Genomic DNA, 56,856 nt, shown 5'->3' with positions numbered 1-56,856 from the left:
ACCTTGTCAACATCTAAGTAGCCTACACTAATAGCTTGTTGTTCTCCCATAAATACAAAATGAATGTGAACTTTTCCGCTATTTCTAACAATCTTTTTAAATGCATCCTCGGTTACTTTCATATTTAATAAAGTCCCCAACATATGCGCTTCTGGGATAAATACGTACATCATTGAAGCCTCTTTACCATTGTGACGGCTTTCAATTTCTCCTTGAATATCGTTAAAGAAACTAGGTATATTATCTCTATCAATAATTTTATCAAATACTTCTGTTTTTTTGTAACTATTGTTGGTATTTAATAATATTTTTTCAATATTTACTAATTTGTTCAGACCTGGTATCAAACTATTTTCACAATATTCCAGTTGTTGCGGAGTATCATATAAGAATTCAAAATACCCATCTCTATCAGGAACAAACCCTTGAGGATCCGTAGTTTCTTTATCAAACCCTATCGGTAATTCACCCCTTGACCACATCTCAATTACTTTAGGATGATTACTAAAGTGTGTAAGCGTCACTTCATTTGGCAACATTGGGATTGGTTCTGGGCAAACTCCTGTCCAGCTTCTTGCAATCAACTTGACTTCTTCTTCCAAGTTATACAGGCGCTCAATGTCCCCTTCTCCACTTATTGGGAGATAAACCTGAATGGCATAAGGGATATCTTCTTTCAACTGGGCACGACCAAAAATTTCTTGTTGAATTAAAGCATCGCGTCCGATAATTTCCTTAGAAGCTCCTTCATCAACCAGGTAAAAGGCCAAGCGCGAGGTGATATTACTTGACATACTGATTTTAAGGCTATTTGAACGAAGTGCTGTCAAAATCACATAGCATCCAAGACTCGCTCCCTCACGTAGGAGGCGGTTAATCATACTTTCAATGGCTTCTTCTAGTGGTGTGTCTTTTATAGTATCAAAGCCGTCAAAAATAGTAAGGATAGCAGGGAGTTTCTCACCTGATTTTTGTTCGTATTGGGAAAGACTTGCTACATTATAGAGGGCAAACTTCTCCTTGCGAATCTTCAACTCTTGGTCAATACGTTTTAAAAACTTAAGCAGTTTTTCTTCTTCATCAAACCTTGTCAAATCAACTACATGAGGTAAATCTTTTAGTGGCAAGAGGCCGTTTGTCCCAAAGTCAAATAAATTGATTTGTACTTGCTCTGGAGTATTCAAACGAGCGAGATTCAGCACTAGAGTTTGAAGAGCTAGGGATTTCCCAAAACCAGGTGAACCATAGAAAACTGTATGTCCCATTTTTTCCAAATCAAAATGATAATCCTTCTGACGTTGCTCTGTCGGAATATCCATTCGAGCAAAGGGAACGGCCAATACTTTTTCGTCGGTCCAGTGAATATCTGTTTGAGGGGATATGATGGCTGTCTCTAGTGGTTCTAACCACGGTTTATCTGGCAGGTTGAGAGGTACAGTCTTGCTCACTCTTGCTATATAGTTTACAACAGCTGAGAGTTCCGTGATTTCTTCCGTCTGATCAGCAGTATAATTTTCATCCTTAGATAGGTCATCAGATAGCAATTCATATTGTCCTAGGTCATTTATCAACCAGATTCGTTCATCAACAACTTCTTGAACTCCCTCTGTTTGCGGGGCATAATGTGCACCACTCCAAGCAGACTGGAACAACTCATAGATTTCGTTATTTCCTACTTGTAAGTAGGCACGCCCTGGTTCAGTAATACTCGCTGCATCTGGTGTTTTGATAATTTCATTTGAATCAGACTCATCTGACACTTTCAAAGCTAGTTTGAAACGAGAGTTTGACCATATTTGATCATTCACGACACCTGATGGCTTTTGTGTAGCAAGAATTAGATGGACCCCAAGCGAACGTCCGATACGGGCTGTCGAAACCAGCTCTGTCATAAATTCTGGTTCATGTTCTTTCAATTCAGCAAACTCATCACTAATCAGGAACAGATGAGGTAATGGTTTGTCTGGATAGCCTGATTTGTCAGTAGATTTTTGCCCTTCCTTATATAATTTAGTGTATCCATTAATATGGTTGACACCAAATTGATTAAATAGTCGTTGGCGTTTTTGTAACTCTGCTTTGATAGAAGCTAAGGCACGCGCACTAGCCGCGCCATCTAAGTTAGTAATAGACCCAAGCATATGTGGTAGATCTTTAAAAAGATTCGCCATCCCACCACCCTTGAAGTCAATCGTAAGAAATCCAACATCCTCTGGACTAAAATTTACAGCCATGGATAATATATACGACTGAAGAATCTCCGATTTACCTGAACCAGTAGTTCCTGCTACAAGACCATGCGGTCCATGTGCACGTTCATGTAAGTTGAGTTCCACCTGGTCATCTTTCCCACGCAATCCTAATGGCACTGCTAACGTTTTAAAAGTATCCGCTTTGGACCATCTAGTAGCAACCTGTAACTCTTCAACTTCTCTGACTTGATAGAGTTCCAAAAAAGTAACGGATTTTGGAATCGTATTCTTCTCTACTTCCATATGTTTTAGATTTGCTAAAGTACGGATAGAATCTTCATAGCAATCCAACAGCGGGTAGGGAATAAAGGTTTGTGCACTATAGGATCCTTCATCATTAATGATTTGACCTAGATTTTGATTCTTATATTCAATCAGAGTTGTGATAGTTTCTGGCAAAAGACGACGCGCCTCTTTCACCCAAATAACAGTCACACCTAACTCTGTCAAATCCTTGGCTAGATACTCATTCAAACTATGGCCAAGTAAATGGGAGTCATCCATAATCGTTAAGACATAATGAGGTTTAAAGCGTGCATCTTTTTCCCCCATTTCACGTTTGATTTGAGAACGTTTTTGAATGATACGATAAAACGAATTTAGAACAGCATCACGACTTCTGGCATCATGGACAAAACCACGAATATTTCGCTCCTGCATATTAAAATGTGGGAGAAAGCGCCACTCAGACCAATCTTTCTCATATCTCAGTTCTTGAACAAGATTGATAAAATTAACATCTAAGTAGCTATGGAACATTGCCATCTGTAAGAGCATATTATACACAGCTGTCCTAGTTACTTCACTGTTTCCAACAAGACCAACTGTCGCTTCAAAGATATTAACAGTAATTGGAACCTTCTTTTGCAAACTGTAGTCTTGCAAGACTGTTCGAGCAAACTGCGATATTTCATCTTTACTTTGCTCATCAAAATTTGTTTGCAACTCTAGCTGACTTAACTTATCTCCTAATCCTAAGGACACCTGTAAGAAATCTTCATTATAGTCCATCCGCTCATAAATTCTAGAATCATAATCTGCAATCAGTTCAGTAATGGTCGATATTGACGGTTGATTGTAATGTAAAATCTTAGTTTCTTCTTTGTAGTATCTTTCTAAGTCGGATACTTGTTTTAATAAATATGCTTCGTAGTCTTGAATACGATTTTTTTCCTGCTCTTTGGTATCCTTTCTCTCCTCAAAATACTGACTCATAGTTGTCGCTGCAGTCAGGAGACTAAAACCACCCATCCCTAGCATCATTACAGGATTCCCTTTCGTCCAAATTGAACTAAATGCAGTTAAAGTAAACATCCCTAAAGCTGGAACAATTGCTCGAATGAGCGAGTTTTTAGGTGGTTTTATCGGCTGTGGAGGTTGATTGATAATGATTTTCCCACTATGGATAATCGGGTTAACTCTTGGACTCCTTCTATACTCTGGAAAATCCAACGGATATTCATTATTTTTTTCTTGTATCAGAATTTGACTCTTATTCAATTGTGGTTCTTCAAAAAGACATCCAATCTTCCACTGGTTCTTTCTTTTTTCTATAAAATAGTTAGAAACCTTCATTCGGTTTCCCACTTCAAACGGATAAAGCCCTTCCTCTTTGATAAGACGGTTATTTAGATAAACCGGAGATTCCCCAAGTGTAACCTGTACTTGATTATTTGAGAAAAAAAGTTGGTTTGAAATTGACCAACTAATGTCAGCTGATTCTTTCTTGCTACAAATAAATCGTTGTGGCGGAAAAATATAAGTGACAAAAATATCCTCTTCAGGAACCAATAAGGTTACAGTTTCTTTATCAAAGGTAGATTTTCCTCTTTCTAATTCCTTACCGTTTCGATAGACTCTTCTGCCTTCTACTGTATACTCGTTAGTACCTACTCTTACCTCTTGTCCTTCAAACAAATCAATTTTTTCCAATTTTTCTTGTTCAATCAACAAGGTATAAATAGGTTTATGAAGTTCTCCTAATTGGTCTCCCAGTTGATGATCATATTCTAGCTTTTTTGCCTTCATTTATCGCTCACTCTTTTCTTTTGTTTGGTTGTCCTTAGGAGTTGTTGTCTCAGTAGATGCTTTTGTGTCACTACTATTTGTAGTCGCTTCTCCAATCTCAGCAGAAAGTTCTTTTATTTTCTTTTCATATTCTTCAAGTTTCTTTTGTTTTTCAGAACCGTTCATATTGATATCTGCTTTAACTGATTCATATAGATTTGTATAAGCGTGTAAAATCAATTGTGTGTCCCCGATATTTTGTGCCACATCTAGAGCTTTTTCAAATTTTCCACGTCCAAGATAAATCCAATAATAGAAAATTGTATCATCTGTTGATTCTGTAATCGTATTTAAAATAACTTCCTTTTGCTTATCGCTCAAACTATCTAAACGGACATAGCTTGCTGCTAAGATATACTTAGCTTCTTTTGGCAATGATTCTGCACCATAATTTTTTAATGATTCAACTGTTTCAGAATAGTCTTTTCGCATGAAATTTGATTGGGCCATAATGACTGATGATTTTAGGGGGCCGTCTTTAAACATAGACTTATAAGTGGCAAAACTTAAAATCACTGTGGTTGTAGCAAGCAAGGCTCCCCCTATTAACAAAGCCTTCCATTTTTTCTTGTTCACCAACAAATTAGCTTTTGAACTCTCTTCTGATAATTTTGCATACTTTTCTGCAATATATTTATTAACATCAGCTACACTCCCTAAGGGAATAATATCCTGTGCTACCTTTTCCTTTATTGCATCAATCCCATGGATGACTAAGTCAAAATCTACCTTAGGTAGTAAAATAGAAATCATTAAAGCTTTATAAGACTCTAAATAGAATTCCGAACTATACTGCTGTGGTGCAAGTAATTTTTCGATTCCATAATGTAACATTTGTACATTACTGCCAAAAACAATGATGTTCCCAGGATGGATATATGGAATTTTATAATCATTTTCAGAATGAACTAATGCCGACATGTTTTGTGCCAAACTAAAACGCTCAAGCTCCGTACTTCTATTTAAAATTTCTTCCTTAACTGTTTTAAAATACTCGGGAATAATATAATTCAAAGAAAGAACTCCATCTTTTTGAACTATTTCTACTGGACAGTATTCTTTAATCAATTCAAGTTGTTCTCTATGATAACCTGATGAAGAAATTTGAACTGATATTTGGTTGTCTTCTCTCACAAATTGTAGTTGATCTGCTTCAAACATTTTTTTCTCCTATGATACATCTTCAATCTCTATATAATCCCCATCACTAACTGGATAAGCAGCCAAGATGTCCGTTGTCTCGATATGAATTTGTTTATTTCTAACTTTGAAACAAAACGAACTATTTAGAGGTAAATTCAACTGTTCTCTAACTTTGGTATCTTTTAATAATTCTTCTAATCTTAACCAAGTAAGAGCTTTTGAAACTCGAATATCTATTTGTTTTGCTCTATACTCTAGAGTTAACTTTATTTTTCCGTAATCCATGCCATTTCCTTCCTAGATAGACTCCCAACAAAACCATAAACAGCAAGAAAACACTTGTAAATACATTTCCCATCCAATCCTTAAGAATTGAATAATCCCTTTGCTTAAAAGAGGACTTCTCCTCTATGGTGTATTGATTGAATAATGATGTTTGAACGACAGTAGTTTCTAAACGATAAATAGAATGATTTTCACTATCGGTAAATATAGTATGCTCTGCCCCCTGTAAAAGTTCTTTTGTTGTTTGAGTTCTCTGATCCACAACCTTTTGGGTACGATTTAAAAATAAATTTGGGGCATATTTGGATTCTATCCTATTTTTGACCGTGTCCTGTGTACTATTTGTAATGATATCTGTATCAAGTTTTAAGCTACCATCGTCTGCATAAACTAGCACAGGAAATACGATACAAAGAATTAATAGGTGCTTTTTAATTTTCTTCATCATGGTATAAAAATAAGCGTCAAGTTTCCCTGACGCTCCTCAAAATCAACTACAAACCAAAGCTTTGTGCATCTTGTTGGTCACGTTCAGCTACTGTTTGAGCATAGTTGTTCAATTGTTGGTTGATGCTCACTAGAAGCTCCTCGAATTTTTGAACATGTGTATACAACTGGTTGTATTGCTCAAGGTAAGCATTAAATGCTTGTCCTTTCCATTGTGATGCCATTTCTCCATTTGTTCGATTAACGGTTTGTACTGCTTGTTCAATTTGATCTTTAGCACTAAGATAAATTGCCGCCTGAGATTGTAACTGTTCTGGAGTTAAACTAATTGCTGACATAAGGATTCTCCTTTTAAATTTTTTCCTACTTTAGTTTATCATATATTTTAGTGTCTGTCTATCAGTTACACACTCGTAATACAAATTTGTACAAAAAAAGTATCTGCAAAAACATTTAGATAGAAAGAAACCTGTATTCAAAGTTTTCATACGCCCTAAAATGTCAAATCAAGTGCACATTTTCCTCATAGAAAACTTCATATTCTCATTTCATAGTATGTTGAATTAAAGTATCAATTATGATTTTCTTATTACTATTAAGAAGAAACTAAAATAATTCTGGTATATTTTATCTGAATCATGTGTAATTGCGGCCTGTTTTTCAGTATATAATTACTTCTTTAAGATAAGAATATTCTATGGCCAAATTTTGTCTAATTAATTTAGAAATCATTAACAAGGGGGATATTATGGCTGAAAGAATAATACATCAAGCTGATCTTCGAGCTATCGAGAACAACTTGCGCTCTATCCATGAAGGATTGCGAACAATTGGTTTTCATACTTAAGTTTTGTCCCAGCTTTATCCTTTTGATATTCCTTTTGAAGCTCATGAAGTTCTAGTCTCTCATGATTGTAAATACAGTATTGAAATTTGTTTTTTGCAAACATAATAATCCTTTCTAGTTATCAACAATTAAATCTTGTTTAAAAAATCTGAAATGTGTAGTTATCTAAAACCAACATCTAATTTTCTTAAACAACACAAAAACGCTCTAGACAATATGAACTGCACCCCAAAAGTTAGACAGAAAAAATCTAACTTTTGGGGTGTTTTTATTATGAAATTGAGTTATGAAGATAAAGTTCAGATCTATGAACTTAGAAAACAAGGATATAGCTTAGAGAAGCTTTCAAATAAATTTGGGATAAACAATTCTAATCTTATATACATGATTAAATTGATTGATCGTTACTATTCTCCTGAATTAAAACAAGAAATGATTAATAAAGTCTTACATGAAGGCTGGACTAAAGATAGAGTTTCTCTTGAATACGGTCTCCCAAGTCGTACGATACTTCTTAACTGGCTAGCGAAATACAAGAAAAACGCGTATACTATTGTTGAGAAAACAAGAGGGAGAGTACCTAAAATGGGACGTAAACGGAAGAAAACTTGGGAAGAAATGACAGAACTAGAGCGACTCCAAGAGGAGAATGAACGCTTACGGACTGAGGTGGCTTACCTAAAAAAGTTAAAAGAGTTAGAGGAAAGGGACGAAGCCTTAGAGCGAGAAAAGCAGAGACAGTTAGAGAAATGGCTTCAGGAGGATTTCGACTAGATTTACTTCTTGAAGTGGCTCGTTTACCTCGCTCAACTTACTATTATCAATTGAGACAGCTGGATCAACCAGATAAGGATAAAGAGCTAAAGGATGAAATTCAAGCCATTTATAATGACTATAAAGGAAATTATGGCTATCGTAGAATTACTCTTGAACTAAGAAATCGTGGTTTTACAGTGAATCATAAGAAAGTTCAACGTCTGATGAAGGTCCTTGGTTTAAGTGCTCGAATTCGTCGGAAACGGAAGTATTCTTCCTACCAAGGAGAGATTGGCAATAAAGCAGAGAATCTTATTCAGCGCCAATTTGAAGCAGCCAAACCAATGGAAAAGTGCTATACGGATGTGACTGAGTTTGTCATTCCAGCAAGTACTCAAAAGCTTTACTTATCACCAGTTTTAGATGGCTTTAACAGCGAAATTATTGCTTTTAATCTTTCTTGTTCGCCTAATTTAGAACAAGTGAAAGCTATGCTGGAGCAGGCCTTTACAGAGAAATACTATGAGAATACGAGTCTCCATAGTGATCAAGGATGGCAATACCAACACGATTCTTATCACAGGTTTTTAGAAAGTAAGGGAATCCAAACATCTATGTCACGTAAAGGTAACAGCCCAGACAACGGTATGATGGAGTCCTTCTTTGGCATTTTGAAATCGGAAATGTTTTATGGTTATGAGAAGGCGTTTCAGTCGCTTAAGCAATTGGAACAAGCTATTGTGGACTATATTGATTACTACAACAACAAACGAATTAAGGTCAAACTAAAAGGACTTAGCCCTATGCAATACAGAACTAAATCCTTCGCTTAAATTATTTGTCTAACTTTTTGGGGTCAGTACACAGAGCTGGTTTTTGCATGTCTAATTGTCTGTTTCTACGAATCGTCCTAAGATGTGGACATTTTCGGATACAGAGACGAAGGCTGTCGGATCAACCTGTTTCATGATGTGTTTAAAATCATTAAACTCTGCTCGTGTGATAACAGTAATCAAAACTGCTTTTCTTTCATGATTATAAGTTCCTTCTGCATCGTGGATCATGGTAGCCCCTCGGTGCAATTTTTTATGGATTTTTTCGATTACCTTATCAGGATTACTGGTCACAATCATGGCCTGCATCCGTTTTTGCTTGGTGAAGACCGCATCTGTCACACGACTGGATACAAAAATGGTAATCATGGAGTAGAGGGCGTATTTCCAACCAAAGGTCAAGCCTGCAATCAACATGATAGTTCCATTGACCAAGAAGGAAATACTGCCAACATTTTTCCCTGTTTTCTTGCGAATGGTCAGACTGACAATATCTGTACCTCCACTGGAAATACTATTGCGCAAAGCAAAGCCGATTCCCAAGCCCATGACAACACCCCCAAAGAGAGCATTGATAATGGGATCCTCTGTCAGCGTCACAACGGGCACAAACTGGATAAAAAGAGAACTCATGGATACCGTGATAAAGGTAAAAACTGTAAATTTATGTCCAATCTGATACCAAGCCAAAATCATCAGTGGGATATTAATGGCATAAAAGGTTGCGGATACGGGTAGTTGGAGACCAAACCAATGAGTACTCAAACTGGAGATAATTTGCGCCAAACCTGTCGCACCACTCGAATAAACATGCCCTGGTTGAAAAAAGAAATTGACAGCAACTGCTGACAAAAAGCCATAGACCAGAGAAGCCGAGATTTTCTCATCATATTTTTCCCGAGAGATACTTTGTAAAACTCGTAAGATTTTTATCTGATAAGCAAAGCGGCGCAGATAATAGCGCCACCGCTTAATTTGTTTTGCTTGTTTCATCTTCTTCTACTTGTAAGCTGAGTTCCTCTAGTTGTTTGAGAGCGACTATTGATGGGGCTTGTGTCATTGGATCAGTTGCCTTGTTGTTCTTAGGAAAGGCAATGACTTCACGGATATTATCTTCTCCTGCTAAGAGCATCACAAATCGGTCAAGTCCGATAGCCAAACCACCGTGTGGTGGGAAACCATAGTCCATGGCTTCAAGAAGGAAACCAAACTGGTCATTTGCTTCTTCAGCTGAGAAACCAAGAGCCTTGAACATGCATTCCTGCAAGTCTTTTTTATATATACGAAGACTACCACCACCAAGCTCATAACCATTTAAGACAATATCATATGCGACTGCATAAATTCTCTCAAGGATACTTCCTTTTTCTTTGGAACAACTTTGTAAATCGTTCTTATAATATTTTAGTTTTTTTGCAGAATCCCTATCAGGAAGGGTAAATGGATGGTGGGCACTCATATAACGGCCTTCTTCTTCTGACCATTCAAACATTGGCCAGTCAACAACCCAAAGGAAGTTAAATTTATCATTATCAATCAAGCCAAGTTCTTTGGCAATACGTCCACGAAGGGCACCAAGAGTTGCATTAGCTACTTCAAGCGTATCTGCTACAAAGAGAACTAAATCCTTATCTTCAAGACCAAGTACTCTTGTCAAATTTTCCTGAATACCCGTCAAGAATTTAGCAACTGATCCGTTTAATTCACCGTTAACAACCTTGACCCAAGCCAGACCCTTAGCCCCATACTGCTTGGCTACTTCTGTCATCTTATCGATATCTTTACGGGAGTAGTTATCTGCTGCGCCTTTGACGACAATGGCTTTAACAGCTGGAGCTTCTGAGAAGACTTTAAAATCTACTCCTTTAACAACTGCTTTCACGTCTTGAAGCAACATGTCAAAACGAGTATCAGGTTTGTCAGAACCATAAAGAGCCATGGCCTCATCATACTTCATACGAGGGAATGGTAATGTCACTTCGATGCCTTTTGTTTCCTTCATCACGCGCGCAATCAAGTCTTCTGTGATACCTTGGATTTCTCGTTCAGTAAGGAAAGAAGTTTCCAAGTCGACCTGGGTAAACTCAGGCTGACGGTCACCACGCAAGTCTTCGTCACGGAAACATTTGACAATTTGGTAGTAACGGTCAAATCCAGCATTCATCAAGAGCTGCTTGGTGATCTGTGGACTTTGAGGAAGAGCGTAGAAATGACCTTTATTGACACGTGATGGCACCAAATAGTCACGCGCCCCTTCTGGTGTTGACTTAGAAAGGAAGGGAGTTTCCACATCGATAAACTCCAACTCATCCAAGTAGTTTCGGATAGAGTGAGTCACCTTAGCACGAAGTTTAAGGTTTTCCAACATTTCTGGACGACGAAGGTCAAGGTAACGGTAACGCAAACGTGTATCGTCATTGGCCTCAATCCCATCTTTAATCTCAAAAGGTGTTGTTTTAGCTGTATTAAGCACCGTCAAAGCTGTCACGTTCAACTCAACCGCACCAGTCGGCAACTTATCATTGGCTTGTTCACGCGCAACGACTTGTCCAGTCACCTCGATGACAAATTCGCTACGAAGGCTTTCAGCTGTTACCATGACTTCTGCAGATACTTTTTCAGGGTTGATAACCAACTGCATGATCCCTTCACGGTCACGAAGGTCGATGAAGATCAAACCACCAAGGTCACGACGACGGCCAACCCATCCTTTCAAGGTCATTTCTTGTCCGATGTGTTCCTCACGAACACGACCAGCATACATACTACGTTTCATGTTTTCTCTCCTCTTTTATTCTGTTACTATTTTACCATAAAAGCGCAGGCTCTTCATGAAAATCAGCAGAAAAGTTTGATTGTCTTTAGAAATCAAAACGAACAGACAAAAAATCCGATGAAAACGTCATCGGATTCTCTGATTATGATTCTTAACCTTTTTTACGCTTTTCAGCAATCTCAGCTGCCTTTTTAGGTAGAACAATCTCCGTCGCATAAGCTGTCGCAAAACGTAAGATTCCTGCAATAGGCGCAAAGACAACTGCTAGATAGTTGTAAAAGAAGTCGCCTTTAAAGGCATAGGCAAGTGCCCCGATGATAAAGAAGAGAACGACCGCCTGTATCACTGCTAATAAAATTACTCGTTTCATGTGACCTCCTGACTCTATTATAGCATGAGTATCATCAAAAAGCCGATTAAATTATTCAAAGCGTGTAAAGAAATGCTATAAAGAAGACCTTTTCGGTTCACATAAGCCAGTCCCAAACTCAATCCCAGACTGGCATAAACTAAAAACTGTTGCAAAGTTCCTGGAAAATGAATCAAGGCAAAAAGCACACTTGATACGAGGAGAAACAGAGCTGTCTGTTTGCTGTTATTCTGTTTAGGAAAGAGATAGCGCGCCAGCATTCCTCTAAAGATGAGTTCTTCCGTCAGAGGAGCAAAGACCACCACCATAAAGAAACCAAAGACAGGCTGAGCCAATGTCAATTGTGATACAGTCTGTTGATTAGCCGACGGATCATCTGGCAAAAAGAACTGGGCTGTAATCGCCACTAGCAAAACCAGGGTTGGTAACCAAATGAAACGACTAAAAGCAGTCGTCTGGATGCTAACCTTTTCTGTCTGATACCATCTGTAAACTCCATAAACATAGGTCCCTGACAGGACGATATAAAGTGGCAAGACTCCAAAGATTGAAGCCCCTAGTCCAAGAGCTGACAGCGCCGTACTCTGAACCAGACCATAGCCAAAGAAAAAGGATAGAACAGCTAGAAGAAACCAGCCAAGATTTTTAAGTAAGTTCATATGGGTCTCCTATTTTCCTTTATAACTATTTTTCAATACGAAGAGACTAGCTAGTCCTAGCAAAAGGATCCATGCTAGCAAAAGACCAAGACTTCTCAAAGATAACTCTCCTCCACCTTCTTTTAATAAACTTACCAAAGGACCAATGAAAGAATAGTCCAACAATTTTTGCGCAGTTTCATTTTGAACAGCAAGAGTGGGCAAGAAAGAGAAGGTTAGCATAGGAAAAATACTATACACTTGCGCCTTAGACTGAGTATCTGATACTGCACCGATAAGAATGTTAAGAAAGATAATGCTGATAGTTGCCAGAAGCAGATAGAGACCATAGGTAAGAAAGTAGTTTGTTAAATCAACTTTAAGATACAAAGGTAGAACAACCATAGAAAGAAGCATCACTAAAAGAGGAAGAGCCATCATGCTCAGAGTATACTCCGTTGCTGTCACACCACTTAGTATGAGGGATTTAAGGTTACGTTTTTCCTTGTCCTCAGCCATCATAATCGATACCATATAACCACTTCCCATACTCAAGACCATCGTCAAACTCGTAGAGAGAAGAAACATAGTCAGTTCTCCACTCTTGTTTAAGAACTCATTATATAGGATAGCAATACCAAAGGGCATCAATAATGTCGCTAGTAACGTTGAATTACTAATAAGAACTTGTAACCTTAACCAAAGAAGGGCATTTAATTTTCTAAACATCTAACTTTTCTCCTGTCAATCTAATAAAGATTTCTTCTAAAGTCGGTTCACAAGAATGAACAGCTATTAGATTTGTCGTATTCAAATGAGGCAATTCTTCAAAAGGAACCACTTGTTCGCGTCCATCTTGGTAACGTAAACGAACCTTTTTATCCTCATGGTACTTTTGAATAATCTCTTGTGGACTGCCATACTCAATCAAGTTTCCCTTATTTAAAAGAGAGAGCTGGTCACAAAGCAAGGTTGCTTCATTCATATCGTGGGTTGTTAAGAAGATCGTTGTCCCAGCCTGCTTCAGTTCCTGTAAGAGAACATGAATTGATTTTGAGGTGGTAGGATCAAGACCACTTGTTGGCTCATCTAGAAAGAGAATTTTAGGAGCATTCAGAAGGGCACGAGCCAAGAACATTCGTTGTTTCATTCCTGTAGATAATTTTTCTGCGATAAGGTTTTTAGCATCTGATAACCCAACTTGATCAAGTACTGTATCTACTCTAGAAGCTTTAAGACCGTATAATTTTGCATAAATGAGCAGATTTTTATAGAGGCTCATCTTTTCATAAAAGCCACTGCCATCACTAACAATACCGATTTGTTCCAAATCATTTGAAGTCAAATTTCGAGAGGACTTTCCTAGAAGAACGGTCTCCCCCTGATCTGCAGCTAACTGCCCCGTCAGAACATTGATCATAGTTGTTTTACCTGAGCCAGAAGGTCCAAGAAAACCAAAGATTTCACCTTCCTTAATCTCAAAAGAAATCTGATGAAGAGCTTTTTTGCTCCCAAAACTTTTGCTTACATTTTCAACACGAATCATAAAAACTCCTTTTACTTAAAGTAACGTTTTGTTTTGCGTAATTGTGCAAGGTTGATATAAATATGAATAGCAACCGCTATAATTAAAGCAATCAACTGTACTTCACCTAACACCAGTGATAAAACCATCAAGAGAATGTAGATAGCTGGCAAGATCGTCTGATTAATCTTGAGCAAGATTAAGTAAGCTTCTTCCATTTCTGCTTGTTTTTCTCCCTCATCATAAGTATCTAGGAATTCTAACATTTCCTTAGGGGTTGCCATGATAGAAAGTTTATAATTACGGATCAAGCTAGTCGTGTTGAAGCAATAGCTACCCACAAAAATTACAAGTATGGCTAAGAGAAAAGGAGATAAAGATAATCTAAACTCAGGAAACATAGCAACTAAGCTGAATAACATACTAATTAGCAAAATACTGTTAGCCACTGTACCATAATCTAAGAAACGATACATCCTAATATAGTCTTGTTCACTTTGTTCATCGTCTTCTTCTCTTTGGTAGTTATTGTAGGCTTTACGACTCATTCTGGTAAAATAAAGAGCTAAAATTGTTGAAATAATTCCAAGCCAGAAAAAGAAGGTATCTAAAACAAACAGTACTTGATCTTGAGAAATTTCTGAACGAAGACTAGCAAAACCAGTACCGATCATTCCCAATAAAACACCTAACAGTAAACTCCCCAACAAAATTAATAAATGTTTCTTTTTCATATTCATCCTTTCTCTAAACCAATCCAACTAACCACTGACCAAATGCTTTCCCTGATTCATAAATAGCTGTTAAGCCTTCTGTTCCAAGTGACACCAAAATCAAACAAACAGCAAGTAAGAGAATAGCTTGATTTCTAGCTTTTTTTGCTCCATCTCCCAAGGGTTCATTCCCAAGCCAACCCGCTAGATAGGCATAGAGAGTTACTGTTATAATCCCAATCTCCGTAGAAGAGAGAAACAACAAGACTGTCACCAAACGAACGATATTGGCTTGAATGTTAAAATAATTTCCTAAACCTGCACAAACACCTGCAAGTTCTTTATGTTCAGTATCTACTTGAAAATCTGCTAAAAACTTTTTCATATTCATTCTCCTTTTTCACTTGCTAAATTGTTTGCTTTCTTTTCAATCCATTCAATTACTGGGATGAGAGCAAAGTAGACCCAAATAAATTGGTCGCTTTGATACAGATTAAACCAGCCTAGGTCCATCCCAATCAGTAGAAATACGCTGACTAATAGGGCTATGGCAACTACATAATAAATCACTTTATACTTGTTCATCATTTTTCTCCTTCTTCTTTAACCAATTGAAAATGGACAAGAGAACTAAATTAATCCAAAACAAATACTTACTTTCAACAAAATAAAACCAACCGAATAATGTTCCAATCATAGCGAAAGCATTCACAATAAAGGCAAAAACACTCATATAATAAATCACTTTATACTTGTTCATCACTCATCCTCCTCTATACGAAATACCGACTCGACTGGTTCATTGAATATCTGTGAAATCTTCAGGGCGATTACAATGGACGGAGTGTATTCATCCCTCTCTAGCAAACTGATGGTCTGTCGGGAAACCCCTGCTAGCTTGGCTAGTTCGGTTTGATTGAGACCATCGCGAGCCCGAAGCTCTTTTAAACGATTTTTAAGTTGCATGTCACAGACCTACTTTCCGCCAAATTCAACGGTTTGGATATCCTCAATACGTTGTAGTTTAAATTTTTCTTTTCCCTTTTTATCAACACGGCGTAGCTTGACCCATTCCTCATCAACATCCACAACTTCCCAGTTGTCTGTTCCAAATAATTGTCCAACGATTGTTGGTTTTTTCCCAATCAATTCTTTTAAAATTCTTGACATTTCTATATTTCCTTTCTCTTTTTGCTCAATTCTTTTGATTTTATTCTCTAATTTCTTGACCTTTTGGGAATGGTATATATAATACATAATCACAAGAGGTACAAATCCTAATGCCCACATAATCGTTCCTTTCTCCTTTACTCTTAACTTGCTTACATTGTAGCACATCTTTTTCTTTTTGACAAGTATATTTGTCAAAAAGTTTATGATTTTTGTCATTTTGCAAAAGAAAAAAGTCAGGAATAAGATCCTGACCAGTTTATCTGTCATTAAAAGCCCAATTTTTCAAAGATTTCTGAGAAGTTTTGGCTGATTGCCTCAAGTGACACTTGCACTTCTTCTCGTGTTTGATTGTTCTTAACCGTCACTTGTCCGCTTTCGACTTCGCTCTCTCCTAGAGTGATGAGGGTCTTAGCCGCAAAGACATCGGCCGACTTGAACTGAGCTTTGAGTTTACGGTTGAGGTAATCACGCTCTGCTTTGAATCCTTGTTGACGAAGAGCCTGTACTAGTTCTAGGGCTTTGACATTTGCTCCTTCTCCCAAGACTGCGATATAAACATCTAGGGCGTTTTCAATAGGGAGGGACACACCTTGCTTTTCAAGAATGAGAAGCAGGCGCTCTACACCAAGTCCAAAACCAAATCCAGCAGTTTCAGGGCCACCAAAGTAAGCAACCAAGCCATCGTAGCGACCACCCGCACAGACTGTCAGGTCATTGCCCTCAATCTCTGTGATAAACTCGAAAATCGTGTGGTTATAGTAGTCCAAACCACGCACCATATTGGTATCGATGATGTAGTCTACTCCAAGATTTTCCAACATCTGACGCACAGCATCAAAATGAGCTTGGCTTTCTTCATCAAGGAAGTCCAAGATAGACGGCGCATTCTCTACTGCCACCTTGTCTTCTTTTTCCTTAGAGTCCAAGACACGAAGAGGATTTTCCTCCAAGCGACGTTGGCTGTCCTTAGACAAGGTCTCCTTAAGCGGTGTCAAATAGTCAATCAAGGCTTGGCGATAGGCCGCGCGGCTCTCAGGATTGCCAAGAGTGTTGAGGTGCAACTTGACACCTTGGATGCCGATTTCTTTCAAGAAATGGGCTGCCATAGCGATTGTTTCCACATCGGTAGCTGGATTGCTAGAGCCAAAACACTCAACCCCAATCTGGTGGAACTGGCGCAAACGCCCTGCCTGTGGACGCTCATAACGAAACATTGGGCCCATGTAGTAAAACTTGCTTGGCTTTTGCACTTCTGGGGCGAAGAGTTTATTTTCCACATAGGAACGAACAACGGGAGCAGTTCCTTCTGGACGGAGGGTAATGTGGCGGTCACCCTTGTCATAGAAATCGTACATTTCCTTGGTTACGATATCCGTTGTATCTCCGACAGAGCGGCTGATAACCTCGTAGTGCTCAAAAATAGGCGTGCGTACTTCTGCATAGTTATAGCGCTTGAAAATTTCACGGGCAAAGCCCTCAACGTACTGCCACTTGGCAGACTCAGCAGGTAAAATATCCTGCGTTCCTTTTGGTTTTTGTAATTTCATAGGGAATCCTCTTTAAACTTAATAGTCTTATTTTACCATAAATAGAGGGATTAAAACAGTGAGAAAAAAATTAGGATTCAAATATCATTTTTGAGATTCAGACTTGTCAGAAGAATAGCCAGCAAAGAAAGGACAACAAATAAGATCCAAGTCAACTGCATATCCCATACGGCTACAAGTGAAAAACAGGCTGTACCAAGAGGTACTGATAAGGTAAACAATAAACCTAAAAAATTACTGGTACGAGCTAGAACATCTGGAGCTAGATTTTTCATGAGCATGGCACTAATCTTTGGGGACACTTTACCAGACACATACAAGGTTAAAAAGAGGAATAGCAAACCAAGCACGACTTGATTGAATAAGTTAGCCAGACCAACTAGACTGACTCCTAATGTCGCCCACATCATCAATCTAGGCAAGGACTGCTTCCCAAAATAATCATTGCCCGTAAGGCTACTGATGATGATAGCTAATAAAACACAGACTTGCTCGATAAATAGTGCCTCTGTGTAAGAAAAATTCAAGAGAGAATGACTCAAAAAGAAGATGTTATAAATGCTTCCCAAAGCGCCACCCAAAGCATTGATAAGCAAGACAGCAAAGATCATGAAACCAAAGTTTTTCTGTCCACTTTTTAGAAAAACGAGACGTAAATTTCGGTAAATTGATAGAAACTGGTCTTTGATAGAAAGCTTCTCATTTTTTAAGATTTCACCATCAGGAGATGAAATTGACAGGCCCAATTTGCTTCTTCCTAAAAAGAGAATAGCGGCTGATACTAGGAAAAAACAGGCATTGATTCCCGCAACGAGAGAAAAATTATTGACCGATAGACCTAAGAGCCAGACTCCGAAAGCTTGACCACCAATAGCTGAAATATAGGTGATAAACTGGGAAAAAGAATAAGCCTCCATCAGATCATTTTCAGCCACTTTTTCCTTAATAAGAGGCATGCGCAAACCACCTGCAAAATCACTGATCACATCACTGATGACATTAATCAAACACAGGCTGGAAAAGGCAAAGAGACTGGCTTGACCAAGTACCAAAGCTGCTAGGAAAAAGAGAAGAGCCTGAAACAAACCGCTATAGGTCATCCATTTGACCTTGTCCCTCGTGTAATCTGCCCGAATCCCTACAAAAACTGTAAAGAGAGTCGGAAGAATCATGACAATATTCGCCATAGCAACAGCAAAAGAGGCTTGTGGCAAGGTCGATGCATAGACGATAAATACCAGGTTAAAAATCGAAGCACCAAAAGCATTGAAGAATCGTGACAAAGTCAAGAGTCGATAAGCTTGATTTCTAAACAATAGTTTCATAGATAATCTCCCTTCTTGTTCTAATCCCTATATGAAGTATGACTATAGTATAGCACTTAGAAATTTGAAAGGGTAAACTTTTGAATATATGCAACACACAAAAAAAGCTAAAAAAACGATAAAATCTCTTTGATGACATGAGAGAGGACAAGAGTTCTATCGCTTCAAATTTTAAATTATTTTCTTAGTTTGCAGATATTCAACAATCTGTTGCTTTTCTGTAGTATTCGGCAGATTTGTTACAGCCAAGCATCTCAAAAATATGGACAGCATCTTCCATCTTTTTTTGTCCTTCCTTGACTCTGCCTTGCTTGCTATCAAGGAGACCTTCTGCCCACAAATAGACAATTCGGAAATAGGTCTCGTTTTCCTTGTAGAAATGCTCTTCGATAACACGTTTAAAATAATAAGCATTGGTAAATTCTTCACACTCAATGCTGGCTAAAAAACCATTCAATAGCATGGTGTGAAAAAGGTTTCGGTTTCCAGACATTTCCATTAGAAAATCAGATTTGCGGACCATTTCTCGTACATATCTAGTAAAAAGAGGAATAGATAAGAGAGGAGAACTGACTGAGAACAAATTGAGTTCATAGATTCCCCAAATCTCGGTAGAAAACAGGTAATCATGAAGGACTTTCCCTTCCTCTGCCGTTAACTCTACTGTTTCATCAACGCTCTTCATATAAGACTTGATCATAATGGCATTTAGAATATGTTTCTGTTTGTTTTGAGAATGGGCATGCTTTTGATATTCCTTGCGATACAAGTCCTCGAGAGGTGCTATGTTCTTTGGATCCAAGATATCTGTGATTTCTTTTCTCAACTCAGAATCTGTATCATACTGAAAACCTCTCGCCAGAAAGAGGATTTCCTCTACACTGGCAGATATATTTTCTAGGGCAAACAGAAACTTTCCCACCGAAAGTTCACTCTGACCTGTTTCAAATCGGGACAACATGGACGGCGAAAATTGTCCCCCAGTTGCTTGTCTCAGCGAGATATTTCTTGACTCTCGTAATTGTCTAAAGACTGTTCCAATCTGCTCCATAGACTTCCCCTTGATTGATCATTTTCTTTATTCTATCATACTTTTCAGAAAATTCATCAAAAACTTGCCAAATTGTCAGAATTATGAGAAAATAGAGGATATTTATCAGGTGGAGGGACTGTTATGAGAGACGATATCAAAATCAATGACCGCGCTTTGGCCTTGCAAGACCAAATTATCGAAAAACTAGAGAAGGTTTTTGATACAGATGTGGAATTGGATGTGTACAATCTAGGGCTGATTTATGAAATCAATCTGGATGAAACAGGTCTCTGCAAGATTGTCATGACTTTCACGGATACTGCCTGCGATTGTGCCGAAAGTTTGCCTATCGAAATCGTGGCAGGTCTCAAACAAATCGAGGGTATCGAAGATGTCAAGGTTGAAGTCACTTGGTCACCCGCTTGGAAGATTACACGAATCAGTCGCTACGGCCGTATCGCCCTTGGACTGCCACCCCGTTAATACTCTTCAAAAATCTCTTCAAACCACGTCAGCTTTATCTCCAACCTCAAAGCTGTGCTTTGAGCAACCTGCGCCTAGCTTTCTAGTTTGCTCTTTGATTTTTATTGAGTATAAGCAGGCAAATCACTTTTGAAGATGAAAAGAAGCAAGCCGAAATGGCTTGCTTTTTGAGTTTATTTTTTACCTGACTTATCCATATTCCAGAAGTCTGTCACGGCTCCGCGAGAAGCGGATGATACGATGTGGGCATATTTACCGAGGACACCACGGCTGTATAGTGGTGGCAAGGTTGTTTCCGCCTTGCGTTTTTCAAGTTCTTCTTCGGATACGGCCATGGAAATTTCTTTGGTATCTTGGTCAACCGTAACGATATCACCTGTACGAAGGTAGGCAATCGGTCCACCATCCTGAGCTTCAGGGGCGATATGTCCAACAACCAGACCATAAGTACCACCAGAGAAGCGTCCGTCTGTCAAGAGGGCAACCTTGTCTCCTTGACCTTTACCAACGATCATGGATGAAAGTGACAGCATCTCAGGCATACCAGGACCACCCTTAGGTCCAACAAAACGAACAACGACAACATCGCCATCAACGATTTCATCTGTCAGAACGGCCTGAATAGCATCTTCTTCAGAGTCAAATACCTTAGCTGGTCCAACGTGACGGCGCACTTTCACACCTGATACCTTGGCAACCGCTCCATCAGGGGCAAGGTTCCCGTTCAAGATGATAAGCGGACCATCCGCACGTTTTGGATTTTCAAGTGGCATGATAACTTTTTGACCTGGTGTGAGGTCTGCAAAGTCGGTCAAGTTTTCAGCGACAGTCTTACCAGTACATGTAATGCGGTCTCCGTGAAGGAAACCATTTGCCAACAGGTACTTCATAACAGCAGGCACACCACCGACTTCGTAGAGATCTTGGAAGACATACTGACCAGAAGGTTTCAAGTCGGCCAAGTGAGGTACACGCTCTTGGATTGTATTGAAGTCCTCAAGTGACAAGTCAACATTAGCCGCATGGGCAATGGCAAGCAAGTGAAGAGTGGCATTGGTTGACCCACCGAGAGCCATGGTTACTGTAATGGCATCTTCAAAAGCTTCACGAGTCAAGATATCTGATGGTTTGAGACCAAGCTCCAGCATCTTGACAACAGCTCGTCCTGCTGCTTCGATATCTTCTTTCTTGTCAGCTGATTCAGCTGGGTGAGATGAAGATCCTGGCAAACTCATACCGAGAACTTCGATAGCAGTCGCCATGGTATTAGCTGTATACATACCACCACAGCCACCAGGGCCAGGGCAGGCATTACATTCAAGACGCTTCACGTCCTCAGCTGTCATGTCACCGTGGTTCCATTTCCCGATTCCCTCAAAAACAGAAACCAAGTCAATATCTTTGCCATCAAGATTACCCGGTGCAATGGTACCACCATAGGCAAAAATAGCTGGGATATTCATGTTGGCAATGGCAATCATAGAACCAGGCATGTTCTTGTCACAGCCACCGATAGCGACAAAGGCATCGACGTTGTGACCACCCATAGCCGCCTCGATGGAGTCCGCGATGATGTCACGAGATGTTAGAGAGAAACGCATACCAGGCGTTCCCATGGCGATCCCGTCTGCTACGGTAATGGTTCCAAATTGTACAGGCCAGGCGCCAGCAGATTTGACACCTTCTTTAGCCAGTTTCCCGAAATCATGCAAGTGAATGTTACATGGTGTATTTTCCGCCCAAGTTGAAATCACTCCCACAATCGGTGTTTCAAAGTCCTTATCTGTCATACCAGTCGCACGAAGCATAGCACGGTTAGGTGATTTCACCATGCTGTCATAAATGCTACTGCGGTGACGTTTATCTAATTCAGTCATCTTATCCCTCCCGTTTCAGTTTTTACTATTATAGCACAATTTCCGCATGAAGAACAGAATAAAATTCTTGAATTTTCAGAAAATTCTATACAGCAATATTTTCTTTAAAAATGTTACATTTATTTCTTGACTTTATAAATTAAAGTGATATCATTTAGATATCATATAACAGGAGGTCATTCTTATGACTGAAAAACTAATCAATTCAAAACCAAATGGTGTATTCGCATTGATTCTCATTGAGTTGACACTCGTACTTGGTATCTTTATATTTATAATGGGTGCTGATTCGGAAAATGTTTTTGGAATTATTATCGGACTTGTACTAAGCATAATTACAGCACTAGCTCATGCTGGTTTAAAAGTTGTCAAACCTCAGGAAGCTCTGGTTCTGACACTCTTTGGTAACTATACAGGTACCATCAAAGAACCTGGTTTTTACTTTGTCAATCCCTTCAGCGTAGCAGTTAACCCTGCAAATCACACTCGACTTGGACAAAGTGGGGACGTTAGCACGAAATCTCCTTTTTCAGGGATGAAATCATCAAATGGCAATGATGTAAATCTTGAAATTGGCAAGAAACAGATTTCCCTCAAGGTTATGACCTTGAGCAATTCTCGTCAAAAAATCAATGATTGTCTAGGAAATCCTGTGGAAATCGGAATTGCCGTTACTTGGCGTGTAGTCGATACCTCTAAGGCAGTCTTCAACGTTGATAACTACAAAGAATATCTTTCATTGCAATGTGATAGCGCCCTTCGTAATATTGTCCGCATCTATCCTTACGATGTGTCTCCTAATGTAGATACTACAGGGGATGGACAAGCAGATGAAGGAAGTCTCCGTGGCTCTAGCGAAATTGTAGCTAACCGTATTCGTGAAGAAATTCAAAGTCGTGTTGAAGATGCTGGCTTGGAAATCCTTGAAGCACGTATTACTTACCTAGCTTATGCACCAGAAATTGCTGCCGTCATGCTTCAACGTCAACAAGCATCTGCTATTATCGATGCACGTAAGATGATTGTAGACGGCGCTGTAGGAATGGTTGAAATGGCACTAGAACGTCTCAATGAAGGAGAATTGGTAGAGCTTGACGAAGAACGAAAAGCTGCCATGGTTTCAAATCTCTTAGTCGTTCTCTGTGGCAATCATGATGCACAACCAATTGTCAATACAGGAAGCCTTTATTAGAAATGGCAGAAGCTAAAAAAAAGCAAATCCCCCTTCGACTCTCGAATAAGTTATATGCTGCACTCGCATCATGGGCAGAAGACGACTTTCGTTCAGTCAATGGGCAAATCGAATATCTCCTTACAGAGTGTGTCAAGCAACGGAAGAAAGACGGAAAATACGTATCGGAAACCATTGACGAACCATTTGAGATTGATATTTAACACCTTCTCCTGTCTGCTAGATCGGACAGGAGAATTTTTTCATCTTTTTTTGTCAAGTAACTTTACTTTACAAAAAAAATGTGTTATCCTAGTATGGTTGATGAAAATCACTAGATTGAATCGAATTTAAATACCTAAAGGAGAAATCAAAATGGCAGTACCTGCACGTCGCACTTCAAAAGCGAAGAAAAACAAACGTCGTACACACTACAAAGTAACAGCTCCATCTGTAAACTTTGACGAAACTACTGGAGATTACTCACGTTCTCACCGCGTATCACTTAAAGGATACTACAAAGGACGTAAAATCGCTAAGGCTGCATCAGCTGAATAATAGAAGGGAGATACCATGCGCGTAAATATTACACTTGAACACAAAGAATCTGGTGAACGCTTGTACCTTACTTCTAAAAACAAACGTAACACTCCAGACCGTCTTCAATTGAAGAAATACTCACCAAAACTTCGCAAACACGTTGTGTTTACAGAAGTTAAGTAAGCATTCAATACGAATCAATACATAAGAAAAACGCTGATTTGAACTGCACCTCAAAAGTTAGACAGAAAAACCTAACTTGGGGTGTTTTATTATAATGAAATTAATTTTATCGAAAGCAAAGTTAAAGGAATGGAGTAATTTTAAATGGTGAACGGTCAATCAACCAATAGTTTAATGAGGCATATAAGAAATAACCATGGAATTACTATATATGGTTCTAAACATAAAAAATATTTACTTAGAATGGGTTATTACCATGGCTATAAAGGATATCGTTTTTATAAATCTAGGCAAAATTTATTCAACTTTAGTAACTTTGATGAAATTGTAGCTATTTATAACTTTGACACAGCCTTAAAAGATTTATTATTCTCGCCTTTAGTCTCTTGTGAAACACATATTAAAAATTATATTTTAGATGAACTGGTAAGTAATAGTGATCCAATATTCGAAGACATATATATTAACAAATTGACCGACTGTATGCATTTTGCTTCTAATCAGAGAACGGATATGCTCAAAAAACGTTTGAATCTTCAAAAAAATGTTCATACGAGTATTCATATGAACTATAATAAAAATAAAATGGTCACTAATAAAATTAATTCGGGAGATCAGATCCCTTTGTGGATAGTATTTGAAATTTTATCATTTGGGAAACTTGGCGATTTCGTTGAGCAAATGCATAGAGATTACCGAAAAAATGTACTTAATATACTTGGAATCTATGATGCTATGGATACCAATGCAAGTCATCTGACAAATCATATATTTATTTTAAACGAATTGAGAAATGCGATCGCACATAATCATATTATTTTTGATACTCGTTTTAAGAAACGTAACATTAATCGAACGCTATTAAATGATATAAACTTAAGATATAGAATTCAAAATATAATGTTTAATTCAATTGTAGATTATTTTATGCTTTTAGTTATGTACTTAAAAGGATTTGGTTATTCAAAAACAGAATTAAGAAGATTAATCAGAGATTTTAAACAGATTGTAGATAATTTAAATAATGAAATTCCAAGGAGCGAATTTAATAGAATCCTTGGAACGAATATATATCATAAAATAAATAGTATTAATAATTATGTGTGACTTTTTATTTATTCTACTTGACAAAAACTGAGATAAAGTGATATAATTCTCTTATCGATTGCAGTATAGATTATTAGAGACTATACTAGATGACTTGTGAATTTATTTCAGAAGTCATTTTTTTGTATTTTTAAAATCTTGAGCATACAATATAAGTGCACAAAAAAACCTTAGATTTATTTCTATGGGCTTAGTTATAAAAGAGAATAGGCGAAACCGCCGAATGTCCCCCCACTAGCTAAGTAGCGCGTTGGTTGGTAATAGATATTTTGTGTCCTACTATATAGCTATCCTTTCATGCCACTAATTCTTATTATATAGAGAAAAACAAATTAATTATTCCAAGCGATTCCTGATAATTTTACTATATTACAAAGATAATACAGTAGTCGTTTTAACATCGAGATGAATTTTTCCTGTTACCTAATAGTATCCTTTTAGGTTAATTACCAATTATTTATGAAATTCTCTGTATGCCATATGTTACTGTTCTATACATAATTAATCTTTTATAACTGATACGGAACCATTTGAGCTAATTGCTCGACAACAATCTGTATAAACTTCGATAAAATCATATCCTCCATGTAAAGCAATGCTTTTGGCTTTATCGAGCCCACCAGGTAATGTCTCTCCTCGTTTATAATGCTCAATGATTTCTCCAACTAAGTCTAGGGTGTGCGCTTCATAAGGTGCCCCTAAATAACATTTTGCTACAAAACCTAGGAGAATTCCATTAATATCCACATCTGGGAATTCTGACTTAATTGTATTAATAATTTCATTTACTTCCTTTTTATTATGAACATGTCCTCCTGCATCTAGTTGATGAATAGTATCCATATATTCTTTAGACCGTGATTTTCTTAGAAGCCTATCTAAACTCAATTTATCTATCTGTGGTTGTTTTAAGTTAGAAGTCATGATATGGCTTGCTTGTGTTTGTTTTTGGGATTGGTATGGATTTAACATTGGTTTAGGCATCTATTTTTCTCCTAATTGTGTTATAAGTTATATTTTGCAGTTTAAGATTCCTTTTAATGGTACTCTTAGAATAGATCTTCATTTAAGGAATTATAAAAATGGACACGAAACTGAGATTACAGTTACCGTGTCCAAATAATGAACTTATTAAACAAGTACTTTTCTTGTTTTAAGTCCACTTTGTTTATGAACAAGTCCCTCTCCACCGATTGGTTTTCCAGATGCAGGAACAGCTCTTTCTTTCCCCCAATCTCTAATAGCCTCAATTTTTTCTGGGCTAGTTTGAGAGAGTGGGACTACATTATTGAAAGCATTCATGATATTCTCTTCATTGAGAATAAAATTGTTATTAGCGATAGCTCGGTAAGCTAAATCTCTAACTGTCGATTCTAAGTCCGCACCAGTGAAACCATCACTTATTTGAATGATATTATCAGAAAAATCTCCTTCAAATTCTAGACTTAAGTATTTTTTAAAATACAAAGCAAGTATTTCTTTACGCTCATCTGCAGTAGGTAGATCAACAAAGAATAACTCATCAAATCTTCCTCGACGGAGAAGTTCTGATGGAAGCATAGATACATCATTAGCTGTTGCAACTACAAAAACTTGTTTTTTGCATTCTTGCATCCAGAATAAGAATTGACCAACCATACGAGTAGATACACCGCCATCATTAGCGCCTCCAGTAGCTCCTGATAGTCCTTTTTCTATTTCATCAATCCATAAAATACATGGAGATACATTCTCAGCGGTAGTTAGAGCATCTTTGAGTTGCTGTTCAGACTGACCTACATAACTTCCTTGAACCGTTGCAAAATCTAAACGATATAATGGGAGTTTCCAGTTAGCGGAAATTGATTTAGCAGATAAAGATTTTCCGCATCCAGGGACACCTACTAGGAGTATTCCTCTAGGTGGCTGCAATCCTTTCTCACGTAACATATCTTTCTTTTCGGGAGTTAGCAATTCTTTCTTTTCATCAAGCCACTTCCTTAATCCTTCAAGTCCTCCGACATCCTTTACAGAATCATCTACAACGATTTTTTCTAGACCAGAGATATCAGAGAATAGGCGATCTTTTGCAAATCTTATCTCATCTAAATCAGATTTTCTTATGCACTTATTTGCAATCAAAGCAGCGATAACGTTCTCCGCCTCAATTCTAGTTACCCCATTGAGAGCTGCTGCAGCTTCTCGAATATCGGAGTTGTCCCATTCAATCTGGATATCGTTTCTATAGTCGTCAATGTACTCTTGAATTATTGAGTACATTTCTTCTTCGTTAGGTAAATCTATTTTTACTGTCATACCTTGCCGTTGAAGTTGATTCCAAATAGGGGTATTGGTAAAAACTATTACAACGCCTCCAGTTTCATTGGCTAGATTGACCAGTGCTAAGACTTGTTTAGAATCGCTATTTTCATTACTAAGATCCGGAACTTCTGTCAGTACAATAGTTTGGTATTGTTTCTTTTGCATTTGGTCCGTCATGTAATCTATTGCACCATAAACAGATTTATCATCGTTAACATTCTTACCAGAACTAAGATCATACACACCTTTGGTGAGAGTATGTACGTTGAACGGAAGTTGTAATTCTTCAGATATTTCCTTTAACATATCTAATGTTCTACTTGGCTCAATGGTATTGATAGCAATAAAAGGAATTCTTGCAAGTGAATATCTCGTAAGAAGTTCTTTGCTTTTTACTATATTGCTCATTTACTGTTCACCTTTATTTAAAAAAGAATTAATTTTATGATTTCTAATAATACTTGACATTTTCCCGCTTCGGTCCTGTTTTGCAGATTCTTCTAAAGATTTTTGCATACTATTAGCTTGTTCTATAACGAGATTTAGGTAGTGTTGTCGCTCTTTATCCGGAATTACAGGAAGATTGATTGCTTCAGCTAAGAACGTCATTTCTTTTCTCAAAGAAAGAATTGCTTGAATAATAGCTCCCTCGTATCCTTGGGATTTTAGTAAATCATTTTGAAACTTATCTGAAGCTACATTCATACGGTAATTAACAGCGTCAATTAACTTTGTAGAGAAACGTTCTGCCACACCGTATTGCCATTCGATAGTTCCAGATTTCATCATTTTTAAAACTGTTTCATCATCATCTTTGTTTTTAAAAACAGTTAAGACGTTTACCCATTCTGCATATGTTTGTGGTTTATTCATTATTTTTGCCGTTTCCTTCTGACTAGCAATTGTGGGGGCACAATATCCCATGAAGGGAGTCCCTCAGCAAACACGCTCATAGGTTCTTCAGTGATATCTTCTTCAGTATTAATGCTCTTAAATGGAGTGGTGTTATTAGATGATAGCTTACTATCGCCTTTATATTTTTCATCCATGTCAATTACCTCCTCAAATTTTAATCTTTCTATTAGATGATGCCAACTTGTTTACATATTGTTCAGGTCTTATTTGTTCGAGGAAATCAAGAACTTTAGTGCTTTCAGCATCTTTCTCTGCGAATTCAATTCTAAAGTCTACAATTTCAGCCAGAGTAGCTCTTATAATTTGTTCACCATTTACTCTTTTATTCTCGTATTGTTCTTCAATTTTCTTGCGATTCGTTTCAATGTTTTCAATATTAGATTTATGTTTAAGAACCATAACAATCCCTGCTATAATAGCTATTAAACCTAAGAAAATATTCCCAAAAATCATCATTAAACCGATTACTCCGATAGCTATACCACCATACAAAAGGAATTTATCAAATAAACTTGGGAAGTAGTTTGACAAAGTTTGTTCTTTTTCAGAGTCAATCTGAGAATTGAATTTTTCAATCAACTCGTTTTCGTTTTGGCCATCTGTTGATTTATCATTAAAAGTATCCACATTAATTTCAATTTCGTAAGGAATCTTCATGCGATTTTTTGCAGTAACGTCATTATAAGCGTTTGTTACCCAATCACGAGAAAGAGCCAATGCAAATTTTTGGGTTGATATACTTGAGTGAGAAGATTCGGGTTTCATTGCTGCATCGGTAAGCAACTGGGTGAAGTCTTTATGGGTTTCAAATGCAGTCACCTCAATATCCATGTTTTGATGAGCACGGTTGTCATCTCCTCCAAAGTCAACCACAAACTGCTCGAATTTTTCTTGTTTTCGAAGAGCTAGTTCCTCGTTATCAAAATCAGTCACAAGTGTGTCTAAAATATCATCTAATTGTTCTTTGACGCTTTCTGTAGACCCTTTTTTCTCAAAAATATCAGTTAGATAGTTTAATATTTGTTCATGAAGATAAGCTCCTTCTAAGATATCCTCAAGAACAGGCCAACTACTACTATATTTCCTCAAATTAGGATATAAATTTTCGTCTAATTTAGTTCTTTTCAGATTAATCGCTTCGGACCATTGTTCTGTTTGTCGTTCAGTAAAACCTGGTTTATCTTCAAGTCGACTGAGCCACTCATTCATCTGACGTGATATGACTCCTTCTGTATCGGCTCCTAAAAGGCCGCTCGCAAAAGCATCTAAGATAATTATAGAATTTCTATCAAGATTTTCTTCATCTTGATTAGCTAGATAACGTTGAGTCCACTTAAGGCATGCGTTCTTTCTGTTAGCTCTTCTACAAATTAAGGCAAAGAAAAGGGAGGTTTTTTCATCGTTTCGTTTAAGCCCTTCCTTGACTGCTTTTTCAGCTAACTCGGGTTGATTATTTATCCATGCTGCTAATGCAACCAAGCATGGAGCAAGCCAGTAGCCTGGAGTTGATATCATTAGTTCTTCTGTTGCAGTGCTGATTGTTTCTTTTTTGACAATTCCTAAATCATCAGCTTGTAAAATCCCTGTGGTAGTACGACGAACAATATCATAATGTCCGTATTTCTTCTCAATTTCCTGACGTATTTTTACCAGTCGAGTTTCAGCTTGTCCTAATCTATTAGCTTTTTGTTGGATATTCACAAATTCATGAAATTCTTGTGCTAAACTACCAATTTCATCGTACACGATTTGAAGATTTTCGTTTGCTACATCAACTCTAGCATCAATTGTTCGTAATCCTTCATGGATAGAGCGCAAATTATTCTCGATAGCACGAAGATCAGCTTGATGTATTATTCTTTCAGCCATAATATCCCCCTTGTTAATGATTTCCAAATTAATTAGAAAAAATTTTGACTAATTTTCTAAATAAACTATCTTATAATCATTTTAATTTTTTCCTTATAGAAAAAGAATATCATAATTATTTTATTAATTCAACTTACCATAAGAAAGAAGCGAAAGTATTTGATTCGCGCTGACTTGATAGTTACTCGATAGGTATTTTTGGTATATAGAAGTCGATTATCGTATCAATGAAGCTTTAGCCCTATCCTGGTCTGATATAAACTTAGATAATGCAGTTATCCACGTCACAAAGACTCTAAACTATAAGCAAGAAATCAATAGCCCAAAATCAAAGTCTAGTTATCGAGATATAGATATAGATCAAGCAACTGTTAGCATGCTGAAACAGTACAAACGTAGACAAGTAAAAGAGGCTTGGCAACTTGGACGTACTGAAACGGTGGTCTTTTCTGACTTCATACATGAGTACCCTAATAATCGAACCTTACAAACCAGGTTAAGAACCCACTTCAAACGTGCTAGCGTTCCTAACATTGGCTTTCACGGTTTCCGTCATACCCACGCTAGTTTACTGCTTAACTCTGGCATACCTTACAAGGAGCTTCAGCACCGCCTAGGTCACTCGCAAATCAGCATGACCATGGATATATATAGCCACCTCTCAAAAGAGAATGCAAAAAAAGCCGTCTCATTCTTTGAAGCAGCAATGAAATCAATCTAGCAAATATCTAAGCAAACCCAGAAATCAACGTTTTAAGACAAAGCAAAAAGCCCACTGTTGTAGGCTTTCTGTAAGATATTTCTTAAAATTAAAGCATTTTGTTGTAGAATTCAACGACAAGTGCTTCGTTGATTTCTGGGTTGATTTCGTCACGTTCTGGCAAGCGAGTCAATGAACCTTCCAATTTTTCAGCGTCGAATGATACGAATGCTGGACGTCCAAGAGTTGCTTCAACAGCTTCAAGGATTGCTGGAACTTTCAATGATTTTTCACGAACTGAGATCACTTGACCTGGAGTTACGCGGTATGATGGGATATCAACGCGTTTTCCGTCAACAAGGATGTGACCGTGGTTTACGAATTGACGAGCTTGACGACGAGTAGTCGCAAGACCAAGACGGTAAACAACGTTATCCAAACGACGTTCCAAAAGAAGCATGAAGTTGAAACCTAGGATTCCGCCTTTGATTTTTGTAGCTTGTACGAACAAGTTACGGAATTGTTTTTCACCTACACCGTAAGTGAAACGAAGTTTTTGTTTTTCAGCCAATTGCAAACCGTATTCTGACAATTTAGAACGGTTGTTTGGTCCGTGTTGACCTGGTACGTAGTTACGACGTGCCAATTCTTTACCTGTACCTGTAAGTGAAAGGCCAAGGCGACGAGCTTGTTTCCAAGATGGTCCTGTATAACGTGACATATGTATGTCCTCCTGATATAAATAATATTTCGGTGGAAATAGTCACTTAGAAAGCCCTGATTCGTGCAGATGCCCTTCGCCTAAACAGCCAAGGTTACTTGTCATAAGACACCTGTTGACGAGCTTCATGCTTTCCTGCTGCTATTTCACACAAAGGCTATTGTACCATGAAAAGCTAGATTTGTAAAGGGATTTTACGCCTTTGTAAGTGGTAAAATTTTTTAGAAAACCTCAAACCCTATGAGAGAGACCCCCAAGCAAGAAAAAAAACTAGGATTTCCCTTGTCCCAGTCTTGACATTCTGCTCATTATGCTTTAACATAGAGTATGTAGACTGAGTAAGTTGGGGAAATAAAATTTCTTCTTTCGGTTTTTACTTACTCGGTGCCGTAAGGATTGCAGTCCTTACGGCTTTTTTATTTGCTTAAATTTGATATCATTATAGCACGTTTTATCCCCTGGTGCAACTATTTCTAAATATCAGGGTTTAAATTTCTTCCAGGTAATTTTCCCAGTTGGCATATATTGACTTGTTTTTTTAGACTCTAAGCGTCTAACCTCCCCACCAGATAGCCCTCTTTGCTCTTGAATTTGATCATAGTCAACAATCCAAGACCCCAATAATAATTCCCGAAGTTCGTCTTTATCAGCCAAGAGTATCATTTTACTCATTGCTTCTGCTCCTTTTTCTGTCCAATATTTTCCACCTCTCTTCATACGGTAAGTAATTTTACGATGCTGACTTTCCATTATACCTATTCCAGAATGTGAAAGGCCTCTCAATTCTGCAGGCTTGGTATATTGAAAATTTTGAAGAAGGCGCCGTTTAAATTTATAGAACTGTTCTATCTCTTCCTGAGTCTCTATTAAAGCCTCTGTCGTATCTAAAACACTACGTAATAAACTTTTATCATGCCTTTGAATCGCTTGAAATGCTTTCTCTAAAAGCTCTGATGGATAAGAATTGAAAAAGCTCTTTAAACTATGATTAAGATGATATTCGTCCCAAAAATGCTCATGGCGACTTACTCTGAGTATCTTTGCCATTTCTTTAAAGACATACGGTGTATAGCCATGCCCTCCATCTGAATTAGTGACAAAAATAGTTTCTTTACTAATCTCGAAAGTATTAGTTAAATAGTCTATTACCTGCTCTCTCACTAAACGATTTTTGGGTGAAATAAATTCCTTTTTGTTTTGCAGTTCAAATCTCTTACTCCCTATCTTTTTACTTCCTGTATGTACGACAAAATGAGAAAGATCAATACGGCGATTATTTAGATTTTTATCACTTGATTTTACCATTACACCATCTCCCTCTACGTAGATGACATCTACTTTCTCTTTTATTTCGTTTGATTCTTGATAAGACTGGTAACTTTCCTGTTTCCTCAACAAATCAGCACATAGTTTAACTGCCTTAACGACTGTAGGTTTTGTAATTACAATATTATAAGTCATTTCAATCACTTGTATCACTTTTCCATAAGACATCATAGTAGATAATTTAGCTATTTGGTACATAAATTCTCTGGAATACCTAGTATTTCTCTCTAAACCCAATTTATCATCAACAGGAATTATCCACTTATCTCCTTTTTTCCAACGCCTTCTCCTAAAAGTAAATTCCCCAAATGTAAAAGCTACTGTTCGCTCCATTGAATGAATACAGGTATAACCTCTTCGCTTCATGATAGGCACTTGTGAATCATCATAAGATTTTATCCAATTTAAAAAATCTTTACCGCTACTCTCTAATAAATTTTCCTTGAATAAACGTTCATCTAGCACCTGCCACAACCTCCTTTAGTACAATAGAGCTATTGTACAAGTCAGGTAGAACTTTAGGCAAATTTATTTTAATTCTACAAAAAACTCCTGACATAAATCAGGAGTTAAAGATATAGATACGAACTATTAAATCTAACAAACAAATACAATGTTAGTAGTTTGCCATTTTTTTAAAAAAACGTCAACATTAATTATCATCTTCTTCACTCTCAGCACCTGTGATATGACGTCCCCCCTGCATACGCTGTCCTGCTTGTTGCATTTGTTGGTTCATGTAATTCATTTGATTCATGCTCTGTTGAAATTTTTGTTGAGAAGAATCAGGCTGTGCTGGTGGTTGTGTCGATTCTGAAACTGGTGCCTCTGCAGGTGGATTTGGATCTTGAATTGGGGACTCTGCAGGTGAATTTGGATCTTGAATTGGGGACTCCATTCCTTCAGCTGAAGAAGTTGGATCGACAATAGGTGCATCCGTTGTTCCTGGATCGATTGGAGGTTCAGGAATATCAATTGGGCCAGGCTGACCAATTCCAGGAACAGCATCATTTTTCAGAGCGTTATAGGTCGCATTTTGAGCAGAGACGGCCTTATCATCTAGGTTATTTAAAACGTTGCCTACTGCCCCTTTCGTATTTTGCATGGCTTCAAAAGTTTTCCATTCTGCCAAATCAACCATATTGCTTACACCACCTTTGGCCGCATTCATCAAGCCCTGGTCTTTTACAGAGTTCCAAGCACCTTGAATACCACCTCCAGTTCTGGCAAGGCTATTCCCTAGGATCTGGCTTCCTTTAGATAAGGCATCTGGAGCTTTTTGTGCCATATCCATACCAAATTGACCAAGTGCCATACCCCCATTAAAGACACCACCTGCTCCAGCCGCAAAGGCATTGCCCATCATCATAGCACCGAGCAGTTGTTGAGCTGTTTCACTATGACCGGTTGAAACTCCAAGCCAACGTTCAATCATGGCCACTCCTTGCATTGATGCAAAGAATACTCCAACATAAACTACACAGGCCGCTATCATTTGTTCCCAACTATTAAGGCCTTCAAAGAATCCTCCAGAAAGCTTCGCCACAGCTGAGACAGAGAGAACTGGTAAATCTCGGAAAATCTCAAGCGTTACACGCATAATAATAACCTCAAAGAAGATACCTGCTCCAGCACCGCCAATTGTTCTTAATAATTCCTTATATTTTTTAGAGTTAGAAAGTGAAGTATAACCGACTAGAGGTGAAATAAGTGCTTCAATAAGAATATCAAAAATAGATTTTACGAGTTTAATGGCCATACTCGTTAAAAGAATAATCAAAATAAAGTACTGAGCAAACATCCCAATCCAATTGACTTTATAACGCATATACACTGGTTCAAAAGCATTTAATCCCTTTACAAAGCGATGTTCATCAACAGTTAAAATTCCATTTTGAGTTGCATTTAATTGATGAAGAAAGAGTCCTTTTAATCCTTTTTGTTTTGTCTCAAGAGCATCTAATAGAACTGTATCAGTCGCTCCAAATGTGGCACTAAAATCAATTCGTGAAGCAAAATCAGAGGTATCACGTTTATCTGGACTATCTGTAATATTATTAAGAGGAGTCGAGCCTTCCTGGATAGGTTTAATAAATCCATAGTCATCCATTGGGAAAAGTTCTGTTGAAAAATCCTTATCAATTAAAACTTTCAAATCTACAACATTATTTTTCATAGGTTGAATAGCTAGAGAAGAGAAATACTTTGAATTGTCTCCTGAGGCACTCTCTACTTTCTGAACACTCTGCACATCTTCAGAAATAGCCGTAGATATTGTCGTTAAAGCCAACGGTAAAGCTGAAGATACTAGGGTCACCATCAAAAAATTTAAGATTACATTTTTATATTTAACTGGTTTTGTAAAAACTCCTGTAACAGCTGATACAACGAGTATTAAGGCAAACAGAGAAGTTCCAATTACCTGAAACCAGTAAAAAAATTGACCAATTACTGTCTTCTGATCCCCCAGATATCCGAAAAGTCCAAAAAGCTTAAATAAATTGTTAAAAACATGTTCTAGACTAGCAGTTATAAAATACAGCCCTTTAGCCAAAGAGCCCCATAAACTAGATAAAAACGCTAAATAAGCTGGTGTTGGTTCCAGGTAATTGCTCCAATACTTATAAAATTCAACTAAAGGAGCCGAACGTTCATCTGTTATTGGAATCTTGTTATGTAAGTTATCGAATCTTGACATTAAATCTGAAAAATTATCATATTTCATTATATTCTCCCTACGGTTTTTATTTCTAGCATAATAGATAATGAAATATCTTGTATTAAAGGGACAAACAAAAAAAAGGAGCCAGTAAGCTCCTTTAAAATACTAGTCTTTAGCTGTTCCGGTAAAAGCAAACTGATCCCAATCATCACCCAACGAAAGAATTTTAATACTATTACCGTTATTACTCAAAATAATTTGATATACCGAACGTTGCTCATCTACTGAAATTTTACCGTCTTTATTTCCATTTCTATCATCACTTATCAAACCAATATAGAAAACAGCAGTATCTGTATTTTTTATCTCTCCCTTATTTTTTTCAGCTTGACCTTTAAAGTTAGAAGCTAGCTCATCCTCAGACAATACTTGATATGTTTTGATATGAGATTCAATTTCAGTTCCGTCTGAAATTGTACTCTTATTCACATCAAAATCAAACTCATTAGTTGTTTCATCAAAATATGTCGCATTATCTGTATCAGATCGATAATACCCCAAATAACGACTTTTTAAGGTGCTAGGTGTGCCGTCTGCATTTTGTGAAGTTTTACCTGAACAAGCTGTTAAGATAGCAATACAGAGGCCAAGAACTCCTAAAATAAGCATCAATTTCTGTTTCATCATAGATGATCTCCTTTATTCCTGTTTTACTTGCTTTATTATACCAAACTTTTAGCCTAAAATCACTCCTTCATAACACGATTTAACCAGCTAACTGTCAGCTCTTCGACTATTTCTTGTTTCCCACTAACTCCCAAAATAGTTATCTCATTTTTTATTAATAACTCTAAAATTTTGTTCTGCTGTTCCTTAATTTCAGTCAAACTCTTAGAAAAGGCATTGTCATATAAATTCAAGCCATCTAATTGACAAATTTTTTCCAGCTGAGCTAACATAAACGCATTGAAAGAAGGAAAATTTTGTTCCTTTTTCATCATATGTAGCTGAATAAACATATCTTCTGGTATATTGCGAATAAGTAAATCTTTAGTCATCACATTCTACCTCCCCTTCATACTCTAGCCAACGTGAAATATGATCGCCATAACAATCGATCTTTTCGTTGAAACTATCTAATTGTTCTGTTTGTTTTTGAACTTGGTTTTTAATATGGTCTGAAGCTAATTTCATATTTTCCAAATGAGCTACATATAATTCTTGAGCTCTATTGAATCTCCCAAATTCAATTTTTTCACGCAAAATCTGAAGTAAAAACTCATTAAAAGATTTTGCTTTTTTCTTTTTAGCAAGTGATTTTAAATAATCAATTTCCAGTTGAGTTAATCCACGAATTTTTAACTCACTTCGTTTTCCGTTAGTCATTTATTATCCATCCTTTCTACTCCACCAAAAAATCATAATGCCTCTTACTTTTCAATTCAATATAATCTGCAAGTACGAAATAAAACTCATTCTCTGGCGTTCCTTTTGACCGTTCCTCCAATTCATGTAAAACTTTTAAACTATCTGGTGAACGAATTAAAAATTCTCGAAATTGTTCAATAGTATCTCTAGTATTTTCTCTATACAACTCTGTCCGACTCATTAATAATTCTTGAATCAAACTGAGTTGATTTTTAACTATTGTTTCAAAGCTTTCATCGTAATCCGTTGACCGTAAAAAGCTCTTTATTTTCATAACACCCTGAGGGGAAATGTATGTTACACCACCTTGTTTTTTGATATCAATATCCTCCAATTTTTGACGGTGATATCTAACTAAACTTTTTGTAATCCCCAACTCTTTCGCAACTTCTAACATCGTTTTCCAATTATCCATAAACACACCATTTTCCAAATTAATTTTTATAGAGTGAAGCAGGGGGAAATTTGACCATATTTTGACCAGGCAAATTGCCTATCTTTTTCCTCTCCTATATCTAATAAAAGAGCATAAGGGAAACTGTTACCACATCCTGTGATAAGTTGATAGTATCAACGTTTCTAGTGTCCCCAATTTTCTCGGCTTCGCCTACTTTTACATACTTACAAATTGCCCCCTCCCACATCATACACACACTAAAACACACTTATAAACATCAACTTTTCTCCTAATTTCTGTAAAATATATGGTTCTAAACTGCCTAATTTTATTACTTTTTTATATTCTTTTTAAGTTGTTTTCTCTCTTCTACGGATAGGATTGTGACTCGTTTAGGAGCAATAGACAAGAATAAAATTACACCCGCAACTGAAGCTGGAAACAACCTGACTTTATTTTTCTTTGAAGATGATTGAAGCTGTATGTAACAGATTGGATAAATTAAAAGCCATGCTAGGAGTGTCATTACAAAACTATACAATAGTGCTTCAAAAATTCTAAAAATTAATTCCATTTTTCTCTCCTTTATTTTTTTATTTTAATTTCAACTGTGTGATTTCTTCTTTCATATTTTGATACATTTCCATAATATGTTTAAAAACTATCGGATCAAAATTTTTATACTTCTCAACAATTGGCAACATTGGAAAACCATCTATTTTTTCAGAATTCAGATATTGAGTTACAATTGTTTTATCAGTTATCAATGACGCTACTCTTACTAAAGCAGGAATACTCGTTATTACTTCCTGATTCTGATAAAAAGTTATCATAATATCGCCAACTTTTAAATTTAAATCCTCAAATTGTTCCTCCGTCACCTTGAAATAATAAGCCAATTCTTCCTGTCCTAATCCAGTCAAATAATAACCTCGAATAATTTTACAACACTCCATAATCCCCCTCCTTCACAAATCGAAATGGTGCATCGTAGTATTTATAGTTAGTCGCCGTCTCTTTTTGTTTGGGCTTCTGATAATGATCTAAAAATTGACGAGCTAGACCTTTTGTTTCAAATACTACTATCACATCATCGTGACGAATAAAATCACCATTATAAAAACTGAAGATTAGCCATTTATCCATTTTTACCCTCCTTATAAAATGCCCAAGACATCAATTGATTATGATACTTTATCTTGTCTGTTATACCTTGTAAACGCCCCTCTTCATCCACCACACAAGGAATTCCCTCACGTGTAATATAATGACAAAGCGAAGAGTAGTTCAATCTCAATTTCCTTGCAATTTCTTTCCTAAATAAACCTTGATTCGCCAACTTTCTAATCTCTTTCCCATACTGACTAGGCACATTAGGTATCCCTAAATCACTCCTTTTATGACACACAGAATGATAAGAACGACCAAGTAACCTAGCTTGTTCTTTCACAGTCATTTTCCCACTCATTCTTTTTAAAGCATTAATTTCCCAGTCGGACCATTTATCCAATAGTTTAGTTTGAGTTCCCTCTTTTCTCAATTGATGAACTTTCCCTCTAACTGCAGATGCAGTTCTTCCTAGATACATCGCTACGGTAATACAATTGTCGCCGTCAGGATCTTCTGCAAACATTCTTACATAGTCTATTTCTTCTTGTGTCCATCGACGACACTCTTTTTTATTCATTCTTTTCCCTCCAGTATCATAGATATAATGTAATGGCAGTCTGGCTATTAAATTTTTTCCTACTTTTATCCCACATCCTCCTCAAATAATTCTCCTTGTACGACATGTTTTAAGCCCTCCTGTACATGATAAATAGTTTGGTTGATAATCTTTCTAGGTATCTTCAAAAGATGCGTAAGGGTATCTAAATAGGCCTTTTTAGCATCTTGTTTCTTTTGCATAGTTGTTAAGATTATCATTCGAATAGAGGCTAATATTAATCCCCCTCCTCGCCCTTTTTTAACTTGTAAAAAAATTTTATGCTTCTCTACCAGTCTACGTAGAACGATTTTTAAGCTAGAACTGGCAATTCCAAGAGCAATCTGTAAGTCTTTTTGTGTCACTTTTAAAATAGTTTGATCTTGATTCGTTCTCTCTGTGATGTAAAACATAATATCGTCTTCCCACTCGGAATAATGACTATTCTTTCTGTCTGCACGTTTCTTCTTAAACTTGTACCAACGTTGCTTCACAAAGAGATCTGAAGCCTTGAGTTCCTGGTTAACCCATGCTTTACATAAAGTCATCGCATAGTCACGACTAGCAGCTTCATATTTTCCTGAGTAGGCGCTTGTGATAATCTTATGATATTCAGCTGAAGAGAGTGGTTCGTCTAAACTTGCATTAAAGTTAGAAAGAACCTCCTCACACTCTTCCTGATCGATTCCTGAAGAGAAGTTGGCTAAAGCCAGCGTGAAAAGAACGTTGTTTCTTCCCATCAAGGCTTTTCCACCTTTGATATTCCCTTCTCTCATCAGCAATTGATACCAAGGTTCATCAATCTGTTTCACCCCTTCAGAACCTGAAATAACCGTCAAATTGGGCTTTTTACTTGGGAAGGGAAGATCTGATTGCTTCATCGACCAATCTAACCACTCCTGGAACGAATAGGTATAGTCAGCTTCAAAAAATTCAACATTATCAGTTCGAGGAATCCGAGCAATTCCAAAATGGTTACAGGTCATATCTACTGGTAAAGTTTGAGCAAAGTAATTTCTCAAATTTTGAGAGATTGCTTTGGCCACCTTTACCACTCGAAATTGGGAATGAGCTGTAACATAAGCCGATTCTGAGAGGACAAAATAGGCTTGAAATCCCTTATCAGATTTTAGAATCAACGTTGGCATAAAACCTAGCTCCAGAGAAGCGGTTAAAATATCTCCTGTCGTCATTTCTTCAGCTGCAGAGGTAATATCGAAGTCAATGTAGAATGTGTTAATCTGTCTAAGATTATCTTCAGAGTGCCCACGTGTAATCCGTCTACCAGCATCACTATAGCTTCCGTAGCAATATACATTAGGAGTCCAGTGTGTAAACTGATCCTGGTTCTCCAGCAATGATTCGATAGAGGTTAAAACAACACCACGTGCCTTCACCATATTCGCTTTTGAACGATAAGCAAATACAGAGCCTCGTCTTCCCTCTTCAGCTGAAGAGATGAGTTGTAGATGGCTATTCTTAAATTTTTGTGTTCTTAATCCGTTTTTTGTGATTAAGCTAAAGTATTCTTGTAACTTCATACTTCTCCTAATATTTGGGAAATTATAACTATTCCTCATTGATTCTCATGCTTTTAGGCAACTTTTTACTCGGTAAACAGTAACCTTCAGATAAGTCCTGTTTACTATAAAATTCAGGACTACTTGTCATTACATGGTCACTTCTTCTCCATCCTCTACGAAGTTGTTTGTAAGATAAAGAAACACGCTTCTCAATCTCTTTAAAACTAAATCCTAACTTCAAATAGGTTGTTACAATAGCATTAGCATGTTCTTTGGACTCTTCGCTTCTTGTTCTTCGCTGAAAGTTAATCTGCTTATCTTCTTCATTTAATGCTATCTGATAGGCAATAAACAACTTCCGCATTTCCATAATTTTATGTTGCCAGACCAAGCTGTAAGGTTGTCCTGAATATCGATTCACTAGCTCTTTAACAGGCTGTTTAAATTTCTTCTGGAGAGAATCAAACTCCCCAAGATCTGAGAATGGATCAATAAATCCTAATGGTTCATAATTTAATAATTGTTCTAGTAATTCCTGACGTCCTACTCGTTCCATATCAAATCCCCCATTTCTCAGCAAATAAAAAAGAGAGAGAACATTTCTGTTCTCCCTCACAGGAAAATTTGATTCAATCTAAAAACTCTTACCACTTACTACGCCTTTATTTCAAATTGAGGCTGAATGTAAACTTGCTTCCTAAGCCATACTGACTTTCTGCTGTGATTTCGCCACCAAGCTGATGGGCTAGTTCTCGTGCAATCGCAAGACCTAAGCCATGCCCACCCGTCTTCATATTGCGCGAAGTTTCTACACGATAAAGTCGTTTAAAGATTTTTTCCAAATCCTCAGGAAGGATTCCCTGACCCTCGTCTTTCACACTGATTCTCAGCTCTTGTTCTGTTAATTGGGCAAGAACCTCGATTCTGGTTCCTGGTTCTGAATATTTAAAGGCATTGTTTAACAAATTGACCAGAATGCGAGAAAGTTTGTCAGAATGGCTCTTGATTTTCGCCGACTCAGGTGATACTTGAATGTAAACATCTCGCTCCTCTTGTTCAATCTGGAGTTGAAATTCACTCATTGACTCAATCAGCAACTGATCTAAAAAGACCTCTTCGACTTCTTCATCAGCAGTTTCTTGAGGTTGTGTATTGAGAGTCAAAACATCCAACTCCTCCACTAGCTTGTTTAGACGCTCGGTTTGCCGACCAATCGTGGTTAAGTAGTGGAGCCGCTCCTCTTCCTTGATCACTCCATCTAGAATTCCCTCCACAGTAACCTGAATGGAGGTAATGGGAGTTTTAATATCGTGAGAGAGCTGCGCAATCATCATTCTCTTTTCTTGCTCGCTCTCATCAAGTGATTGAAAGGTAGCTTGCAAATTGTGGGACATGTCATTAAAAGCCTGGCCCAGCTCTTGAAATTCTAATGGTCCCTTGGTTTCAATTTCTGTGCTGAAATCCTTGCTTGCTATATCCTGAGCTTGTTTTTTCAAATGTTTCAGAGAAGAGAACACTGGCGACAAAAGAAAGATGCTCACTGCAGCGCCAATGAAACTAGCAATCAAGGTTATTCCAACGAGAAAGTAAACTTCACTTTTCTCAATCAACATTCGTTGGACTGCCCAGAAAACGACCAAAATCGTTAGTAGAGTCGACACTAGATACCCCACTAAAATATAGTTTTTTAATTTCATTTTCTACCTCTTGGTCTTTCCATCTTATAACCCAAACCCCAGACAGTTTTGATAGCAGGAGCATTTGAATTTGTATACTTGGTCAACTCTTGCCTCAAAGCATGGATATGAACATTGAGTGTATTGGTATCATCTACATAGTCCTCCTGCCATACCTTCTCGTAAAGTTCCGTCTTTGAAAAGACTCTCTCGGGATTGCTGGCTAATATCCATAGAAGTTCAAAGGATTTTACTGTCAATTCCAAAGGTTGCTCCCCAATGCGAACCTCATGAGTCACATGGTTGATTACCAAGTCACCAAACTCGATCTGTTCGGTCTCTCCTCCACGGCTAAGGCGACGCAAGATATTATTCACTCTTAAAACCAATTCGCGTGGGCTAAAGGGTTTGACTATAAAATCATCTGCCCCCAAACTCAATCCATAAATCTTATCCTGTTCGCTTGTCTTAGCAGTTGTAAAGAGGAAGGGTTGATCCGGAGCGATATACTGAACTTCACTGATAAAATCATACCCGTCCATATTGGGCATCATGATATCTGTGATAATGAGGTCGATAGATTTTTTTCTGAAAAGCTCTAATCCCTCCTTACCATCATGGGCGACCAAAACATCGTAACCTGCCTGTATAAGATAACGGTTTTGAATATCTAGAATATCTATTTCATCATCAACCAGCAAAATTGTCTTTTTCATCTGACACTCCTTCGATAAAAACAGTGTTATACTTGCTTTAGTATAACACTATTTTCTCTAATGTTTAAGTGATTTGAATCTTAATCTTCTCGTTTGCTTGTCAAACCCAAAAGTCCAACAAGACCTGCCAAGGCTAGACCAAAGATACCAAGCCCAGCTGTAGCTGTTTTAGCTTCCCCAGTATTTGGTAACATCGCTTTATCATCTTTTTTCATCATATTAGCCATTGGGCTAGAAGCTGGTTGATCTACTTTCATATCTGACATATGGTGATTTGTACCCATCATACCCTCAGTCGTACCTGTAGAGCCTGTTTCAGAAGGCTTCGTATTCATCTGACCTTGTTGAGATGGTATTGTCGCCATTTCTTTTCCACGAAGCTGAATCGTTACTTGACGAGTAGCAATCAGATTGGTCAAATCAGGTTTGCCGTCTTTAGCGCCATAAACTTTAACAGTAGCTAGATACGTATGGGTTCCGTTAGCTCGAAGTTGCTCAAGCAAGGCCTGACCATCTTTGCCAACCGTATTGCCATTCAAATCCACTTCGTAGAAATATTGGCCTTTAGCCAAGCCTTCAAGTGGCAATAGAGCTGGATTTTTAGCCATTCCGTTGTCTGACCATGGGGCTTTGTCGGAAGCTTTTAACAAGAGGCGAGTCAACATACCATCTCCACCAAAAGCTTCGTATGGAATAACTTGGTTGACACCGGCCAAGAAAGGTCCAGGAACCTTAGCCTTATCAAGGTAGCTAGCTGGAACATCAATCATGTCTTTGACATTGTTAACAACAGACTCTTTAACCTGATTTGGTGTGGTCAAACCATTCAAATTAACAGTCAAATCTTTAGTCGCTACGAGGTTAGTTAAGTCAGGTTTGCCGTCTTTTGCACCGTACACTTTGATGGTTGCCTTATAGCTTTGTGTACCATTTTGTTTCAAAAGGTCAAGCAACTCTTTATCTGATTTTCCTTGGGTGCCTGCTAAATCCACTTCGTAGAAGTAAAGGCCTTTGCCCAATTTCTCTACTGGTGGGAGAGCTGGATTTTTAGCTGAGCCGTTGTCTGACCATGGAGCCTTATCAGAGGCTTTCAAGATCAGGCGAGTCAACATGCCGTCACCAGCGAAGAATTCATATGGAATGACTTGGTTGACACCCGCTGTAAATGGTCCTGGGAAGTTAGCTTTGTCCAAGTAAGAAGCTGGGACATCTACTGTGTCTTTGGTATTGTCAGCTACACCTTTTTGAACTTCAGCTGGAGTGGTCGGTGCTTGTGCTTCACTGGCTTCACGCTCTTGTCCAGAAACTGTAGACACAGGACTTTCCACAGGTTTAATCGCATCTTCTGTTTCTTTCTTAGAGTCAGGTTGTGCTTGCACTTCTTCTTTTGGTGCTACTACTTGGTCTTTAGCAGTCACATCCGCTTTCTCTGAAGAGCTTGTCGTATCCACACTTGCTTTAGGTGTTGGAATAGACTGTTCTGAAGGAAGAGCTACATCGACTGCTTTTTTGAGAACCTCTGCTGGTAAGTCGCTCTTTTCACTCACCGAAGCAGCGTCTGGCACGACTTGGGTAGGAGTCGGATTGACGACATCAGCACGTGCAGAACTTGGTTGACCAACTAGGACAAAGAAGCCACTAGCCACAACAACTGAAGCAACACCGACACTGAGACGGCGAATAGACCAACGAGTATATCTCTGATTTGGATTGAATTTCATAGAATTCTCCTTAGAGTTTTCTTTTTTTGATGACTCTAGTATAATCTCCTAAAATTAAAAAGGATTAAGAAAAAGTTAAAATTTTTCTTAAATCCCTCTTATAAAATACTTATATTGACTCGTTAATTATTTGTAAAGAGAGTACCCTTCCTCTCCTACTCACTCAGTTCAGCTAGGGTGTCCAGATGTTGGTTATTAATGACAGCCATGATATAGGCATCTGCCTGCAAGAGGTCATTGGGTCCGAATTGGACATCCAGAGGAGCATTTTCGTAGGAACGAAAGCCAAGTACGTTGAGGTTGTATCGCCCACGTAAATCCAACTGACTGAGACTTTTACCTACCCATGATTGGGGGATTTTCATCTCGACAATCGATACATTCTTGTCCAGCTGAAAGACGTCTACGCTGTTATGAAAGAGGATGGTCTGTGCCAATGAGCGCCCCATTTCAAACTCTGGTGAGATGACTGCGTCTGCCCCAATTTTTTCTAGAACCTTTTTAGCTGTATGACTTTTGACCTTGGCAATAACGGTTGGCACCCCTAGACTCTTGCAGTGCATAACCGCAAGAACACTGGACTCCAAATTTTCCCCCGTTGCGACAACTACGGTATCACAGGTGTCAATCCCCGCTGATAGAAGGAGTTCTTCATCCGTGATATCCCCAACTACCCCACGCGCCAGCACAGGTTCAAATTGGTTAATGCGTTCCTCGTGGTCATCAATAGCAATGATATTCATGTCATGCTTGGCTAGAGCAGCCAAAACACTGCTCCCAAAAATTCCCAAGCCTAAAATTCCAATTGTCCGATCTGACATCGTTCTTCCTTTCTTATCCGATAGTGATATCTGCTTTCATATAGTGAATCGTATCTTTCTTGTCTGGCTGGTATTCCGCTACACTGACCAGTAGTGTCAAGGGACCAATACGGCCGATAAACATCAACAACATAACGATACTGAGGGCTAACTTACCTAACTCCGGCGTTAAGTTTGCCGTCACTCCAACTGTCGCAAGGGCTGAAATGGTCTCAAACATGAGGTAAATAAAGCGCGGATTTCCTTCTGCTGTTATCCCTAGTAGGATCAAGCCCAGCAAGAATGTTAGCAAGAAGATAATAAAGACACTGAAAGATTTTTGCACGGTTCGGGGTTCAATAGTCCTCCGAGCCACATTGGCATGAGGCAAGCCCAATAATTCACTGCGAGCAAAGACCAACAAGACAAAGAAGGTCGTAATCTTGAGCCCCCCTGCTGTCCCTCCAGGTGCCCCTCCCAGAAACATCTGCAAGATGTAGATCAGTAAGGTAACTGGTCGAGCCTGGGTGTAGTCAATTGAAGCAAAGCCTGCCGTTCTCATGCTGACGGTCTGGAAAAAGCTGACCAGCAGTTTCTCTGGAGCGCTGAGATTTCCAATCGTTCCAGGATTATTCCACTCAATTAAGAGAGTCGATACTGTTCCAAAGAGCAAAATTCCCGCCGTTAAAAAGAGAACCAACTTGGTATGGAAACGCAGACGGCGTTTTTTCTTCTTCCCAAACTGGGTCGCTAGGTCAAACCAGACCATAAATCCTAGCCCCCCCGTGATAATCAATCCTGCAATCACTAGATTGATCAAGGGGTCCGTTTGAAAGGCTACCAAACTCGTACTTCCAAAATTATCAAATCCAGCATTACAGAAAGCTGAAACAGCCAAAAAGATAGAGGTTAATATCCCTCGCCCCCAGCCAAATTCGGGGATAAAGCGAAAACTCAAGAGAAAGGCACCAATTCCTTCCACCATAAAAGTCGTCAGAAAGATTGAGCGGATGAAATCCTTTAGAGACTGAGTTTCCCCATAACTAAAGCTTTCTTGAATAGTCTCACGGCCACGAAGGCTGAGCTTTTGTTTTCCTTGGATATAAAAGATTCCGATAAAGGTCATAAGGCCTAAACCACCGATCTGGATCAAAATCATACAGATCAACTGGCCCCAGATATTGTAAGTAGAGGCTACTGGCTGGGTAAAGAGCCCTGTCACACAGACCATAGACACAGTCGTAAAGAGATGGTCAAAGTAGGTCGCTTGTGACGTTCCTGCTTGCACAAAGGGAAGACTTAAAAGAAGCGAACCTAAGAAGATCACTAGGGCAAAACTTAAAAAGATGCGACGGGCTGGCGACAAGCGTCCCAGTATCGTCTTGATTTTTTCCAAAAAAGATTTGAATAACATAACTACATTCTACCATAAAAACAGTAAGAGCACTCACATGTGGTGCACAATGGCAAGACAGAGTTCGAGTGCCTTATCAAAAGCTTCAGAGCCCCAGTCACGACTGTCGTAGTTGTCCAGATCTGCCAAGGAATCTGCGGTAAAGAGCAATTCTCCCCAGACAACCCCACGTAGCTGAGCCACTGCCGCAAGAGCCGAGCACTCCATTTCCACAACAGCGCAGCCTTCTTCCTTGCGATAGGCAACCTTTTCAGCCGTCTCTCGGTAAAAACCATCTGTCGTCCAAGTCATAACTTCCTCATAAGGAATGCCTCTTTGCTCCAAAACTTGCTCAATGGCAGAGACAGCCTCAATCTGCATCTCCATATAACGAGAAGGCGCTACATAGTGGTAGCTGGTCCCCTCATCTCGCAGAGCGCGAACAGGGACGAGAAAGGCATTTTCCTCTATATCGGCTAGGACGCCACAGGTTCCAGCGGAAATGATTTGCTCCACACCATAGCCAATCAACCAATCCATAAACTGGGCCGCTGGAGCAGAACCAACAGGCGCTTGAGCCAGACAAATCCTCTCACCCTTGTAGTTGATGACATATACTGGATAGGTTTTGGTGGCCGAAACGAACTCACCAATACAGTCCGCGCCTACTTCCTGAGCATAGCGGTCAATCTCTTCCTCCAAAAACGCATAGATACACTTCTTTGGCAACTTTAAATCTAGCCCCTCATGTGTTGGCATAAGGACCGCCTGGGGATTGTCATCAAACTCTAAAATGGGAATTGCATGTTTCTGAATCATAGCCCACCTCCTGTAATTTTGTACTATTGTATCAAAAGCTGACGGAGTGTCAAGGAGTTATCTTTACATTTCCTCCAGTAACAACACAAAAAGTCTCCCTTCTCTTTCGAGAAAGGAGATTCTTTTTTATCCTTGTCCGCCAGGGGCTGGACCTCCGCCTTGAGGGCCTCCATTTGGTCCACCGCCTCCAGGCATAGAGTTGACAATTTCCGTTTGTTTTTCACCATTGAGATAGATATCTCCACCTGTGTAGGTCGCAGTTCCATCGAAGTCAAAACCTGTTTGACCAGTCATTTTAATGGTTCCGCCTGTGACCGTGATATTGCCGTTTGAGTCAATTGGATCTGTGTCTCCTTGACCGACTTCTACTGTCAGGTTCCCACCGTTCATGGTAAAGAAGATTTCACTCTGTTGGGCGTTTTTATTAGCTGCATTGACTCCATCATCTGTTGAGTAGATGGTAATGTCCCCACCGTTGATAGTGATCGACTTACCTTCAAGTCCTTCTGTCGAATTCTTGACGGTATAGGTACCACTATCGATAACCAAATCACCTGATGCGTGGATGCCATCATCTCCTGCTGTAACGGTGATGTTGTTGTTGGATAGGTACATGGTTCCGACTGAAGTATCCTCGTCATTGTCCACCTTTACGCCATCTTCCTTGGCATCGATAGTCATGGTCGTACCAGTGATATTGAGTTCATCATTGACATTAAAGGCATCGCCAACTGCTGTGATGTTATAGGTGCCACCCGTGATGTGGAGGGTGTCATTGGCCTTGATACCATTGTTCTTCTTGCCATCTACATTGAGAGTTCCTTTCCCGTTGATGGTCAAATCCACCTTAGAAAAAAGAGCTGCGTCTGCTTTTTCGTCGCTGTTAGAGCTTGAGTCAGAGAAACTGTTGGTGGTCCCCTCTGCTAGAGTCAAGTAGACATGGCCAGCTGATGTCGCAGATATCGCTGCATTGGTATTGGTCATGGTCGCACCTTTTAGGACTAGATGAACATCTGCAGACTTATCTGCCTCGATCTTGATCTGCACTCCGTCAGACTGACCTGAAATTACATAGGTTCCAGATTTTGTGATGGTCACTGTTGATTCAGAGACTGTCACCCCATCTCCAGAGACGTTTGCTGATGAGCCAGATAGCTCAATCTTAGAAGCTGTACTTTCATCATAAGAAGTATCATAGTCCTTCTCTGTAAAATAGGAAGATTGGTTTGTCTTTGTTGCAGTTGTTGTGGCACTATTTGTCGTTGCATTGGTATTGGATGTAGTTGTTGACTGGGCACATGCTGCCATCAGTACCATTGCCGTTAAACTCGTTACGAGTAGGGACCATTTTTTTGATTTCATACCTTTTTCCTCTTCTTCGTATGATATAGCTAGACAGTCTACAGAAGATTTCTGAAACAAAACTAAAACTTTTCTGAAAGTTTCCTTAAATTTAGTTTGGATTAGATTTCGCCTAGTAATTTTTTAGAAAGGACTGCTAAAAACAATTTTTGAACTCTGGACTACCTTTAATAGATTTTTTAAACCAAGATTCCCCAGTGCGATGTCTCCTTGACCAAGAAAGCCAAAAAGAAGAAAAATTTATAAGACTAAAACTCATAAAAAGAACAGCCCTAGCTGTTCCTTTTCACTTCTATTTCACAGGGATTTCCTTGATAACACGCGCAGGATTGCCACCTAGGACGACATTGTCGCCGAAGGACTTGGTAATCACGGCCCCTGCTCCAGCGACGACATTATTACCCAGTGTCACTCCAGGAAGGACAATGACGCCACCTCCAGCCCAGAAATTATCTCCGATGGTGATGGGCTTGCCGTATTCGACCCCTGAATTGCGTTCATGCGGATCCAGTGGATGGAGTGGGGTTAAAAACTGACAGTTGGGGCCAAGCATGGCGTTGTTCCCGATGCGAATCGGACAAACATCCAGCATGGTCAAGTTCCAATTAGAATAAAAATTTTCCCCTAGATGGATGTTGACCCCATAATCGACCACCAGACGTGGATTGACATAGAGATTTTGCCCAGTTGAACCAAACCAAGTCTTGATAATCTCCGCACCCTTCAAGGGATCTTCTTCTCGGTTAAAGGCAGCCTGTTTTTGGCGAGAAGCCTGCGCCAAGGTCCGTAACTCTGGGTCCGACGGACGGTAAGGCTCCCCTGCTATCATTTTCTGGTATTCGCTAGTCATCTTATCACCTCATACTTACTTTGGCCCCATCATATCAAAAAGCCTTTGAAAGGTCAAGAATGGCCTGCTTTCTAGACTCTCGAAACCATTCCCCATCCCAACTCAAAACAACTTGCTTGACAAAAGCTTGACTTCATGGTTTAATATACCCCATAAGGGTATATTGGGAGGTGCCTATGTTTCACTTATTTACAAAAATTGACAGTATTTCTACCAGCGAGTTAGAAGCTAAACTCAGAGAACCAATTCAGCTACTAGATGTTCGGACGCCTATGGAATTCCGTAGAGGTCATATCAAAAATGCAAAAAATGTTCCTTTAACGGAAATCGGTTCTTACACACCAGCGACAAAAGAAACACTCTATGTCATTTGTCATTCTGGTGTACGAAGCAAACTAGCTGCGAAAAAGCTTAAGAAAAAAGGCTACGATGTCATCAATGTCCGAGGCGGTATGAGTGCTTGGACAGGTAAGGTCATCTAGAAGCATAAAGGAGAAAGTCAATGAAAATTATCATTGTCGGAGGAGTTGCAGGCGGTATGTCAGCAGCAACCCGTCTCAGACGTCTCATGGAAGACGCTGAAATCACTATTTTTGAGAAAGGTCCCTTTGTTTCCTTTGCAAACTGCGGACTTCCTTACTATGTTTCAGGAGAAATTGCAAACCGTGATAGTTTATTGGTCCAAACCCCTGAAAGTCTCAAAGCGCGATTTAATCTTGATGTGCGACCATTTCATGAAGTCATCCAGATTTCGCCAAAAGAACACACGGTGACTGTGCGACATGATGGACAGGAATTCACAGAGAGCTACGACAAACTGATCCTCTCCCCAGGAGCCAAACCTTTTGTTCCTGCCATTGAAGGGTTAGCAGAAGCTGAAAATGCCTTCACACTCCGCAACGTTCCCGATCTTGATGAAATTATGGCAGCCTTGGACAATCATCCAAAAGAAGCTGTCGTTATCGGTGCAGGCTTTATCGGGCTTGAAATGGCTGAAAACCTGGCGAAACGTGGATTGCAAGTTACTATCGTTGAGAAAGCACCCCATGTCTTGCCACCATTAGATCACGAAATGGCAGCCTTTGTCCAAGCAGAATTGGTCAAAAACGGCGTTCGCATTATCACTTCTCAGTCTGCGACTCGATTTGAAGACCAAGGAAAAGTCATCATTCTCGAAAACGGGCAAAAGATCGCTTCTGACCTCACTATCTTATCTGTCGGTGTTCAACCTGAAAACGGATTGGCTAAAGCTGCGGGGATTAAACTGGGACTTCGTGGTGGGATTCTGGTCGATGAACATTACGAAACCAGTCAAAAAGATATTTTTGCAGTTGGAGATGCCATCGTCGTCAAGCAAGAGATTACTGGCCAAGATGCCCTCATCTCTCTCGCTTCTCCTGCTAATCGTCAAGGACGACAAGTAGCGGACGTCATCGCAGGACTCGGTCGTACCAACAAGGGCAGTATCGGCACTGCTATCGTTCGTGCCTTTGATATGACAGCTACTTCGACTGGTCTCAGCGAACGTAGTCTTAGCATGAATCAACTTCCTTACAAGGCCCTTCATGTCAGTGGGAAAGACCATGCTGGTTATTATCCAGGCGCTACTGATATGACCTTGAAGCTCCTCTTTGACCCAACCACTGGAAAAATCTACGGTGCCCAAGGAGTCGGGAAGAAAGGTGTTGACAAGCGAATCGATATCCTGGCAACTGCTATCAAGGGAAATCTCACCGTCTTTGACTTACCAGAGTTAGAGTTTACCTATGCGCCACCATTTGGCTCTGCCAAGGATCCCGTCAATATGCTGGGTTACGCAGCCTTGAACCTTATTGAAGGTCTCAGCGACAACGTTCAATGGTACCAGCTCGAAGACGAACTAGCTAAAGGAAAGAAATTCCTAGACGTGCGGACCAGTGGCGAATTCCAAAGTGGTCGACTCAAAGTCGACACCATCCACATCCCCCTAAACGAACTACGGGAACGCTTGGACGAACTGGACAAGAACCAAGCCTACATCGTTAGCTGCCACAGTGGTTTGCGCAGCTATATCGCAGAGCGTATCCTCAAACAAGCAGGATTTACCGTCCAAAACCTTGACGGCGCTTATTCACTATACAAAATGGCTAACCCAGAAGGAGTAGAATATGGTAACTAATATCAGCATGGCTGACTTTTATGAAAAATATCAACATGAAAATCTAGATCTTATCGATGTCCGTGAAGTACATGAATTCCAAGCAGGACATGCACCAGGTGCCAAAAATCTTCCGTTAAGTACCTTGGAGCAAGGCTACAAAGAACTCAAACCTGCCCATGAATACCATGTCATCTGTCAAGGTGGAGTGCGTTCTGCCTCTGCCTGTCAATTTCTCAGCGCCCAAGGCCTCACCGTTATCAACGTAGAAGGTGGTATGAACCACTGGCCAGGTGAGGTAGAATAATCAAAAAAACCGATTAAGATGAACTTAGTCGGTTTCTTTAATATTTATAACTCGATGATATGAACCTCATAGCCAATAGCTTCTAGGAATTTGAGTATATCTGTCGTGTCCAAAAAGAGGGTTTTCTCGTTGGTATTGGGGTGAAAACTCATCCGTTTTTCAGACATGATTTCTTTGTCGAAATAAACTTGAATGTCCTTATCAGTATTGTTCAGCAAGCCAAATGGAGATACAACGCCTGCGGGCAAGCTCATTTTTTCAAACAAGCTCTCAGAGGAAGCCATACGGATTCTATTGGCTCCTACCAAGTCTTTCAAGAGGTCCATATCCAAACGTTTCTTATCATCCATAATCACGAGATAATAGGCTGTTTTCTTTTTGTTGGTGAGAAACATAGTCTTGGTACGGACGCCTTCGATCCCTTCGATAAAGCTGTCGGCCTGCTCCGTTGTAAAGGCTGGCTCGTGCTCCACGATTTCAAAGGGAATATCTAGCCCATTTAGCATTTCTACTACTTTTTCGTATGCTTCCATTTGCTGGCCTCCTTTAACTTGTCTTGCTACCTTTAATTATACCATTGGAATGCATTTTCTTCCAATTTCCATCTAAGCCTCTCTAGATTTCTTTAATTTTCATACAAGTTATCTTAGACAGAACTCCAACTGTTAGGAAGGTCATGATTTCCAGCCAGCAAGCCCATCTTTTCTTTCCACCGCGTAGCCACAAGGCATATCCGCGACTTGTCCGATAGATGCATCTAGTTTAAATGCTTCAGCTAGGGAAATGAGGCGTGCGTCCTCTCTACTGTGGTCTTCTGAACATAGAAATTGCCACATACCGTCTTCTTCATCGTGGGAGATAAAGGTAATCGGATTTTTCCCAGTCAAGACATGGTGACAAACGATACAGGCTGTGTTGGGTGCATCCTTAAACACAAAAGTCATCTTGAATTACCTCCTTAAAATACACTAGCAATTACATATTTTTTGCATGGCCGAAACGCTGATTGATTGTGTGACTCAAGGTGACTAATTTTTCCAGAATATCCCTCTTGCAGATAAATAGCACATAACTATCGCTATTAATATCCATACAAGCAAGACAGAAATCGTGTCCAACCCATCTTTCATCCAAAATCTTACACCAAGTAGGGATGTCATCATCCTCGTCGAACCAATTCTCCTCCAAATCAAGAGTTTGTTTAGCTGCCAGAGGCTCTAGTTGGTACAAGAATTCTTCCTTATCTGTCTTCCAGTCTAACTCAACCACTGCATCCACAGCAAGTAGTTCATCAGCAATAGCAAGCCATTTTATAGTAGCTTCATTGGCTTCTTCTCCTATACCCCGCTCGTCATATCTCTCTGCATACTGCTTGAAATAGGCTTTCGGTGATTCAAAACAGGAAGTCAAACGAGATCGTACCTCACTATCATCTGTTAGCAGTTGGGTTATTTCTTGATAGATTGCGATATTTTTCTGCTCATCTGTCCGCATATCTAGTACAATTTCCCAGTCTTCTAGGTCTGGTGTGACTCTGTTCTCCAAATATGCCCGAAGAATGTCTTGAGTTTCTTTCTTGCTCAGCTCATTTTTTTCGTAGATTACATTTTCGTCGATCCGTTCAGCATCGGCAACACTGATCTCAAAATGAAAACCGTCCGAATCTTCATCCTGACAAACCTGTACAAAATCCGATACATGCTGACTCCCCTTTAGTTTAACTGGTTGCTGAGGTATTAAAGTGAGAAAATCCCTATCACCATCTTGGACAGCTGCCAGTTGCTGCCATACTTCTTCAAGTTCAAAGCCATTTTGTTCCTTCTCACCATCATCTAGCACCCAATCCGCAAAGATTCTTCCGGAAATACTCGCAAAATCTGATCCCTCATCTCCTGCTAGATAAGGCTGATCACTTGTAACAGGGGCCATCTCTTTGACAACCTTTTCAGCTTCTTTTTGAATCCAACCTTGTCTAAAGAAATGGGCAACAACACTAGGAAAGATCAAGACAGGCAGACAAATAAGAGTACCTGCAAGTGCGAGACCCTTATATCGATTTTTTGTGGGGCTCCCTTCTGATAGCTGATTTAGAAAGTCCGCTACTTGATTAAAAAGTTCGCCCCCAGTGACCCAGAATAGGAACAAGCATTCCCCACCAAGTAGGCCAAGCCATATAAGCGCCATTCGTTTCGCTACCTGACTACAGATCTCCATTTTAGTTTGCATAGGAATGGCTTCTGCTTCAGGAATATTCTGAAACCATTTTTCTGCTCGTTCTTCTTTTGTCATCTTTCCCACCTGTGATCTACTTTCTTATCTTGTTCTATCACATAGAGAACTACTATTTTCGTTTGATTAGGTACTGAACAGCCTTTTCTAAGCGTTCTTTTTGAGCCTCAGGGTCGTCTAGGGGTTGGTTGATACAGGCTGTGAGATTCTCGGTAATGATCATCTCAATCACGCGCTCCACACTCGAACGAACCGCTGTCAACTGGGTAATGATATCTGCACAATCACGATCTTCATCGATCATCTTTTGAATTCCACGCAACTGCCCCTCTGAACGTTTCAGGCGTGTAATATACTTTGAGTTTGTCATCTTCTTATCCTTGGTCGATTTTTCTTCATTATATCTCTAATGGACTCCTTTGTCAAAATTCTCGTTCCCTCTTTATCAATAGAATCTCACCCTGCTATCGCTTTCATGGTATAATAGAATGACAAATACTATTAGAATCTATGCTCGTAGCAATACGAGTTATTCTTAGAATGGACCAGCCTATGAACTCTATCTATGGCCCTTGCGAAGTCTACTTACCCACTATCTTGCAGACCTTTATTCAAGATATGGAAGAAGCCGCAGCTAATTACAAAAAAGAAACCTCCCTCAAACTATATGAGCATTTGCATGCACGCATCAAAACAGAAAAAAGTATGCGTGAAAAATGCCAACGCAAAGGCCTTCCTCAGACGAGTCAATCCGCTCTCAAAGAAATCCGAGATGCTATCGGTGTTCGGATCATCACAGGCTTTACAGATGATATCTACCGCATCGTAGAGTATATTCGTCAGATACCCACCATCCATATTTTCAAAGAGAAAGACTATATCCGTCAGGTCAAACCTAATGGCTACCGTTCCTATCATCTGATTCTCGAGGTGACTACCCCCTACCCAGACTGTCTGGGGAATGCCCAAGGTACCTACTTTATCGAGATCCAGCTACGCACGATTGCCATGGATTCCTGGGCCAGCCTTGAGCACCAGATGAAGTACAAGAAAAACATCCAAAATCCTGAACGAATCACGCGCGAGCTCAAACGTTGTGCCGATGAGCTTGCTTCATGCGACTTGACCATGCAGACCATCCGTGATTTGATTCAGCGATCTGACCAAGACTAAGGAGAACCTATGAAAATCCTACTTGCCGAAGATGAAGCTCAACTAAATCGCGTCATCACTGTTGCTTTAGAACGCGAAGGCTATAGCATTGATTCTGTTTTTAATGGACAAGATGCTGTCGAAAAAGCTACAACTAACCACTATCACCTCATGATTTTTGACATCATGATGCCGATCAAGACAGGAATCGAAGCCCTCAAAGAAATCCGCCAGTTGGGCAATACGACCCACGTCATCATGCTGACAGCCATGGCGGAAGTAGATGACCGTGTAACCGGACTCGATGCAGGTGCCGACGACTACTTGACCAAACCCTTCTCTCTCAAGGAACTATTGGCTAGACTCCGTTCTACTGCCCGCCGTCTGGAGGACTATACCCCAGATACGGTCCAATTAGGAAATACTCGCTTGGATATTAACGAACAAGAATTAGCTGCTACAAACAGCATTCGTTTAGGGAAAAAGGAGACTCAACTCTTGACCCTCCTTATCCAGCATGCTAACCAGACCCTCAGTTGTCAACAACTACTAGAGCAAGTCTGGCCAGATGAGCTAGAAGAAAGTGATCACGAGCTCGTTTTTCTCTATATTTCCTACCTACGCCAAAAACTCCAAAGTGTCCAGTCTAGCTTACAAATACTTGGGCCGGCAGAAGGGCCTTTCCAACTGATAGGAGGAGACTAGATGTTTCGAAAACTACGCATCAAGTTTATTGTCACAGCCACTGCTGCCATCGCTCTGATTCTTGCATTTTTTCTGGTCTTGATGAATAGCATCGTCTATACTCAGACAGAGGATAATATCCAAACCGTCCTCTCCATCTTGTCTAAAAATGAAGGCGAACTCCCAATCACAGATGAAATCAAGGAAAGTTTCACCAAAAAGAACATTCAGGAAGGGATTATCTACAATTTTCAGTATTTCTCTGTCAGAGAAAAGGGGAATGACTACACTATTTCTCTGGGCAATGTCCAATCACTGACCGAAGCAGACGTCAGAGATTTTCTCCAGAAAATTCTTAAAAAACAGGAAACC

64 protein-coding genes and 1 pseudogene (2 of these 65 only partly in view) are annotated in these 56,856 nt (G+C 39.1%); 14 read left to right on the top strand and 51 right to left on the bottom strand.

The genetic code is table 11. The annotated features are described in order from the left end of the window. The 5 genes in view from essC to I6G42_RS02865 are tightly spaced (at most 49 nt apart) and all read right to left on the bottom strand, a layout consistent with a single transcriptional unit that may run on beyond the window. Nucleotides 1-4,280 carry the 5' portion of a type VII secretion protein EssC gene (essC, locus tag I6G42_RS02885; protein ID WP_038804229.1) on the bottom strand. Its footprint begins 166 nt before the window's first position, so 4,280 of the gene's 4,446 nt are visible here — the first part of the coding sequence; it begins with the start codon at nt 4,278-4,280; its stop codon lies beyond the left edge, outside the window. Then, the gene (essB, locus tag I6G42_RS02880) at nt 4,281-5,480 is read right to left on the bottom strand and encodes a type VII secretion protein EssB (RefSeq protein ID WP_038804230.1); all 1,200 of its coding nucleotides are present in this window, start codon (nt 5,478-5,480) and stop codon (nt 4,281-4,283) included. It lies immediately after the preceding gene. A gap of 9 nt (nt 5,481-5,489) precedes the next feature. Next, nucleotides 5,490-5,747 carry a hypothetical protein gene (locus I6G42_RS02875; RefSeq protein ID WP_009013811.1) on the bottom strand — a complete coding sequence of 86 codons (258 nt, stop codon included), beginning with the start codon at nt 5,745-5,747 and terminating at the stop codon, nt 5,490-5,492. Beyond that, nucleotides 5,710-6,192 (bottom strand): type VII secretion protein EssA, encoded by a 483-nt coding sequence (locus I6G42_RS02870; protein WP_227698167.1) that lies wholly within the window; start codon nt 6,190-6,192, stop codon nt 5,710-5,712. Before I6G42_RS02870 ends, I6G42_RS02875 begins: the two co-directional genes overlap by 38 nt. Before the next feature lie 49 nt (nt 6,193-6,241). After that, nucleotides 6,242-6,532, bottom strand: a complete 291-nt coding sequence (locus tag I6G42_RS02865; RefSeq protein WP_038804232.1) for a WXG100 family type VII secretion target — start codon at nt 6,530-6,532, stop codon at nt 6,242-6,244. Nucleotides 6,533-7,314: 782 nt separating this feature from the next. Here I6G42_RS02865 and I6G42_RS02860 point away from each other — a divergent pair. Further along, nucleotides 7,315-8,630 (top strand): IS3 family transposase gene (locus tag I6G42_RS02860; protein WP_152417908.1). Its coding sequence is split into 2 segments (ribosomal slippage): nt 7,315-7,729 and nt 7,729-8,630, totalling 1,317 coding nucleotides; the frame shifts between segments, so codons are not numbered across the junction. Nucleotides 8,631-8,681: 51 nt separating this feature from the next. Here I6G42_RS02860 and I6G42_RS02855 read toward each other — a convergent pair. From I6G42_RS02855 to I6G42_RS02785, 15 genes are all read right to left on the bottom strand, one after another. Further along, entirely contained in the window at nt 8,682-9,623 is a 942-nt protein-coding gene (locus I6G42_RS02855) for a YitT family protein (protein ID WP_038804234.1), read from the bottom strand. Next, the gene (aspS, locus tag I6G42_RS02850; protein ID WP_038804235.1) at nt 9,601-11,406 is read right to left on the bottom strand and encodes an aspartate--tRNA ligase; all 1,806 of its coding nucleotides are present in this window, start codon (nt 11,404-11,406) and stop codon (nt 9,601-9,603) included. The genes I6G42_RS02855 and aspS overlap by 23 nt, the downstream gene beginning before the upstream one ends. Nucleotides 11,407-11,557: 151 nt before the next feature. After that, nucleotides 11,558-11,776 carry a hypothetical protein gene (locus tag I6G42_RS02845; protein ID WP_038804236.1) on the bottom strand — a complete coding sequence of 73 codons (219 nt, stop codon included), beginning with the start codon at nt 11,774-11,776 and terminating at the stop codon, nt 11,558-11,560. Nucleotides 11,777-11,793: 17 nt separating this feature from the next. Then, nucleotides 11,794-12,435: a CPBP family intramembrane glutamic endopeptidase gene (locus tag I6G42_RS02840; protein ID WP_038804237.1), complete on the bottom strand. Its 642-nt coding sequence runs from the start codon at nt 12,433-12,435 to the stop codon at nt 11,794-11,796. Nucleotides 12,436-12,444: 9 nt separating this feature from the next. Continuing rightward, entirely contained in the window at nt 12,445-13,143 is a 699-nt protein-coding gene (locus I6G42_RS02835; protein ID WP_038804238.1) for an ABC transporter permease, read from the bottom strand. Then, nucleotides 13,136-13,960 (bottom strand): ABC transporter ATP-binding protein, encoded by an 825-nt coding sequence (locus tag I6G42_RS02830; protein WP_038804239.1) that lies wholly within the window; start codon nt 13,958-13,960, stop codon nt 13,136-13,138. The genes I6G42_RS02835 and I6G42_RS02830 overlap by 8 nt, the downstream gene beginning before the upstream one ends. An 11-nt stretch (nt 13,961-13,971) precedes the next feature. After that, nucleotides 13,972-14,673: a DUF3169 family protein gene (locus I6G42_RS02825; RefSeq protein ID WP_038804363.1), complete on the bottom strand. Its 702-nt coding sequence runs from the start codon at nt 14,671-14,673 to the stop codon at nt 13,972-13,974. Nucleotides 14,674-14,686: 13 nt separating this feature from the next. Continuing rightward, nucleotides 14,687-15,037: a PspC domain-containing protein gene (locus I6G42_RS02820; protein ID WP_038804240.1), complete on the bottom strand. Its 351-nt coding sequence runs from the start codon at nt 15,035-15,037 to the stop codon at nt 14,687-14,689. Nucleotides 15,038-15,039: 2 nt separating this feature from the next. Beyond that, nucleotides 15,040-15,237, bottom strand: a complete 198-nt coding sequence (locus I6G42_RS02815; RefSeq protein ID WP_001046130.1) for a hypothetical protein — start codon at nt 15,235-15,237, stop codon at nt 15,040-15,042. Continuing rightward, nucleotides 15,224-15,412, bottom strand: coding sequence for a hypothetical protein (locus I6G42_RS02810; RefSeq protein ID WP_038804241.1), 189 nt, complete (start codon nt 15,410-15,412; stop codon nt 15,224-15,226). Before I6G42_RS02810 ends, I6G42_RS02815 begins: the two co-directional genes overlap by 14 nt. After that, nucleotides 15,412-15,618, bottom strand: coding sequence for a helix-turn-helix transcriptional regulator (locus I6G42_RS02805; protein WP_001176236.1), 207 nt, complete (start codon nt 15,616-15,618; stop codon nt 15,412-15,414). The genes I6G42_RS02810 and I6G42_RS02805 overlap by 1 nt, the downstream gene beginning before the upstream one ends. 9 nt (nt 15,619-15,627) lie before the next feature. Further along, nucleotides 15,628-16,092 (bottom strand): hypothetical protein, encoded by a 465-nt coding sequence (locus I6G42_RS02800; protein ID WP_038804242.1) that lies wholly within the window; start codon nt 16,090-16,092, stop codon nt 15,628-15,630. Then, nucleotides 16,092-17,372 (bottom strand): histidine--tRNA ligase, encoded by a 1,281-nt coding sequence (hisS, locus tag I6G42_RS02795; RefSeq protein WP_038804243.1) that lies wholly within the window; start codon nt 17,370-17,372, stop codon nt 16,092-16,094. The genes I6G42_RS02800 and hisS overlap by 1 nt, the downstream gene beginning before the upstream one ends. Before the next feature lie 77 nt (nt 17,373-17,449). Beyond that, a complete protein-coding gene (locus I6G42_RS02790) occupies nt 17,450-18,697 on the bottom strand; it encodes a hypothetical protein (RefSeq protein WP_038804244.1) in 1,248 nt (415 codons plus the stop codon). Nucleotides 18,698-18,896: 199 nt separating this feature from the next. Beyond that, complete coding sequence (locus tag I6G42_RS02785) at nt 18,897-19,748, bottom strand: helix-turn-helix domain-containing protein (RefSeq protein ID WP_038804245.1); 852 nt, start codon at nt 19,746-19,748, stop codon at nt 18,897-18,899. Between the two features lie 123 nt (nt 19,749-19,871). Here I6G42_RS02785 and I6G42_RS02780 point away from each other — a divergent pair, with 123 nt between their 5' ends. Continuing rightward, nucleotides 19,872-20,213, top strand: a complete 342-nt coding sequence (locus tag I6G42_RS02780) for a metal-sulfur cluster assembly factor (protein WP_001204052.1) — start codon at nt 19,872-19,874, stop codon at nt 20,211-20,213. Between the two features lie 173 nt (nt 20,214-20,386). Here I6G42_RS02780 and ilvD read toward each other — a convergent pair whose 3' ends face one another. Beyond that, complete coding sequence (gene ilvD, locus I6G42_RS02775; RefSeq protein ID WP_000137350.1) at nt 20,387-22,090, bottom strand: dihydroxy-acid dehydratase; 1,704 nt, start codon at nt 22,088-22,090, stop codon at nt 20,387-20,389. A gap of 184 nt (nt 22,091-22,274) precedes the next feature. Here ilvD and I6G42_RS02770 point away from each other — a divergent pair, with 184 nt between their 5' ends. The 5 genes from I6G42_RS02770 to I6G42_RS02750 all read left to right on the top strand — a co-directional run bounded on the left by I6G42_RS02770 (nt 22,275) and on the right by I6G42_RS02750 (nt 25,091). After that, nucleotides 22,275-23,282 (top strand): SPFH domain-containing protein, encoded by a 1,008-nt coding sequence (locus I6G42_RS02770; protein WP_038804246.1) that lies wholly within the window; start codon nt 22,275-22,277, stop codon nt 23,280-23,282. Between the two features lie 2 nt (nt 23,283-23,284). Continuing rightward, the gene (locus I6G42_RS02765; RefSeq protein WP_000796543.1) at nt 23,285-23,485 is read left to right on the top strand and encodes a PTS ascorbate transporter subunit IIC; all 201 of its coding nucleotides are present in this window, start codon (nt 23,285-23,287) and stop codon (nt 23,483-23,485) included. 151 nt (nt 23,486-23,636) lie between these two features. Beyond that, nucleotides 23,637-23,819, top strand: coding sequence for a 50S ribosomal protein L32 (gene rpmF, locus I6G42_RS02760; RefSeq protein ID WP_000290417.1), 183 nt, complete (start codon nt 23,637-23,639; stop codon nt 23,817-23,819). Nucleotides 23,820-23,834: 15 nt separating this feature from the next. Next, nucleotides 23,835-23,984: a 50S ribosomal protein L33 gene (gene rpmG, locus I6G42_RS02755; protein WP_001265622.1), complete on the top strand. Its 150-nt coding sequence runs from the start codon at nt 23,835-23,837 to the stop codon at nt 23,982-23,984. A 144-nt stretch (nt 23,985-24,128) separates the two neighbouring features. Beyond that, nucleotides 24,129-25,091 carry an Abi family protein gene (locus I6G42_RS02750; protein ID WP_038804247.1) on the top strand — a complete coding sequence of 321 codons (963 nt, stop codon included), beginning with the start codon at nt 24,129-24,131 and terminating at the stop codon, nt 25,089-25,091. A 501-nt stretch (nt 25,092-25,592) separates the two neighbouring features. On the opposite strand, the gene I6G42_RS02745 is transcribed toward I6G42_RS02750, so the two are convergent. The 5 genes from I6G42_RS02745 to I6G42_RS02725 form a co-directional block, all read right to left on the bottom strand. Further along, the gene (locus I6G42_RS02745) at nt 25,593-26,075 is read right to left on the bottom strand and encodes a hypothetical protein (protein ID WP_038804248.1); all 483 of its coding nucleotides are present in this window, start codon (nt 26,073-26,075) and stop codon (nt 25,593-25,595) included. A 147-nt stretch (nt 26,076-26,222) separates the two neighbouring features. Then, nucleotides 26,223-27,800, bottom strand: coding sequence for an AAA family ATPase (locus I6G42_RS02740; RefSeq protein WP_038804249.1), 1,578 nt, complete (start codon nt 27,798-27,800; stop codon nt 26,223-26,225). Further along, on the bottom strand, nt 27,801-28,265 hold the full coding sequence (locus I6G42_RS02735; protein ID WP_038804250.1) for a hypothetical protein: 465 nt from the start codon (nt 28,263-28,265) through the stop codon (nt 27,801-27,803). It abuts the gene before it with no gap. Beyond that, a complete protein-coding gene (locus I6G42_RS02730; RefSeq protein ID WP_000343799.1) occupies nt 28,265-28,441 on the bottom strand; it encodes a hypothetical protein in 177 nt (58 codons plus the stop codon). The genes I6G42_RS02735 and I6G42_RS02730 overlap by 1 nt, the downstream gene beginning before the upstream one ends. 13 nt (nt 28,442-28,454) lie before the next feature. Continuing rightward, nucleotides 28,455-30,176 (bottom strand): hypothetical protein, encoded by a 1,722-nt coding sequence (locus I6G42_RS02725; protein WP_038804251.1) that lies wholly within the window; start codon nt 30,174-30,176, stop codon nt 28,455-28,457. Between the two features lie 217 nt (nt 30,177-30,393). On the opposite strand from I6G42_RS02725, the pseudogene I6G42_RS02720 reads away from it, so the two are divergent. Beyond that, nucleotides 30,394-30,897: pseudogene (locus I6G42_RS02720) on the top strand (site-specific integrase); the annotation flags it as partial. An 88-nt stretch (nt 30,898-30,985) separates the two neighbouring features. Here I6G42_RS02720 and rpsD read toward each other — a convergent pair. The 21 genes from rpsD to I6G42_RS02615 all read right to left on the bottom strand — a co-directional run bounded on the left by rpsD (nt 30,986) and on the right by I6G42_RS02615 (nt 49,975). Next, nucleotides 30,986-31,597, bottom strand: coding sequence for a 30S ribosomal protein S4 (rpsD, locus tag I6G42_RS02715; RefSeq protein WP_000092756.1), 612 nt, complete (start codon nt 31,595-31,597; stop codon nt 30,986-30,988). A 480-nt stretch (nt 31,598-32,077) separates the two neighbouring features. After that, a complete protein-coding gene (locus I6G42_RS02710; RefSeq protein WP_038804252.1) occupies nt 32,078-33,388 on the bottom strand; it encodes an ISLre2 family transposase in 1,311 nt (436 codons plus the stop codon). 187 nt (nt 33,389-33,575) lie between these two features. Next, nucleotides 33,576-35,648, bottom strand: a complete 2,073-nt coding sequence (locus I6G42_RS02705; RefSeq protein WP_038804253.1) for a pLS20_p028 family conjugation system transmembrane protein — start codon at nt 35,646-35,648, stop codon at nt 33,576-33,578. Nucleotides 35,649-35,750: 102 nt separating this feature from the next. Continuing rightward, a complete protein-coding gene (locus I6G42_RS02700) occupies nt 35,751-36,272 on the bottom strand; it encodes a hypothetical protein (RefSeq protein ID WP_038804254.1) in 522 nt (173 codons plus the stop codon). A 59-nt stretch (nt 36,273-36,331) separates the two neighbouring features. Beyond that, a complete protein-coding gene (locus I6G42_RS02695) occupies nt 36,332-36,643 on the bottom strand; it encodes a hypothetical protein (protein WP_038804255.1) in 312 nt (103 codons plus the stop codon). Next, nucleotides 36,636-36,971, bottom strand: coding sequence for a hypothetical protein (locus tag I6G42_RS02690; RefSeq protein ID WP_038804256.1), 336 nt, complete (start codon nt 36,969-36,971; stop codon nt 36,636-36,638). The genes I6G42_RS02695 and I6G42_RS02690 overlap by 8 nt, the downstream gene beginning before the upstream one ends. Before the next feature lie 16 nt (nt 36,972-36,987). Then, entirely contained in the window at nt 36,988-37,428 is a 441-nt protein-coding gene (locus tag I6G42_RS02685) for a hypothetical protein (protein WP_007520128.1), read from the bottom strand. A gap of 313 nt (nt 37,429-37,741) precedes the next feature. Next, entirely contained in the window at nt 37,742-37,984 is a 243-nt protein-coding gene (locus tag I6G42_RS02680) for a hypothetical protein (RefSeq protein WP_038804257.1), read from the bottom strand. A 19-nt stretch (nt 37,985-38,003) separates the two neighbouring features. Beyond that, the gene (locus I6G42_RS02675) at nt 38,004-38,366 is read right to left on the bottom strand and encodes a hypothetical protein (RefSeq protein WP_038804258.1); all 363 of its coding nucleotides are present in this window, start codon (nt 38,364-38,366) and stop codon (nt 38,004-38,006) included. Next, a complete protein-coding gene (locus I6G42_RS02670; RefSeq protein WP_038804259.1) occupies nt 38,353-38,556 on the bottom strand; it encodes a hypothetical protein in 204 nt (67 codons plus the stop codon). Before I6G42_RS02670 ends, I6G42_RS02675 begins: the two co-directional genes overlap by 14 nt. Further along, nucleotides 38,549-39,097, bottom strand: a complete 549-nt coding sequence (locus I6G42_RS02665; protein ID WP_038804260.1) for a hypothetical protein — start codon at nt 39,095-39,097, stop codon at nt 38,549-38,551. Before I6G42_RS02665 ends, I6G42_RS02670 begins: the two co-directional genes overlap by 8 nt. A 65-nt stretch (nt 39,098-39,162) precedes the next feature. Then, nucleotides 39,163-40,656 (bottom strand): primase C-terminal domain-containing protein, encoded by a 1,494-nt coding sequence (locus I6G42_RS02660; RefSeq protein WP_038804261.1) that lies wholly within the window; start codon nt 40,654-40,656, stop codon nt 39,163-39,165. Between the two features lie 28 nt (nt 40,657-40,684). Next, nucleotides 40,685-41,194 carry a hypothetical protein gene (locus I6G42_RS02655; RefSeq protein WP_038804262.1) on the bottom strand — a complete coding sequence of 170 codons (510 nt, stop codon included), beginning with the start codon at nt 41,192-41,194 and terminating at the stop codon, nt 40,685-40,687. Nucleotides 41,195-41,300: 106 nt separating this feature from the next. Beyond that, nucleotides 41,301-42,335, bottom strand: coding sequence for a sensor histidine kinase (locus I6G42_RS02650; protein WP_038804263.1), 1,035 nt, complete (start codon nt 42,333-42,335; stop codon nt 41,301-41,303). Continuing rightward, nucleotides 42,332-43,030, bottom strand: a complete 699-nt coding sequence (locus I6G42_RS02645; RefSeq protein WP_000751223.1) for a response regulator transcription factor — start codon at nt 43,028-43,030, stop codon at nt 42,332-42,334. The genes I6G42_RS02650 and I6G42_RS02645 overlap by 4 nt, the downstream gene beginning before the upstream one ends. 80 nt (nt 43,031-43,110) lie before the next feature. Continuing rightward, nucleotides 43,111-44,751: a YSIRK signal domain/LPXTG anchor domain surface protein gene (locus I6G42_RS02640; protein ID WP_038804264.1), complete on the bottom strand. Its 1,641-nt coding sequence runs from the start codon at nt 44,749-44,751 to the stop codon at nt 43,111-43,113. 155 nt (nt 44,752-44,906) lie between these two features. Beyond that, complete coding sequence (locus I6G42_RS02635; RefSeq protein WP_001283884.1) at nt 44,907-45,572, bottom strand: potassium channel family protein; 666 nt, start codon at nt 45,570-45,572, stop codon at nt 44,907-44,909. 13 nt (nt 45,573-45,585) lie between these two features. Next, complete coding sequence (locus tag I6G42_RS02630; protein WP_000897925.1) at nt 45,586-46,965, bottom strand: TrkH family potassium uptake protein; 1,380 nt, start codon at nt 46,963-46,965, stop codon at nt 45,586-45,588. Nucleotides 46,966-46,998: 33 nt separating this feature from the next. Beyond that, nucleotides 46,999-47,763, bottom strand: coding sequence for a nucleoside phosphorylase (locus I6G42_RS02625; protein WP_000615018.1), 765 nt, complete (start codon nt 47,761-47,763; stop codon nt 46,999-47,001). Between the two features lie 126 nt (nt 47,764-47,889). Beyond that, complete coding sequence (locus I6G42_RS02620; protein WP_038804265.1) at nt 47,890-49,125, bottom strand: carbohydrate-binding domain-containing protein; 1,236 nt, start codon at nt 49,123-49,125, stop codon at nt 47,890-47,892. Nucleotides 49,126-49,417: 292 nt separating this feature from the next. Beyond that, nucleotides 49,418-49,975, bottom strand: a complete 558-nt coding sequence (locus tag I6G42_RS02615) for a sugar O-acetyltransferase (protein WP_038804266.1) — start codon at nt 49,973-49,975, stop codon at nt 49,418-49,420. 176 nt (nt 49,976-50,151) lie between these two features. Between I6G42_RS02615 and I6G42_RS02610 the strand changes: the two genes are divergently transcribed. The 3 genes from I6G42_RS02610 to I6G42_RS02600 are packed head-to-tail and all read left to right on the top strand — an operon-like array spanning nt 50,152 to nt 52,419. Further along, the gene (locus I6G42_RS02610) at nt 50,152-50,457 is read left to right on the top strand and encodes a rhodanese-like domain-containing protein (protein WP_038804267.1); all 306 of its coding nucleotides are present in this window, start codon (nt 50,152-50,154) and stop codon (nt 50,455-50,457) included. Nucleotides 50,458-50,477: 20 nt separating this feature from the next. After that, on the top strand, nt 50,478-52,133 hold the full coding sequence (locus tag I6G42_RS02605; protein ID WP_038804268.1) for an FAD-dependent oxidoreductase: 1,656 nt from the start codon (nt 50,478-50,480) through the stop codon (nt 52,131-52,133). Then, entirely contained in the window at nt 52,123-52,419 is a 297-nt protein-coding gene (locus tag I6G42_RS02600; protein ID WP_038804269.1) for a rhodanese-like domain-containing protein, read from the top strand. Before I6G42_RS02605 ends, I6G42_RS02600 begins: the two co-directional genes overlap by 11 nt. Before the next feature lie 44 nt (nt 52,420-52,463). Here the strand turns inward: I6G42_RS02600 and I6G42_RS02595 are convergent, their stop codons facing one another. The 4 genes from I6G42_RS02595 to I6G42_RS02580 all read right to left on the bottom strand — a co-directional run bounded on the left by I6G42_RS02595 (nt 52,464) and on the right by I6G42_RS02580 (nt 55,018). After that, the gene (locus I6G42_RS02595) at nt 52,464-52,952 is read right to left on the bottom strand and encodes a prolyl-tRNA synthetase associated domain-containing protein (RefSeq protein ID WP_000388666.1); all 489 of its coding nucleotides are present in this window, start codon (nt 52,950-52,952) and stop codon (nt 52,464-52,466) included. A 141-nt stretch (nt 52,953-53,093) separates the two neighbouring features. After that, nucleotides 53,094-53,363, bottom strand: a complete 270-nt coding sequence (locus I6G42_RS02590) for a hypothetical protein (RefSeq protein ID WP_000144781.1) — start codon at nt 53,361-53,363, stop codon at nt 53,094-53,096. A 31-nt stretch (nt 53,364-53,394) separates the two neighbouring features. Next, on the bottom strand, nt 53,395-54,708 hold the full coding sequence (locus I6G42_RS02585) for a DUF6630 family protein (protein WP_038804270.1): 1,314 nt from the start codon (nt 54,706-54,708) through the stop codon (nt 53,395-53,397). 52 nt (nt 54,709-54,760) lie between these two features. After that, entirely contained in the window at nt 54,761-55,018 is a 258-nt protein-coding gene (locus I6G42_RS02580) for a metal-sensitive transcriptional regulator (protein WP_000185156.1), read from the bottom strand. A gap of 182 nt (nt 55,019-55,200) precedes the next feature. On the opposite strand from I6G42_RS02580, the gene I6G42_RS02575 reads away from it, so the two are divergent. The 3 genes in view from I6G42_RS02575 to I6G42_RS02565 are tightly spaced (at most 9 nt apart) and all read left to right on the top strand, a layout consistent with a single transcriptional unit that may run on beyond the window. Continuing rightward, nucleotides 55,201-55,821 carry a GTP pyrophosphokinase gene (locus tag I6G42_RS02575; RefSeq protein ID WP_038804365.1) on the top strand — a complete coding sequence of 207 codons (621 nt, stop codon included), beginning with the start codon at nt 55,201-55,203 and terminating at the stop codon, nt 55,819-55,821. A gap of 9 nt (nt 55,822-55,830) precedes the next feature. Further along, entirely contained in the window at nt 55,831-56,505 is a 675-nt protein-coding gene (locus I6G42_RS02570) for a response regulator transcription factor (RefSeq protein WP_038804271.1), read from the top strand. After that, on the top strand, nt 56,506-56,856 hold the start of the coding sequence (locus tag I6G42_RS02565; RefSeq protein ID WP_038804272.1) for a sensor histidine kinase. The gene runs 882 nt beyond the window's last position; 351 of the gene's 1,233 nt are visible here — the first part of the coding sequence; its start codon is at nt 56,506-56,508; the stop codon falls past the right edge of the window.

It is taken from the genome of Streptococcus oralis, from assembly GCF_016028255.1.
GTDB classification, from domain to species: domain Bacteria; phylum Bacillota; class Bacilli; order Lactobacillales; family Streptococcaceae; genus Streptococcus; species Streptococcus oralis_AC.
This window is presented reverse-complemented; position numbering and strand designations above follow the sequence as displayed.

Coding starts and splice junctions, on each gene's coding strand:
- essB (WP_038804230.1), bottom strand. CDS start 5,480: ATGTTTGAAGCAGATCAACTACAATTTGTGAGAGAAGACAACCAAATA.
- I6G42_RS02875 (WP_009013811.1), bottom strand. CDS start 5,747: ATGGATTACGGAAAAATAAAGTTAACTCTAGAGTATAGAGCAAAACAA.
- I6G42_RS02870 (WP_227698167.1), bottom strand. CDS start 6,192: ATGAAGAAAATTAAAAAGCACCTATTAATTCTTTGTATCGTATTTCCT.
- I6G42_RS02865 (WP_038804232.1), bottom strand. CDS start 6,532: ATGTCAGCAATTAGTTTAACTCCAGAACAGTTACAATCTCAGGCGGCA.
- I6G42_RS02855 (WP_038804234.1), bottom strand. CDS start 9,623: ATGAAACAAGCAAAACAAATTAAGCGGTGGCGCTATTATCTGCGCCGC.
- aspS (WP_038804235.1), bottom strand. CDS start 11,406: ATGAAACGTAGTATGTATGCTGGTCGTGTTCGTGAGGAACACATCGGA.
- I6G42_RS02845 (WP_038804236.1), bottom strand. CDS start 11,776: ATGAAACGAGTAATTTTATTAGCAGTGATACAGGCGGTCGTTCTCTTC.
- I6G42_RS02840 (WP_038804237.1), bottom strand. CDS start 12,435: ATGAACTTACTTAAAAATCTTGGCTGGTTTCTTCTAGCTGTTCTATCC.
- I6G42_RS02835 (WP_038804238.1), bottom strand. CDS start 13,143: ATGTTTAGAAAATTAAATGCCCTTCTTTGGTTAAGGTTACAAGTTCTT.
- I6G42_RS02830 (WP_038804239.1), bottom strand. CDS start 13,960: ATGATTCGTGTTGAAAATGTAAGCAAAAGTTTTGGGAGCAAAAAAGCT.
- I6G42_RS02825 (WP_038804363.1), bottom strand. CDS start 14,673: ATGAAAAAGAAACATTTATTAATTTTGTTGGGGAGTTTACTGTTAGGT.
- I6G42_RS02820 (WP_038804240.1), bottom strand. CDS start 15,037: ATGAAAAAGTTTTTAGCAGATTTTCAAGTAGATACTGAACATAAAGAA.
- I6G42_RS02815 (WP_001046130.1), bottom strand. CDS start 15,237: ATGAACAAGTATAAAGTGATTTATTATGTAGTTGCCATAGCCCTATTA.
- I6G42_RS02810 (WP_038804241.1), bottom strand. CDS start 15,412: ATGAACAAGTATAAAGTGATTTATTATATGAGTGTTTTTGCCTTTATT.
- I6G42_RS02805 (WP_001176236.1), bottom strand. CDS start 15,618: ATGCAACTTAAAAATCGTTTAAAAGAGCTTCGGGCTCGCGATGGTCTC.
- I6G42_RS02800 (WP_038804242.1), bottom strand. CDS start 16,092: ATGACAGATAAACTGGTCAGGATCTTATTCCTGACTTTTTTCTTTTGC.
- hisS (WP_038804243.1), bottom strand. CDS start 17,372: ATGAAATTACAAAAACCAAAAGGAACGCAGGATATTTTACCTGCTGAG.
- I6G42_RS02790 (WP_038804244.1), bottom strand. CDS start 18,697: ATGAAACTATTGTTTAGAAATCAAGCTTATCGACTCTTGACTTTGTCA.
- I6G42_RS02785 (WP_038804245.1), bottom strand. CDS start 19,748: ATGGAGCAGATTGGAACAGTCTTTAGACAATTACGAGAGTCAAGAAAT.
- I6G42_RS02780 (WP_001204052.1), top strand. CDS start 19,872: ATGAGAGACGATATCAAAATCAATGACCGCGCTTTGGCCTTGCAAGAC.
- ilvD (WP_000137350.1), bottom strand. CDS start 22,090: ATGACTGAATTAGATAAACGTCACCGCAGTAGCATTTATGACAGCATG.
- I6G42_RS02770 (WP_038804246.1), top strand. CDS start 22,275: ATGACTGAAAAACTAATCAATTCAAAACCAAATGGTGTATTCGCATTG.
- I6G42_RS02765 (WP_000796543.1), top strand. CDS start 23,285: ATGGCAGAAGCTAAAAAAAAGCAAATCCCCCTTCGACTCTCGAATAAG.
- rpmF (WP_000290417.1), top strand. CDS start 23,637: ATGGCAGTACCTGCACGTCGCACTTCAAAAGCGAAGAAAAACAAACGT.
- rpmG (WP_001265622.1), top strand. CDS start 23,835: ATGCGCGTAAATATTACACTTGAACACAAAGAATCTGGTGAACGCTTG.
- I6G42_RS02750 (WP_038804247.1), top strand. CDS start 24,129: ATGGTGAACGGTCAATCAACCAATAGTTTAATGAGGCATATAAGAAAT.
- I6G42_RS02745 (WP_038804248.1), bottom strand. CDS start 26,075: ATGCCTAAACCAATGTTAAATCCATACCAATCCCAAAAACAAACACAA.
- I6G42_RS02740 (WP_038804249.1), bottom strand. CDS start 27,800: ATGAGCAATATAGTAAAAAGCAAAGAACTTCTTACGAGATATTCACTT.
- I6G42_RS02735 (WP_038804250.1), bottom strand. CDS start 28,265: ATGAATAAACCACAAACATATGCAGAATGGGTAAACGTCTTAACTGTT.
- I6G42_RS02730 (WP_000343799.1), bottom strand. CDS start 28,441: ATGGATGAAAAATATAAAGGCGATAGTAAGCTATCATCTAATAACACC.
- I6G42_RS02725 (WP_038804251.1), bottom strand. CDS start 30,176: ATGGCTGAAAGAATAATACATCAAGCTGATCTTCGTGCTATCGAGAAT.
- rpsD (WP_000092756.1), bottom strand. CDS start 31,597: ATGTCACGTTATACAGGACCATCTTGGAAACAAGCTCGTCGCCTTGGC.
- I6G42_RS02705 (WP_038804253.1), bottom strand. CDS start 35,648: ATGAAATATGATAATTTTTCAGATTTAATGTCAAGATTCGATAACTTA.
- I6G42_RS02700 (WP_038804254.1), bottom strand. CDS start 36,272: ATGATGAAACAGAAATTGATGCTTATTTTAGGAGTTCTTGGCCTCTGT.
- I6G42_RS02695 (WP_038804255.1), bottom strand. CDS start 36,643: ATGACTAAAGATTTACTTATTCGCAATATACCAGAAGATATGTTTATT.
- I6G42_RS02690 (WP_038804256.1), bottom strand. CDS start 36,971: ATGACTAACGGAAAACGAAGTGAGTTAAAAATTCGTGGATTAACTCAA.
- I6G42_RS02685 (WP_007520128.1), bottom strand. CDS start 37,428: ATGGATAATTGGAAAACGATGTTAGAAGTTGCGAAAGAGTTGGGGATT.
- I6G42_RS02680 (WP_038804257.1), bottom strand. CDS start 37,984: ATGGAATTAATTTTTAGAATTTTTGAAGCACTATTGTATAGTTTTGTA.
- I6G42_RS02675 (WP_038804258.1), bottom strand. CDS start 38,366: ATGGAGTGTTGTAAAATTATTCGAGGTTATTATTTGACTGGATTAGGA.
- I6G42_RS02670 (WP_038804259.1), bottom strand. CDS start 38,556: ATGGATAAATGGCTAATCTTCAGTTTTTATAATGGTGATTTTATTCGT.
- I6G42_RS02665 (WP_038804260.1), bottom strand. CDS start 39,097: ATGAATAAAAAAGAGTGTCGTCGATGGACACAAGAAGAAATAGACTAT.
- I6G42_RS02660 (WP_038804261.1), bottom strand. CDS start 40,656: ATGAAGTTACAAGAATACTTTAGCTTAATCACAAAAAACGGATTAAGA.
- I6G42_RS02655 (WP_038804262.1), bottom strand. CDS start 41,194: ATGGAACGAGTAGGACGTCAGGAATTACTAGAACAATTATTAAATTAT.
- I6G42_RS02650 (WP_038804263.1), bottom strand. CDS start 42,335: ATGAAATTAAAAAACTATATTTTAGTGGGGTATCTAGTGTCGACTCTA.
- I6G42_RS02645 (WP_000751223.1), bottom strand. CDS start 43,030: ATGAAAAAGACAATTTTGCTGGTTGATGATGAAATAGATATTCTAGAT.
- I6G42_RS02640 (WP_038804264.1), bottom strand. CDS start 44,751: ATGAAATTCAATCCAAATCAGAGATATACTCGTTGGTCTATTCGCCGT.
- I6G42_RS02635 (WP_001283884.1), bottom strand. CDS start 45,572: ATGTCAGATCGGACAATTGGAATTTTAGGCTTGGGAATTTTTGGGAGC.
- I6G42_RS02630 (WP_000897925.1), bottom strand. CDS start 46,965: ATGTTATTCAAATCTTTTTTGGAAAAAATCAAGACGATACTGGGACGC.
- I6G42_RS02625 (WP_000615018.1), bottom strand. CDS start 47,763: ATGATTCAGAAACATGCAATTCCCATTTTAGAGTTTGATGACAATCCC.
- I6G42_RS02620 (WP_038804265.1), bottom strand. CDS start 49,125: ATGAAATCAAAAAAATGGTCCCTACTCGTAACGAGTTTAACGGCAATG.
- I6G42_RS02615 (WP_038804266.1), bottom strand. CDS start 49,975: ATGACTAGCGAATACCAGAAAATGATAGCAGGGGAGCCTTACCGTCCG.
- I6G42_RS02610 (WP_038804267.1), top strand. CDS start 50,152: ATGTTTCACTTATTTACAAAAATTGACAGTATTTCTACCAGCGAGTTA.
- I6G42_RS02605 (WP_038804268.1), top strand. CDS start 50,478: ATGAAAATTATCATTGTCGGAGGAGTTGCAGGCGGTATGTCAGCAGCA.
- I6G42_RS02600 (WP_038804269.1), top strand. CDS start 52,123: ATGGTAACTAATATCAGCATGGCTGACTTTTATGAAAAATATCAACAT.
- I6G42_RS02595 (WP_000388666.1), bottom strand. CDS start 52,952: ATGGAAGCATACGAAAAAGTAGTAGAAATGCTAAATGGGCTAGATATT.
- I6G42_RS02590 (WP_000144781.1), bottom strand. CDS start 53,363: ATGACTTTTGTGTTTAAGGATGCACCCAACACAGCCTGTATCGTTTGT.
- I6G42_RS02585 (WP_038804270.1), bottom strand. CDS start 54,708: ATGACAAAAGAAGAACGAGCAGAAAAATGGTTTCAGAATATTCCTGAA.
- I6G42_RS02580 (WP_000185156.1), bottom strand. CDS start 55,018: ATGACAAACTCAAAGTATATTACACGCCTGAAACGTTCAGAGGGGCAG.
- I6G42_RS02575 (WP_038804365.1), top strand. CDS start 55,201: ATGAACTCTATCTATGGCCCTTGCGAAGTCTACTTACCCACTATCTTG.
- I6G42_RS02570 (WP_038804271.1), top strand. CDS start 55,831: ATGAAAATCCTACTTGCCGAAGATGAAGCTCAACTAAATCGCGTCATC.